This window comes from Clostridium sp. UBA2485 (genome assembly GCF_002341865.1).
Taxonomy (GTDB): Bacteria; Bacillota; Clostridia; order Clostridiales; family Clostridiaceae; genus Clostridium_J.
The window spans coordinates 1-56761 of the sequence record NZ_DDOV01000031.1 but is presented as its reverse complement, the minus strand read 5'-3'; the positions used below and the strand labels follow the sequence as shown (position 1 = coordinate 56761).

Sequence of the window (56761 nt, the reverse complement as noted above, 5' to 3'; positions counted from 1 at the left end):
TATCACCTTTTTATTTATATTCTTTAGCTTGTTCTTCTGCTTTTAAAACTCTTAATCCACCTTCAGCAAGTGCTAATAACTCATCTTCTCCTGGATAAATTACTACTTCAGATATAAATTCAACTCTTTCTTTAATGTAGTTTACCATTGATTTAGAATATGCAATTCCTCCTGTTAATATTATAGCATCAACTTTTCCTTTTAGAACTGCTGCACACTTACCTATTTCTTTTGCCACTTGATATCCCATTGCTTCGAATATTAATTTATATTTTTCATCTCCTGCTAAAGCTTTATCATCAACTTCTTTAGCATCGTTTGTATTTAGATATGCCACAAATCCACCTTGACCAGTAATTTTCTTTTTAATTTCTTCTTTGGTGTATTTGTCACTAAAGCACATACTTACTAAGTCTCCAACTGGTAATCCACCGCTTCTTTCTGGTGAAAATGGTCCTTCTCCATCTAATGCATTGTTAACATCAATAACTTTACCCTTTTCATGGGCTCCAACAGAAATTCCACCACCCATATGAGCTACTATTAAATTTAATTCATCATATTTAATATTTTTTTCTTTAGCATATCTCTTGGCAACAGCCTTTTGATTTAGTGCATGAAATATACTCTTTCTCTCTAATTCTGGCATACCAGAAATTCTAGCTATATCAGTCATTTCATCTACAACTACTGGATCAACTATGTAGGCTGGAATGTTTAATTCTTTAGCTATTTCATTAGCTATTATTCCACCTAAATTAGATGCATGCTGTCCTTGTATTCCTGCTCTTAAATCTTCTAACATAGCTTTATTTATGGCATATGTGCCACCTTCAATTGACTTAAGTAGTCCGCCTCTTCCAACAATTACGTCTAATGTATTAACATCAAAATTCTTTTGCTTTAATACATTTAATATAACTTCTTTTCTAAAATTGAATTGGTCATATATAGCTTGGAATCTTCCAATTTCTTCAGAGCTATGTCTTAGTGTTTCAACTAATATAGGATTTGTGTCTTCATACACACCAATCTTTGTTGAAGTTGAACCTGGATTGATAATAAGTAACTTAAATGCCATAAATTTATCCTCCTAAACTATCTACTTTCTGCAACTAGTGCAGCTAAAGCTATAGAATTCATCTTAGATTCTGGTGAATCTGCTCTAGATGTAACTATAACAGGGGCTGCTGCTCCAGCAAGTAATCCACCACTTTTAGATTCTGTTGTATATGTTAAGCATTTGTACATTGCATTACCAGCCTCTATGTTCGCCATAAGTAATATATCTGCTTTTCCAGCAACTGGACCAGATATTTTCTTATGATGAGCTGCTTCTTCTGATAATGCATTATCAAGTGCTAGTGGACCATCAATTATGCATCCTTTTATTTGACCTCTTTCATTCATTTTTGAAAGCATAGCAGCATCTAGTGTTGCTTGCATTGCTGGGTTCACAACTTCTACAGCACAAATTGGTGCTACCTTTGGAGTTTCAACTCCCACAGCTTTTGCAACCATAACAGCATTGTTAATTATATCCACTTTTTCTTTTAATTCTGGATACATATTAAAGGCTGCATCAGTTAAAAATATTAATCTATCATATCCTGGAATTTCAAATACTGCTATATGCGACATTTGCTTTCCAGTTCTCAGTCCCACTTCCTTGTTCAATACTGCTCTTAGAAATGTAGCCGTATCTATTAATCCCTTCATCATCATGTCAGCTTTACCACTTGATACTAATTTAACTGCTGTTAATGCAGCAGCATTTACATTTTTTTCGTCAATAATCTGAAAGTCATCCATGTTCATTTCTATTTTTTTACCAATAGCAATTATCTCTTCTTTGTCACCAACTAATATAGCATTTGCAATGCCATTTTTTTTAGCATCTCTTATAGCTTCTAACACTGGTTCATCTTGAGCCACTGCAACTGCAACAGTCTTTATAGCTTGAGATTTAACTTTACCAATAATTTCATCAAATGACTTTATCATTTTTTATCCTCCCTATGCATTAGTTATAGCCTTTTAAGCTAATGATAATCTATAAGACATCTGAAAGAAAATAATAGAGTAAAGATGTTAGTTTATTTTATATCAGACAAGACCTTAGGTTCCATTCATAGTAATCAATAGATTGGTTCCAACAACACAGTATGATGCAAAATAGGCTAACATACTGACTTATTATTTTTACAAGATGCCTAATTCAAAATGAAGAATTAAAGATTTACTTCTTGCTCATAAATTTTTGCAATTTCCTCTCTTTTGAGTACTCTTAAAGCACCTTGAGCTAAAGCTAACATTTCATCTTCACCAGGAACCAATTCTATTGGTGCAATAAAACCTACATATTCAGAAATCCAGTTCATTAGCCTCTTATTATGAGCTAACCCCCCTGTTATTATTATCGCATCCATTTTACCTTTTAGTGCTATTGACATAGCTCCAATTTCTTTTGCAATTTGATAAGCCATAGCCTTAAAAATAAGCTCTGCTTTTTTGTCTCCATCGTCAATAAGCTTGTCTATAACTCTTCCATCATTAGTTCCAAGATAAGCTATTAACCCACCTTGTCCCATTACTTTTTTACTTAGCTCTTTTTCTGTATATTTTCCACTAAAAGCAAGTTCAACTAAATCACCTACTGGAAGTGTTCCTGTTCTATCTGGAGAAAATGGTCCTTCATGACTTGCATTATTGCAATCAATTAACTTTCCATCTTTAAATGGTGATATAGATATTCCTCCGCCAAGATGTGCTACTACAAAAGAGCTATTAAAAAAATCTAATTTCTTATCCTTACAAACTTTTCTAACTACTGCCTTCATATTTAGTGCATGAAGTAGAGACCTCCTTGGCAATTCAGGCATTCCTGATATTCTTGCTACATCTTCAATCTCATCCACTGCAACTGGATCAACAATATAGGAAGGTATACCTACTTTTTTAGCTATTTCATAGGCAATAATCCCACCTAAATTTGCAGCATGTTGTCCTTGTATTCCTATTTTTAAATCTTCAAGCATTCTTTCTGTGACTTCATAAGTTCCACCTGGCATGGATCTTAAAAGCCCACCTCTTCCTACTACAAGAGCTAATTCATTTAATTCTATGCCTTTTTCTTTAAGCCATTCTAGAATCATTTTAACTCTCATATCTTTTTGTTCATATATAGTATCAAATTTTTTAATTTCTTCTATATCATGAGTTAAATTTGTTGATACTATAGAATTTTCATCATTAAAAATTGCTAACTTTGTAGATGTAGATCCTGGATTAATTACTAACATATAACTTTTCCTTGCCATAATATCCCCCTCTATATCGAAATCTCGACATACTTTTACAATTTTTATAAATCCCCACTTATATTTTATCAAATTTATAATGTAAATATCAACTTAAAATGACTAACAATTCGGCACATTGTATTTTTTCATTATTGTTTCTGCAATTTTCAGTCCATCTACAGCAGCAGATATAATTCCTCCGGCATATCCTGCACCTTCACCAGCAGGGTATAATCCTTCTGTTGAGATACTTGTATTGCTTTCATTTCTATTTATTCTAACTGGCGCAGATGTTCTAGTTTCAATACCTGTAAGTACTGCATCGCCACTACCAAATCCTGCTATTCTCTTGTCAAATGCTGGCAGTGCTTCTTTTAAAGCCTTTATGACATAATTAGGTAAGCAATCCTTCATTTCACTAAATTCAAAACCTGGTGTATAGCTTGGTTTAACCTTACCTAATTTTGTTGATTTTCTATCCTGTAAGAAGTCTTCTACTAATTGCAGTGGCGCATTATAACTTGCTCCTGCTACCTTGTAAGCTAAAGCTTCATAATGCCTTTGGAATTCTATACCTACTATTGGAGAGGTATTTCCAAAGTCCTCTGGGTTAACGGACACTACTATAGCAGAATTAGCATTATCACTATCTCTTTTATAATTGCTCATTCCATTAACCACTACTGTATTCTCCTCCGAAGCAGCAGCAACTACTTGACCACCAGGACACATACAAAAACTATAGACAGATCGATTTAAATTTTTGCTACTATAAGTCAACTTATATTCTGCAGCTTTTAACCTAGGATGGTCTTTATACTTTCCATATTGATTTTCATTTATTAAACTTTGAAGATGTTCTATTCTAGCTCCTATAGCAAAAGGTTTTGGTGTCATAAATACCCCTCTTTTAAAAAGCATTTCATAGGTATCTCTTGCACTATGGCCTATAGCTAATATTAATGCTTCACAAGGTATTTTTTGTCCATTTACAATTACCTCTTCTACCTTATTATTCTTTATGATTAAATCTTCCAGTTTAGAATTAAATAATACATCTCCACCTAATTTAATAATAGTTTCTCTTATATTCTTAACCACTGACTTTAATATATCTGTTCCTATATGCGGTTTTGCCATATATAGTATTTCTTCTGGTGCTCCTGCCTTAACTAATTCTTCTAAAACATAATCACATCTATCATCTTTAATCCTTGTTGTTAATTTTCCATCGGAAAAAGTACCTGCTCCACCTTCTCCAAATTGGACATTGGACTCTGTATTTAATTTTCCTTTAATCCAAAAATTATTCACAGACTCACTTCTGCTATCTACATCTTGCCCCCGTTCAACTATTATAGGTTTATATCCCTTTTGAGCCATAAGAAGACCAGCAAAAAGTCCTGCTGGTCCCATACCTACTATAATTGGCCTACTATGCAATTTTTCATTTCCAAATTCAATTTCTGCATTATATTTTTTCTTTTCTATTTTAACATCGCTACTATTAGCCTTTAATACAATTTTCTCCATATTGTCACAGGTGATTTCAACGCAGTAATTAAATTTGATAGAATTCTTCTTACGTGCATCTATAGATTCTTTAGAAATTCTAAAATCTTTTATTTGATTTTCTTTTATTCTTAATTTTTTAGCTGCTTTTGTTTTTAATAGATTAATATCCTCTTCTATATCTAGGATTAGGTTATTCACTCGAATCCACATTATCGTTACTTACCTCCGTAGTTTTCTTAATGTTCACTTTTACAGTTTGTATATTTTGTGATACTTTTGTTAAGTTCTCTGGAATACCAGAGATAACTATTGGAACATCATGATCTCCTTCATTTAAATTTTTTAAATCTAAAGTTGCAATAATAGCTTCTGGAGTCACCTTATTTAAGTCTTCCTCATAACCAGATAACACTAATTCTAAAGTATCTTTATCTAGAGTTACCGTTGATTTTTCTGGAACATTAAGCTGTTTTATGCCTATATTAAAGCTTTTCTCTGATTTTTTCTTCAAATTTAAAGTGAACTTAACTTTTACCGTAATATTTGATATTTTAACACCCTCAGGTACTTCCAGATTTACATCTAGAGTGGTATCAGCATTTATAGTGCTTAAATCTATAGGCTCTGTTGATAAACTGGCTATATTATTTACCGCGTCGCTAACACCTGTTATCTCAACATTTTTTGGATTGACATCCATAGTTTCAATTGTTACTCCATTTGGTGCTTCCCCAGTAGTGTTAATTCGTATTGGCACAGATTTACCTTTTTTTATTGATATTCTTATTGTTGCAGTAGAAGCTGATAATGTAACATTATTTACTGCTTTTCCTTCGCCATCAATTGGTATTAATTCAACAACTTTTTCTATATCTCTATCCATATTAGTAACATCTACTTTTCCTAATACGCCTTGTACCATATCTACATACTTAGATGGTCCATTTACTTTTACAACTGATGGAGAAATAACTGGTTCCTCTCTATATGCTCCTGGAGTTAAATCTCCTTGTATATCAGGTATAACTGCTACCTCTTTTTCCTTTAAAGTATCAATTTGTACATCTATCCATAAATTTTCACTCACTATGCTTACAGTACTCGGACTTTCATTTATCTCTATAGGTATAGTATTTTTTCCTGCTTTTAGAGCATATTTACTTAAATCTACTACAATTTTAAAATCTTTATTTTTATCTATATGGTAAACAGCTGATGCTGGTCCTTTTACATTTAAATTAACTTTAAAACTTTGGTCAGGTAGCAACACTAAATTATTTTGAGCTAAAGCTTCTGTATTTAAAACTTGTACTGGTATATTTTTTATTGAATGACTTGTAATAGGATTTTCTGTACCTCTTATATAAAACCATAATGCAAATGAGGCTATGATACAACAAATTTTAATTAAGATATCTTGTCTTTTCTCTTTATCCATACTCTAACCCTCTCTTTAAATGTTACTTCCGTTTTATGTCTACTCTTCATTATCTTAACAAGAATACTCTTTAACTTATCTTTATCATAGTGTCTTAGCAATCGTCCGTTTACAGCTAAAGATACAACACCTGTTTCTTCAGAAACTATAATTGTAAGTGCATCTGTTATCTCAGTAACACCTATAGCTGCTCTATGCCTTGTACCTAACTGCTTATTCAATTTGTCATTATTAGTAAGTGGAAGGAAACATCCTGCTGATACAATTCTATCATTTCTAATGATTGTAGCTCCATCATGTAGAGGAGTATTTACAACAAATATATTTTGAAGTAGTGCAGAAGAAACCACTGCATCTATTTGAGTACCAGTATTTATAATATCTCCAAGTCCTGTCTTTTGTTCAATTACAATTAGTGCCCCTGTTTTTTCTTTAGCCAACTCTTCTACAGCATCAACAATTTCGTTAACAACATTATTCATAATTTCTTCATCTTCATAAATTATCTTATCCATAAAAGAAGTTCTTCCTATGTGCTCTAATGCTTTTCTCACTTCAGGTTGAAAAATAATAACAACGGAAATTAATCCAATTGTGATTGTATTGCTTAAAATATAATTAAGCATTGTTAAATTGAAAAACTCGCTTATAGGGATTAATAAAAATATAAGTAATACACCTTTTAAGAGTTGTACAGCTCTTGTTTCTTTTATAAGTGTGTATCCTTTATAAAATATTACAGAAACTGCCAAAATATCTATAAGTGAAAATATATCAAATCCTTTTAAGCTATTTATTATAAAATTTAAACCCTCCATTGCTGCCTCACCTCTTACTATAATTCCTAATTATAATTATACACTAATAATTTTATTTATAATACATTGTAAGTTTATTTTTATTTAGTAAAATAATGAATTTATAATTTATGAATATTTTCCCTCACTCCTTAATATAACAATATAAAAAAGTAATAGCTCTATTCTCAAGTGATTATAGTTATAGTAAATAAAAAAAAGTATTTTTTACTCTTAGAATAATGACCTATGTTGTAAGTATAAGCATATTTAAAAATAATAATTCTAATGTTTACAAACTATGTACTCTATAACTTTGTAATCTAATTTTTTATGCAATATAAAATATCGTAAAAATTTTTAACTAATTATTTTCAGATGTCTAAATTCAAAACATACTTTTAGAAATTAATAAACTTTTAAAATTAGGAGGATGATTTCATGAATATAGAAATCAAGGATAAAAAGCAAGTATTTTTAAACTATTTGATGATTGTTGTTGCAGCCATATCATTATTCTGCTTTAGCTATAATTTTTTTAAAGGAAGAATTATAGATTCACAAGTAAATTATATTGATAGTACTTTAAAAGAAATCAATACGATAAATAATAGATGTAATGATTTTATAGTAAAGGATAGTATCAATGTAAATAAATCTTTAAAAATAATTCCTGAAATGATTAATGAATTAAATAAAATAAAGGATGATATCAATATTCAGGAATATGATCCTGAAAAATTAGATAGCTTAAGAAATGGAGTGGAAAATAATATACTTATGTATATACAAATGGAGGCTATGTTAAAAAATCCAGCGGGAAATGATATAGAGAAAGCAGCTAAAAATTTAAAAACTTATTATACTATTTCTTCAAATTATTATTCTATCTTTAGTGAAAATGCTATATCTATATTAAAGTCAAGTTTTTTTGCCATTGATAATATTACTAATTATTGCTTATCAGCTTTTAATTCCACTAGAGAAAAAGAAGTTAACGATGATCAAAATACACTATTTATAAACGCTATGGATAACATTAGTAGTTATTATGATAATTTAAAAGTAGATTTTTCGCCTCTATCCTTAAAGGCTAGAAATAATATTGTAACTTATGAATTAGCTATTTCTGATATTGATAATCAAATTACTTCTCTAAAAACTTTAAAAGACAGCTTAAAAGATATTTCAGTACCTAATAATGGATTAAAATCTTATGAAGAATTAGATGCCTCTATGGAGGAATATTATAATTATCTTCAAAATTTTAAGTACTCATTATCTATGGAAAAAGTCCATGCTAAAAATGAAAAAACTGATAGCGATTTTTACGAATCTCTATATATAACACCAAAAAAACATCTAAGTAGTGCAGAAACTCACTATAGCAAATTTAAAAGCTTTTATAAAAAACTTAAAAGTGTACCTACTTTAATCTAAATATAGAGTTTTACAATCAAAATTTAATTCATACATGATTTTAATTTCCATAACCAAAATTCTTATTTATGAATGCAAATTAAGGATGAAAGATGAAAAATTATGGTTAAAACTCCTGAGGTAAAGCCTTTGGAGTTTTTTAGAATAAATTTTATTTTAAGAAATTCACTTAAGGTGAATTTCTTCCTCAATTCTTCATTCTTAACTATTAATTCTTAATTTTAAAGGCATTAAGCTATTTTTTTTAAAAATTTATCACCGAAATTATCTCTTAAATTTTCCTATGAACTATATATACTTTCACTTTTTTTATAAAATCTATGCATGATTTTTAACATTAAGGTAAAAATACCATATAAAGAGGTGATGAGTTTAATGAAAAATAATTTAGTAATTGGATTGGTTTTACTAACATTAATTATATTGCCTTCAAAAAATGTAAGCTCATTAGAACAAGATACTATGATAAAATTTGATGTTAAATCTATAGAAGTGTTTAAAAGTACAACAAATTCTTTGTATGAACTCTAGCTTAAAAAGGTAGTAATATTATCTACCTTTATTTTCTTATATATTTTTACAAATTCTGAATTCTATTTTACAATTGACGTCTAAAAAGAATTTTATTTACGTATAAAATAAGCGTGACCCTAAGTCACGCTCTTTTTATACATGTTTTTCAACTATAGCTCTTAATTCCTCTTTTTGTTTAAATCCAACTGATGTTTCCACAACAGCACCATTTTTAAATATTTTAATTGTTGGTATACTCATTACTCTATGCTCTCTAGCTAATGCAGAATTATCTTCAACATTAACTTTAGCAAATATTGCTTCTGGCATTTCTTGAGATAGTTCTTCAATAACAGGTCTTAACATTTCACATGGTCCACACCAAGAAGCCCAAAAATCAACAACAACTGGTTTATCTGCATTAGCTAATTCTAATTTAAAATTATCTTCTCTTAATTCTAACATTAAAATACTCCTCCAATTCAAATTAATATTTTATATTAATAACTATGTTATTATTATCTTCTAATTATAAACTATAAATTCTTTTATTTTAGGTATCTGAAAGAAAATAATAAACTAAAGATGTTAGTATATTTTATATCAGACAAGGCGTCAGGTTCCGCTCATAGTGGCGCTATGGAAGGGTTCTGACAACGCAGTATGATGGAAAATAGGCTAACATACTGGTCTATTATTTTTTTGAAGATGCCTTAATGATTTTTAGAATTTATATTAAGTTTAAATTACTATAAATTTTAATACAAATTTATATATTTATCAATAGTAATTTGCAATTAATAATAATTATTATTGATAATCCTATAAAATTTTATAAAATTATCAATTAATTATTTTATATGCCTGAATCTATTTTAAAATGTTTTCTATTTTAGAATTATTAAATTGAGAATAAGGGAATTTATTTATTATTTCATTGGCATACTTTTTAGATTGTTCAATATTGGTATGTTCGTTTAAAACTGCTAAATTATAAACTACATTTTCTATATAATCTCCATCTTTAAATTTATTAGCATAAATTTCATAATACTTTATAGAAGTAGTTATATTACTTTCTTTTTCATAACTTAATGCTAACATATATATTATATGCTCATATAAATAATTTCCTTCGCTAAATTCATATATTTTTTCTAATTCTCTTATAGAATTTTTATAATCACCCTTATTTCTAAATTCTTCTGCTTTATCATAATAAACTTTTATAGCTTCTTTATTTATGAAGTTAGAAGCTTTTATATACATTTGTTTTTCATTATTATTAAGCACACTATTTTTATAATCTTTTAGAATTTTTATTATATCATCATATTTACTATTGTCTATATGTACTTTTAGTTCTTCAAAAGGAAATTTATTCTCCTCTTTTTTATTTTCTTCTACTTTATTTTTTTCTTCCTCTTTTTCTTCTTTTACATTTAATTCTTGTTTCTGCTCATTATTTTGCTTATTATTATCTTCTACTATTAAGTTATTTTTATTATAGCTTACTTTAATAAAAGTATATATAGATAAAGAAATTAATAAAATTAAAGCAATAGATGATCCTACTAAAATTTTATTAGAATATTTTTTCTTATATTTAATTACACCTAAATCATTCATTAATTTCATAGTTTCTGTTGCTATTTTATTATTTTTATCTGTTTTTAATACTTCATTAATATGTTTCTCCGCATTATTATATTGACCCAATTTTATATAACATTGAGCTAAATAATTATTTAAATTTATAAAATTAAAATGAGATTTTTCACAGTTCTTAAAAAGTTCTAGTGATTCTTTTATTTTCAACTGTGTAAAGGCAGCTTTTCCTTCATTAAATAGTTTAAGATTTTCTTTATCTCTATTGCTATCCTCTAAATACTTTCTAGCTACATCATCATTATTTAATCTATAATTAATTTTCCATTGATTCCTTGCCTCTTCTAAATCACCTTTTAAATAGTGCAAAAGTCCTTTTAAATTTAATGCTGCTGAATTTCCCCTTCCTAACTCTAAACTTTTTTCACAATAAATTAATGCTTTTTCAAAATTCCCTTCATAGTAATAGTTCATTGCTTTCATATAATTTTTCTTAGATTTTTCCATGATTTCACCGCACTTCTTACCTAGTTATAAGTCAATTATACCATAATTTTACTAACTACATTTAATTTTAAAATTACCCTGTATAAGTAAAATAATTATTGTAAATTAAAATTTAATAAAACATATCTTTTTTGTATAATTAATCTTTATAACTATATCATCGTGATAAAAAATAAAGAGTTAAGATACTTTATAATGAATGAAAATGAAAAATTATATTTAAAACTCCACTATCAATAGCTTTAGGGCTTTTAGAATAAATTTCACCTTTGATTTCTATAGGTAAACTATTCTAAAAATTAATATATAGCTAAACTTTAATTAATTGAGAATGGACAATTTACAATTTAAGAATAAAATAATAAAAAAAGGAAGCTAAAATATTAACTTCCATAAATTATTTATTCTATTGTTATTAAATCTCCTGGAGTATACTTCTCTATTATTTTCTCTTTATCTTCATATTTATTTAATGTGTCATCAATATAATGTATTGACTTTATTTTTAAATTATTTCCTTCAGAGCTGATTGATATTAATCTTTCTCTAGGATTTTGAGCTTCATACATTGAAATATAGCTGTTATTTTTTACATTTAATAAAATAGCTTTATCTCCTGTTTCTAATCTCCCGTATCCTAAACCAGTAATAACAATTAAATTTTCATTATCATACCATTGTATATATAACGGACTTTGCTGTGCAGTTTCATTAGCTAATTTAAATTCATACATCTTACTATTAACTAGATCTTTTACAAATATAGTTCCTACGCCTTCTTCTTTACCATATGTGCCTCTTCCTTCAATAGCTGCTTCAAATTTACCATCAACTGTTGTTTTCCATGGTGTAGAAAATTCTAACTTTTTATTTAAATCTACTTCGTTCATATTAAATAAAGATATATTTTCTAATACTTTAAAAGACTTATCCTTTGATTCCTTATTCCCTATATTAGAATCTTCTGTTATAGAATTATCTTGAAAAGAAGAATATTCTTCCGCAGCACTCTTAGTCATAATCTCTGGCTTTTTAGAGTTTCCTTTGAAAACCATAGGTATCATAAAAATTCCTATTAGTAATACTGCTGCAGCACCTATATATTTTTTGCTGTGTTTTTTAAAACTATAATGAAGTTTATTATTTATAGTATTCTTATATTTATTTTTATCTATAGAATTCATAATTGTTTCTTTTGAGCTTTTAAACTCAATTCCATCAATACTGAAAACATCTGTAAAAGCGTCTTCTAAGGCTAGTTCTTCTTCGTATAAACTTCTACAGCTTTCGCAGTTTGAAATGTGATCTTCCATTTCTCTATCATCATCTTCTGATAAAGTACCATGAATATACTCTAATATTTTGTTTTTAAATAAATCACAATTCATCATTTATACTTCACCTCTTTTTCACTAACATAAGTTTTGTAGTTTTCTCTTATTCTATAGTACCTCCGCTTTACTGTTGACTCTGTCATTTTTAGTAGTTCTGATATATCACTAAAAGTGAGTTTTTCAGAATATCTTAAAATTAGTATTTGTTTATCATCTTCATTTAAGCTATCAATATATTCTTTTATATCTTCTTTTGTTTCTTTATATTCTGCTATTTGTTCTGGTGACATCTCTTTTGATGATAAATCATAAGCTTCATCTATATTAGTTTCATAAGTTTTATTATATTTTCTTATATAATCTATAGTTTTATTTCTTGCAATTTGAAGTATCCAATTTGAGAATTTAAACTTTTTATCATACATGTAAAGTTTGTTATATATAGTAATAAAGACTTCTTGGGTTATATCCTCTGATGCTTCCTTTTGTTTTAACATATTATAAACAAATTTTAGCACCATAAGTTCATACTTACTAACAATTGTATTGAAGCTATCCACATCCCCCTTCAACACATTGTTGACTAAGTTAATATCTTCAAAGGCATCAACTCTTGCCATCATTTTACCTCGCTTTATATAATTAATACGAACTTACTTCTATTAAAGTTAGGCATCTGAAAGAAAATAATAGATCAAAGATGTTAATATATTTTAGGCATATGAAATAAAATAGCTAGTTAAAGATGCGAAATATATTTTGCATCAGACAAGGAGACAGATTTTCATGATAGTGTAGCTATCATGAAGTTCTGACGACGCAGTATGATACAAAATAGATGAGCATACTGACTAGTTATTTTTTTGAATATGCCTCATATCAGACAAGGCGTCAGGTTCTGCTCATGGTGTGCTATGGGTAGGTTCTGACAACGTAGTATGATGGAAAATAGGATAACATACTGGTCTATTATTTTTTTGAAGATGCCTCACCGTTTTTTTAAAACTTCTTTTAAAGTACAATTGCCTATTGTCACTCTTCAATACTCAATTCTTTAAAATATTCTTCTGTTAAATAAAAAAACACTGTGATTGCTAGTAGATCAGCACATCCCCCTGGACTTATTCTAAGACTTATAAATTCTTTTTCCATAGATAAAATTCTTTCTCTTCCCTTTAGTGTTCTCATACCACCTAGTTCTATTATTTCTTTAGCTTGTCTATTTACATTCTTTAGCATTTCTAAAGAATGTCTATGAAGTATATTAGAATCATCTACTCTTCCCATTAAAGCTATTAATGTATGAATTAGCCTATCATTAAAACTTAATTCATAGGTTTCCTTGAATATTTTTAATCCATAATCAAAAACCAAAGGCAATCCCTTTTCAACTTGTCCTCTTATTCCTTCAATCCCATACTCAATATAAAGTTTTTCTCCATAGGTTAGCTTTTTGCTTTTATCTATATTTTTTAATTCCTTTTCAACTATTCCGCCAGTCATTTCCTTTATTATATTTCTTATGTCATTAAAAGTTTTCTTATCATGTATTGCTTTTGTAGTAGCAGCAACAGCTATTCCTAAAAGAAAAATCATTCCTTTATGAGTATTAATTCCTTTAGTTTTTTCAAACATTGAGTTTTCAGCTTTTATTCCGACTTCTCTTATGCTTTGAAAAATTTCTTTAGCTGTATTTTTCGAGTATCCTTTTTCTGCAAATAAAATCATATACTTTATAAGTTCAGAGGTACTTTGTATAAAAGTATAATAATCCATATCATTGTGAGCTCCACTAGATATAGGTGATACAAGTCCTGGAGAAGGAAAGCAGCTTATTTCGTAAAGCATAGACTCTACTGCAAAACTGCTTATTTTAAAAGATATATTATTTATACTATAAGTTTTACACATCATTGTTCTCCATATAATCTCTAACACTTATTCTTATGTGATCTTTTATTTCTTCTATATGGTGATTCTTATTTCTAACGCATACATGTGCATCTTCATCACATATGAAACATTTTCTTCTATAATAACCTAAGTGTTCTCTACTTAAACTATTCTTTTCTTCATCATAAACATCAATATCTAAAAATCTACCTAGTGAATGAGAATGCTCTATTTCTACAGTAGTTTTTTTAATTTCTATCGCATCCCCTTCCACTACCAAAATGATTACATATCCTTCAGCAGTGGTCATTTTAGTTTTAAACATTGTTTTATCCTCTAGCTTTTCTATAAGTACTTTATCCGCTATTTCCATAAGGCTTTCTGTAATTTCATTAACTTTATTAAGTCCTGGATAGTTACTTCTAGCACAAACTACAGGAGCGTTATATTCATTTATAAGTTTTTCAATAAATGAAACTCTTTCCTCTCTTGCTTCTAATAATTCTTCTACTTTTAACATTTCTTCTTTATTCATAATTTAATGAGGAGAATTAGACAATTTAATTTTCTCCCTTATTTCAACTCCTTCTTTCGCATTTAAAAAATCGTAGGTTACCTTTGGAACAATTTCTTTAATTTTATCCATATTTTCTTCCTTAATTAATTCTCTAACTGCTGAGGCACTTATAGAGATGTCTTCATAGTCTTTACGTGGAATTTCTATAACTTCTACATTAAATTGTGGCAGTATTTCTTTTAAGCTTTTATTATATTGATTTGTAACTTCACAATAAGGTTCTTCACCTAAAAATCTTTTATTTATGTTAAATTTATTACAAAAGTATTTTCCAAAAATTTTTCCATCTAGTGATGTATAAGCACTCAGTATATCATCTTTTTTCCTTAAAAAATAAGACGGAAAAGTGGCAGAAGATATAATATATTCTCCCCCAGGTAAAACTTTAACATTCTTTAAATGTTCAGTTCCACTCTTTACTAAGTTATATCTTACCTCAAAAGGAAATAATGACTTATTCTCCTCTACTATAAATACTAAAACTTCTTCACTAACTTTAGATGCCTCTTCAATTAAATACAAATGACCTAAAGTAAAAGGATTACAATTCATAACTAATGAACTTCTTTCTTTTTTCTCCTCTAAATTATACTTCTTAGATATTTTATGTAAATAAGACTCTATATTATATATTCCATTTTCAAGTAGTGCTACTTTTTCTACTCTTTCTATAAGTTTATATCCTAATCCTAAAAAAATTTCTATATTCTCTGGTTTGGTAAATATAAAACTATGATACATGTTTTCGTCAAACAATTTATCATTAAGTGTATTTAAAAGGATAGCAGAAACACCTTCTCCTCTTAATTCCTCTGATACTGCAAAACACTTAAAAACACTTTTTGCTTTAGAACAAGTAGCTTTAATTTCACCATTTTGTCTAATAACTACAGTATAATCTACATCTTTATCTAAATCTAAATTAAACTCTTTTAAAAAATTTTTAACTTCCAAAACATCTCTATCTTTATTTAAATTTATTTTTTCTAAGTCTAAGTTATACATAATCTACCTCACTTTGTTAGTTTTTAGACATTTAATTTTAAAATATTATTTATTTTACAAAGATAGCTAAAAGCTATTTTTGTAAATATCCTTTTAAAAAACTATAATTTATTATACCTTATTTAATGAAAATATTGTAATTTTCATAAATTGTTGATGCATAAAAATTTATTTTGCAATATAAGAAAATAGGACTTTAGAGGATTACAATTATAATCTCTAAAGCCATATTATAGCATCTATATACATATATATATGTACCACTTTTAAACTTAATCTATCGCTGAGAAATCTAAAATTGATACTGTAGTAGCGAACAGTGTTCGCCATAATCACTAGCAATTTTATATTGCTAGTCAAAAATATGTTTAAAGAAATTATTTTGTCTAAAAATAATTTCATCCTTAATTGTGCATTGTGAACTGTGAATTGTGCATTGATTTAGGTAGTATCTTATTTTATTTCAGGCACCTTATAAAATTTACAATTTTCTCTTAAACATTCACTATTTATTTTACTGTAATTACAGTATGTATTTTTATTTTTTTCTAATTCTATATTTAAATTTTCTTTAATAAAATCAATAGATGTTTCAATAGCTAAAAATGAGTCCCTTTTACAGCATCTTGGGCCACCAAAGGAACTTATAGCCTCTAAGCTTTTTGATGTCATAAGATTACATAGTCCCCATTTTTCCTTTGATAAAGGTGTTGCTCCTAAAATTAAACTCATAAAAATACCAGTTCCTACAGCTGCACCACAACATCCATAAAATCCGCAAAATCCACCTAAAACATTTTTAGATCTTTTTTCACACTCTTGAAGTAATTTTGACAGTTTTTCTCTTTCAGAAGTTTTATTTAAATAAGCTGTTAGTAATACTGATGGAACTAAGAAATGATGCTCTGGGCCATGCATTTTTACAGATGGATGTTTCATTAAATCCATTGCAATTTCTACAGGATTAACACTTGTGCTTGATATACAATAATTCTTAATTACTTCAAAGGCATCTAAACTATGACAGTCATCGCAAACATAATGCCCATGTTTACAACTAGCATTAGAGTGAATCTTTTTCTTACAATAATAGCATTCCATTTCCTTACTTTCATTTAAATATGTCAATTCTTCTCCACAAATCATACAATTAAATTTTTTACCCATAACACTTACCCCCTTACTAATTATTTTATCATAGTTAAGGGACGGTTCATTATTTTTATTAATATTTAAGATACTTATTCAAAGGATTCCTTTAATTATGCAAATTATAATGAACCGTCCCCTTTTTCCTTTAGTGGTATAAATATAAATTTTCATATATAATACTTGTATAGAAAAATAGACAAAACATATGATAATAAGATACACAAAGGAGGCATTGTATGAAAAAAATTAAAGTACTCCTATATTTTTTATTAGGACTAAGTCTTTCGCTATTCATACTAACTACTTCTATTCATATAAAAAGCTTTGATATGAATTACTATATGAATTCTTTTAAAGAAAATAATATTGAGGCTGTTACAAATATGGATGAAGAAAATCTTCGTCATGTAGCTAAAGATTTAATTAAATATTTAAAAGATGATAGAGCAAAATTGGATACTACAGCAGTAATAAAAGGTGAACTAAGGCCGGTTTATGGAGAACGTGAAATTTTACATATGATAGATGTAAAAGCCCTTTTTAAACTTAGTCAATGGATAAAAATGGTATCTGCCATTGTAGCAATTGTAACTTTATTAATTTTATTTAGAATGAAAGCTTTAAATCCATTTTATCTTGGTAAAACACTGATGATTACTGTGGGTATAAATTTATCTTTACTATTAATTTTGGTAATTTTAATACAAAGTGATTTTACCCAGTACTTTACTTATTTCCATGAAATATTTTTTACCAATGATTTATGGCTATTGGATCCAGAAACAGAGGTTTTAATTCAAATGCTACCAGAAATTTTCTTCATTAAAGCTGCCATTGGTATTGGAGTATACTATGGTACAGCACTATTGTTAATGATGGTAATAGGTTTTCTTTTATATAAAAGAAAAAGAGGAAGATATAGCATATAATTGACATTAAATAAGACTAATCAGTAGTTGATTAGGCTTATTTAATTATAAAAATTAATTTTTATAATTAATTTTTATAAAATTCAGAGTAAAAAGGATATTACAAGAGAAGATATTTTAAATATTATAAATTGTCGTGGTGAAGAGGAAGATGAATTAGTTTTTGCTAAAAATAGTGGAATATTAGCTCATGCTGTCATTTAAGCCTATACTAAAAACATAAGTCAGATTGGCGGGGTATTTACTCTTCCAGAAGTTAGAGGCAATGGGTATGCTAAAGCTATGGTTTCTAAAATTTGTGACAACATAATAGCTAGAGAAAAGATTCCTACTTTAATGGTTAGCAATGCTAATGTACCAGCAGTAAAGGCTTATAAATCTCTTGGATTTGATTTTTATGATGATTATTTAATGGTTGAATTTTAGAGCTAAAAATATCAGTACAAATAAAAGTCCTAAAGAATCTTAATTCTCTAGGATTTTTATTATTTAATCACTATCATTCAAAAGTTTTTATAAGTTTAAATTTATCCTTATTACATAAGTACAATTTTTCCATATCATCAGTAAAAATATTTTCTACATTATTTTCATACGAAAAGCTAACTCCAATTCCACAATTTGAACTCAATTGTCTAGGTACAGGTAATGTTTCATTTGATATATTATTTTTTAATAGAAATCTATTAAATTTTATAGCTCCTGAATGAGTGTAAAACGTAGCTATATAATCCATATTATTTTTTAGCAGTTAGTAAGAAATCTTCTCCTACATTTTCAATTGAAACATTATAACCTGCATTCTTCATAAATCTCTCTACATTTCCACAAGCTGTATTGTTATCTACCAATACACTAGCTCCATTTTTATTTTCTTCTAGTGCCTTTTTAGTCATTAACACTGGCTCAGGGCATGACATTCCTCTAGCATCAATTTTGACCAACACTTACATCTCCTTTCTTCTTTAAGTTAAAGCTTTTATCTATACTCAAATAAGAAATAGCTAATAAAACTATCATAAATAGTATAGTTGCTATTTGACCATTTACAGTAGCTCCTTTAGCACTTGAAGCAAGTTTAAAATTGTGACTAAAAGCTGCTCCAACAAGCATACCTAATATTGTTATAACTGAATCAATATTTCCTTCTCCTGCTAATATGAGCTGTCTCATAGGACATCCCCCTAGAAGTACTGATCCCCATCCAGCTACTACCATGCCCATAAAGTTCCATAATCCATCAGTATGTGCTATTGGTTGATCTACAAAACCAAGATTAAAATTTCCTAGCATTATATTTCCTATTAGCGCTGCAACAAATATAGCTATAAAACCCCATATTAGATAAGAATCTTTAAATAAAACTAAATCTCTTATTCCTCCAACCATACATATTCTTGTTCTCTGACATATTACACCTACTATTAAACCTATAACTAGTGCTAATAATATTGGAGTATGCATAGAGCCAGGACCTTCTTTTGAAAATATTAAAAGTCCTGAATAAGTTGCAACTAAAGCAAATAATCCAATATTAATTATTGGGAATACAAATCCCTCTATTTTAGTTTGTTTGTAGTTCCTCTTTAAGCTAAATCCTCTATTTAAGAAGAATATTCCTATTAATATCCCTACAGTAAATCCTGCTATTCCGAAAATAGCATTTAAATCTCCACCTGCTAATCTTAAAACCATTCTAGTAGGACAACCTAAAAATACTAATGCTCCTACCATCACCATAAATCCTAAGATAAACCTTATAAATGGTGAAGAGCCTCCTCTAGAACTAAATTCTTTAGTAAAAAAGGAAATTAAAAACGCCCCTAATATCATGCCCATTATTTCAGGTCTTGCATACTGTACAATACCAGTGTTATGTAATCCAAGTGCTCCAGCAGTATCCCTTATAAAGCAAGCAATACAAATTCCCATATTCTTTGGATTACCAAAGTAAACTGATATAACTGCTAGTAAACCAATGATAGCTCCTCCAAGGATTATACCTTTTTTTCCTTTCATAATTTACTCCTCCCCCTAATTTTGTTATTATTAATTATGACGATTCCTTAAGTAAATTTTAACAAATAAGTATAACCCAGTAAAATTATATTATTATATAGACATTCATGTATCTATTTCTAATACTAATAATTGTTAAGGAGGATTATATGAAAACATTTTATATGGACAATGCAGCTACTTCCTTTCCTAAAGCTCCAGGAGTGGCTGAAAGCATGAGCAACTATATTTTAAATATAGGTTGTAACATAAATAGAGGAGTTTATTCTAAATCATTAGAGGCGGAAAACATAGCTTTTGAAACTAGAGAACTCCTATGTTCATTGTTTAATTTTGATAAGCCAGAAAATGTTATATTTACTTCTAACATTACCACTAGTTTGAACATGCTTTTAAAAGGATTGTTAAAAAATGGAGATCATGTTATAGTTTCATCATTGGAGCACAATGCTGTTATGAGGCCACTTTCTTCTTTAGTTAATATTGGAGTAGAATTTTCTAAATGTCCTTGTGATAGTGATGGTAATCTTTACTTAGATAAATTAAGTTCTCTTATAAAAACAAATACTAAAGCTATAATTATGACTCATGCTTCTAATGTATGTGGAACAATTTTGCCATTAAAAAGTATAGGTGAAATTTGTAAGAAACATAACTTATTTTTTATAATTGATGGAGCTCAATCTGCTGGATTCTTAGATATAGATTTTTATGAGCTAAATGCCAGTGCAATAGCCTTTACTGGTCATAAAGGATTACTAGGTCCTCAAGGAATTGGAGGTTTTTTGATAAGTTCTGAGCTGGCTCATAATGCTTCTCCTATAATTGAAGGTGGTACAGGTAGTCTTTCAGAACTAGAAACTCAACCTGAATATATGCCAGATAAATTTGAATCTGGAACACCAAATATTCCTGGAATATATGGCTTAAATACTTCTTTAAAGTACATATTAAAAGAGGGTATATCTTCAATAAGAGAAAAGGAACTACAAATTACTAGTAAATTTTTAAAAGAGATACATAATCTAAGTGAAATAAAAATTATAGGTATAAAAGATAATAAAAATAGAACTGCAGTGGTATCTTTAGATTTTTTAAATAGAGATAATGGTATAGTTTCTCATTATTTAAACAAAAATTATGGAATTTCTACTAGAAGTGGATTACACTGTGCTCCTTCTGCCCATAAAACATTAGGAACTTTCCCTAATGGAACTGTAAGATTTAGCTTTTCTCACTTCACCACCATAGAGGATATAAGTTACTCTATTAATGCAATAAATAAGACTATTAAAATCATTGATAAATACTAATTTTAAAGAGTTTTTTAAATTTAACTTTTAAAGAATGCTATATTTTTTTAGTTTTATATAACTCATATCTTCATATAATAAAAAAGACATAGAATAATATTGATTATTCTATGCCTTCTATTTAAATATTTTGTTTAAAATGAGTTATAGTGGTTTTTTTACTACATCTATAACTGAACCATCTCTATATTCTACTACTGCAACTACTTTATCAGATAACTCTATTGATTTAGGTGTTCCAGTCATTTTTTCTGCTATAGCCTTTAATTCTTCTATTGTCATAACAGGAAGATTAGTACTTTTTAATTTTTCAATTAAGTCTGTTCTTCTTGGATTAACAGCTATTCCTCTTTCTGTTACTATAACATCTATACTTTCCCCAGGAGTTGTTACTGTTGTAACACTATCTTTTATAATTGGAAGTCTAGCTTTTGTAAGCTTAGTAACTATTATAGTTAATTTTGCTCCTGCAGCTGTATCACTATGTCCACCTGAACCTCCCATGATAATTCCATCAGAAGCTGTTGTTACGTTTGTATTAAAGTTTGTATCTATCTCTGTTGCACCTAAGATAACTATATCTAAGTTATTTACAACAGCACCTTTGTTATCTGGATTTCCATACATAGATGCTGACATTCTCATATGCTCATGAGTTGAGGAATAAGATTCAACAGCTTTTAAGTCAAAGCATTGAACATCAAATAGATTTTTAAATAATCCTTCTCTATACATGTCTACTATATATCCAGTTATACCACCAGATGCAAAGCTTCCTTTTATATCTTCTTTTTTCATAAATTCTCTAAGTTCTGCTGCAACAGCTAAAGATATTCCACCAGCTCCAGTTTGGAAGCTCATTCCGTCTTTAACAAGACCTGATGCTATCATTGTATCTAGTGCCATTTTAGCTATTTTAAGTCCAACCGGATCTTTAGTTATTTGAGTTGTACCTGAAACTATTCCTGCTGGATCTCCTATAGACTCTACTTTCACTACATAGTCAACATAAATCTGACTTATTTCTATTGGACAGTTTGGATATGGCACTAAGTTATCTGTAATTGCTACAACTTTATCGGCACCTTCTGCATCTGCTACTGCATATCCAAGTGCTCCACAAGCTGACTTTCCATATAATCCATTAATATTTCCATAGCTATCACAAGCGGGTGCAGCTACAAAAGCAACATCTATATGCAAATCTCCACTTTCAATCGCTCTTGCTCTTCCGCCATGACTATGCATTACTGCTGGATACTTTAATTTTCCTTCTGATATAGCTTTTGCTACTGGACCTGATATATAGTTTGCAGCAATTCTTGTAACTACTCCACTTTCCATATATTTTACAAGTGGCGCATGTATTGGGAATATTGAACTTGCTGCTATCCCTAAATCCTTAATTCCTCTTTTAGCAATAGCTTCTACTACTGTATTTAAAACATAATCACCATTTCTTAAATGATGGTGAAAAGATATTGTCATTCCATCTTTTATATTAATTTTATCTAAAACTTCTTCTATACTATCTACAAGCTTTTCATCCATTGGAGTTACAGATTTTATATTTACTGTAGCCTTTTTCTTTTCTCCAGCTTTTTTAAAGGCACCTTCAAAAGGTATAACCTCACCATATCCTTCTATAAAGCTTGGAAGTTCACGTCCTAATACGTTCTTCATTTTATCACCTCAATATTTAACCTTTATTAAATAAGTCCTAAAACTTTTGCTAATTCTACTGTAGTCTTAGCTCTATTGATGATTGGAGCATCTACCATTTTTCCATCTAATGAGAATACTCCCTTACCTTCTTTTTCTGCTTCTTCCATAGCCTCTAAAACTCTTTCTGCATGTCTTATTTCTGCTGCAGTAGGTGCAAATACTGAATGAATTCCATCTATTTGTCTTGGATTTATAGATGCTTTACCTGTCATTCCAAGAGATTTAGCCTTGGTTGTGTCTGCTAGTAATCCTTCACTATCATTAGTATCTGTAAATGGAGTATCTATAGAGTCCACTCTCATTGCCCTGCAAGCTATAGCAACTCTATTTCTTGCGTAGAAGATCTCTTCTCCAACTTTAGTTCTCTTAATACCCATATCTGAAGTATAATCTTCTCCTCCAAGTAAAACTCCTACAACTCTATCTGAAGCCTTTATTATAGTATAAACATTTTCTACACCATAAGCTGATTCTACTATTGGTAATAATTTTATAGATTTAGCTTCAAAACCTTCTTCATTTTCTATTTTAGTAAGTCTTCTATCTATTTCTTCAAGTTCCTCTTCTGTAGCTTTAGGCACCATCAATGCGTCTGGTTTAACTCTTGCAATTACATCTATATCTTCATTAGCATATTCTGTTGAAAGAGGGTTAATCCTTACCACAACTTCAACATTGCTATAATCTACATTTTTTATAGCTTCTCTAACAAGTATTCTTGCACTATCCTTTTCTGTAAGGCTAACAGCATCTTCTAAATCTAATATAATAGAATCAGCTCCAAGAATCCCTGCATTTTGAAGCATTCCTGGATTATTACCAGGCATAAAAAGCATAGTTCTTCTTAATTTTTTCATAGTATTCACCTCTATTACTGTGCTCTTTTAACAGCAGTTTCTACTCTAGCTTTTATAGTATAATCTAATGCTCCTTTATCTTGAGCCTTAACTATAGCTTTTTCTACACCTAAATCATTTAGTGTATCTAGTATAGCTTTTCTTATTTCATCACCAAATTGTTTTATAACTATACTTTCAAGGTCTAATTCTATCCCACCTTCATCATTTGGCATAACCATTATATAAATGTCATTAGATTCTAGTGTTCCTGCTTTTGCAATTTTCTTGATTTCCATACTATCACCTCAAACTATTTAAATATGCCTCTTTACCTATTTCGTAAAGGTTATTTCCTTCGCTATCAATAACAACTACTAACGGTAGGTCCTCTACTTCAAGTTTTCTTATAGCTTCTGCACCTAAATCTTCATAAGTAATAATTTCTGCAGATTTTACACATTTAGCTATAAGTGCTGCTGCACCACCAATAGCAGCAAAGTAAACAGCACCATTTTTAATCATTGAATCTATAACTTCTTGAGAACGTAAGCCTTTCCCTACCATTCCTCTTAAGCCCTTTTCTAAAAGCTGTGGAGTATATGCATCCATTCTATAGCTTGTAGTAGGACCTGCTGAACCTATTGCCATCCCTGGTTTCGCTGGTGTTGGTCCAACATAATATATGACACTATCCTTAACATCTATAGGTAGTTCTTCACCTTTATCTATTAAATCAACTAATCTTTTATGTGCAGCATCTCTTGCTGTATATATTGTTCCAGAAAGTAAAACGCTATCACCTGCTTTTAAGTCTTTAACTTTTTCTTCAGTTAATGGCATGGTAACTCTTTTTTCCATTATAAATCCCCCCTTAAATTAAAGCTCTACTTCAGCATGTCTTGTAGCATGACAATTTATATTAACTGCTACAGGAAGCCCTGCAATATGTGTTGGGTAACTTTCTATATTTACCGCAAGTGCAGTACTTCTTCCTCCAAAGCCTTGTGGTCCTATTCCTAAATTATTAATTAGCTCCAATAATTCTTTTTCGAGCTCTTCATAGAAAGGATTTGAATTTCTTATTTCTACTGGTCTTATTAATGCTTTCTTAGCTAGGTTTGCTGCTTTATCAAAAGTTCCTCCAACTCCTACTCCAACAATTATTGGTGGGCATGGATTTGGACCTGCTTCTTTAACAACTTTTAATACAAAATCTTTAACACCTTGTAATCCATCAGATGGTTTTAACATCTTTAATTGACTCATATTTTCTGAACCAAAACCTTTTGGTGCTACAGTTATTTTTAATTTATCACCAGTCACAACATTATAATATATTACTCCCGGAGTATTATCTTTTGTGTTAACTCTATCTAATGGATCTTTAACTACTGATTTTCTTAAGAATCCATCGCCATAACCACGTCTTATACCTTCATTTATAGCTTCTTCTAAGTTTCCGCCTACTATATGAACATCTTGACCTAACTCTACAAATACACAAGCCATTCCTGTGTCTTGACACATTGGCATATCTTCATTTTCAGCAATTTTAGCATTAGCTATTATTTTATCTAATATCCCCTGAGCTATAGCCCAATCCTCTTTATCTCTAGCATTAATTAAAGCATTTTTAACGTCATCACCTAAGTAGTAGTTAGCATCTATGCACAGCTTTCTAACTGCTTTAATTATCTCTGAAACATTTATTTCTTTCATAAAAATTCCTCCATGCCTAATATTTTTTCACTTATATATTCAATTATAGTGTAAAAGGCAGTTTGTATAAACCGCCTTTCACTTGTTACATATATTATTTGTTTCTTCTATTAATTAATGCAATTACTCTGTTCATTTCATTGTTTACTATCATGTAACCTTCGTCAACACCCATACCTGGTTTTGCTAAACATTGGTCTGCTCCACAAGCTATAGCAATATTAGTACAGATTTCCGCTGATCTATTTGTTTCGTTACATGTTCCACCACAATAAGCTCCTACACCTTTTTCTTTACAGTATAGTATAGCTTCAATAATATTATTTACTCCACCAAGGTCTGGAGTTTTTATTTGAAGCATATGTCCTGATTTATTATCAGCGAAGAACTTAACATCATGAAAAGTATTGCACCATTCATCAGCAACAAGTTCAACATTTATTCCTCTGTTATCAAGCTCAGTTGTTAAATCTCTTAAAGCTTCCATTTGTCTTTCTCTGTGCTCAACATCCATAGGTCCTTCTATTCTTAATTTGAATGGTTTAGCAGCTTCTTCTAATGTAGCTAAATAATCAGCCATAGCTTTTATATCATAATCAAAGGCTACTCCAATTGTTCCATAAACGTCAATGTGGAATATTGGACTATAGTCTTCGTTTGTTCTTAATTTTAATACTCTTTCGCTTAACCATTTAACATATGCATGTAATTTCTCACCTTTAGTTCCTAGCTTGTCCTCTACATGGTTAATTAATGCGTGAGGCATTACATCTGCACCTTTTATTATCATTTTGTCAGCATTTGAGTATCTGTCATCTCCTGATTGAGTGAATATTGGAATTCTCTTTATATCTACTCCTGTGTTGTATTCTTCTTTTACAACTTCAGCCATAGTTACCTTTTTAGCTTTAGCAACTCCATCAAGTATTGCTTGAGTTACACCATATCTTATAGCAGTATGCAATCTCTTTCCATCAACTGTCATATGATCAAACTCTTCTGCTAATGCTTTAAAACTTTCAAGCTCTCTTCCAATTAGCTTTGGTGCTATTTCTTTTTCTATAACAGGTATAAAATCCTTAGCTAAAAATAGCGGATCTCTTCCACCAGCTCCGGAATATTGTACTGCAGCACAATCTCCAGTGGCTACTTGACCATCTTCAAGGATTAACATTACAGATATAGATTCACCTGCTTGTCTTACTGATGTAAATCCATCTGTTACAGGCTCTCCAACATATGTGAATCCATCATGTCCCGCTCCTTTTTTTATTGCTCTTTGGTCGTCAAAATAGAATCCTGTTCTTCCTGCTGAACATACTACGTCAACAATTTTCATTTTAAAACACCTTGCCTTCTTAAATTTTGTTATTAGCTTTTTAAATTGTTTTTATAATTATTCAGGTCTTCCTACTAGTCTTCCTTTTCCAACTGCAAATATATCATCAACTGTCATTTGGAATCCAACTTCTCTACCTTCGAACTTTCCTCTTTCTTCTAACTTCTTCATGTTATAAGCTTTTAGTTCTTCAGTAAATGGAACGTTACCAAATTTCAAGTATCTTACTGCTCCATTGTTGTCTCTTGCAGGCATCATCTTACCAGCATTATACTTACTTGGTGCAAATGGAATATCAATTACTCCCATTTCAATTCCTTTAACAGCTCCTATTGCTAAGTCACCATTTCCAACTTCATATAATTTATCTATCATACATTTAGTTTCTGCTTTTATAATTTCTATTTCAGTTCTTAACTCTTCACACATCGGTAATCTTTGACCTCTTAATAAGTTAAGAGTCATTTTAGTAGCTTTTATACCTTGAGCATTTGCTTCTTTTGTTGGTATACCTATAGCTTCATGAGTTGTTTTAACTATAACTTTTGTAGCTCCTGATAATGCTGCTGCTGCTGCACCAGTAGAAATAACTCCATAAGCTTTAGCCTCATCAGCTGGGAATCCACCCATCCATTGATGGAATACTGTAGTTAAATATACATCATTGTATCCATTAGCTTTTAAGTATTCATTACATTGCTCTTCTAATGCTCTTATAGCAGCAACATCTTGTACTAAATTTCCGCATTGTCCATATCCAACTGTTATATTCTTAACACCTTGCTCTGCTGCAAGTAATGCTTCTACTATAGCTACTGCATTTGAAGTACTTGGTGGAACTAATGTACCAGTTAATGGTCCATATGGTTCTCTGTTTATAGATACTCCATGCTCTTCATAATATCCAACTAATCTATCGCAATACTGCCAATCTAATATTGTTTTTTCTAATGTAACATTTTTAGCATATGGTATGTTATAAGAAATACCACCGCCCTCATTTGAAGTCCATCCTGATGCATGTGTAATTTCAGCAAGTAATCTTCCATCTGGAGTACCGTGCCTTGATTCTAATGGTAAGTTAACAGCCTCGAAAACTTCTCTACAACCTTTAAGTCCATGGTTAACTCCTGGGAAACCATTTAATAAAGATCTGCCTTCTTTTATACTTTCTTTAATACCAATTTCGCATTCTTCATATCTATTTTGTCTTGTATAGCTATCTATTGTAGAAGGTAAAAGGTCTGCTCCACCTTCATTTTGAAGAAAGTTTAATAACTCTATATGCTTATCTATTAATGCAACCCCTGCTCTAGGTTGTGCTAATGTTATACCTTCCTCTTTTGCTTTTATAAGCTTTTTAGCAAAGTTTTTATGGTCTGGAATTCTTTTATTATATTCGATTGCTTCTTGTAAATCTATTTCCTTACCTGTTGGCCATTGAGCTAAGACTTCTTCTCTTACCTTAAAAAACTCTTCTTCAGTCCATTTTTTATTTTTTAATTCCACTTTAAATTACCTCCTGATAATTACACTCTGACTAAATATTTTTTCATGATTCTAACAGCTTTATCCGGATAATCTTGAGCTAACAATCCCATAGCTGATAATATATATGTTTTATCTAATAAATATTTTGCATCTTGCGGTCTTAGTGAAATTGGATTTTCACTACTAAAAGTGCCTGCACTTAAAATTTCTCCTGGATTTCTACTATGAACTAATACTCCTCCAGTTCCTATCATATACTTAACTTCCATTAAATCTTTTCCTGTTTGGTTATAAACTACACCCATAGGAGTGTATACATTTTCTATCACTCCTGAATGTCTTTCCATTGATAGTTCTGTAGCAATTTTTGCCATAGCTTCATCAAATTTTATCTCATCCTCATTTTCAGGAACCATCTTTATATTCTTATTTCTGTATGTACAGCACTCCTCTATATTAATTTCTCTTTTATCATCTTTTAAATATTTCCTAAGTTTTCTACTCCCTGCTGCTTCCCATAGAGAAATTGCAGAATATCTCATTCCAAGATCACCCTCTACTGTTCTTTTAGCAAAAGGTTCCTCAAGTCCTCTCATATTTACTCCTGCTTTTGTAGGTTCGCCATCTGCAATAGAATGTATATCTGTAGTGGCACCACCAATATCAACAATTACTAAATCACCAATACCTTCTTCTTCATCGCTACCTTCACTTAAAACTCTTGCTGCTTTAAGTACAGCTGCTGGCGTTGGCATCAATATGCCATTTACAAAATTCTCAGCATTGGAAAGTCCTTTTGCATCTGTTATTTTCTCCATGAAAACTTTTCTTATTTCTTCACGAGCTGGCTCAACATTTAATGAATTTAGTTGTGGCATAACATTTTCTGTTATACTAAAATATAAATTGGCTTTTGTAAACATTCTCTTTATTTCATCATTAGCACTTTTGTTACCAGCTACTACTATAGGAACATTTAGTTTAGAATTAACGATCATTTCTGCATTATGCAAAATACACTGTTTATTTCCACCATTTGTTCCTCCAGCAAGTAATATTATATCTACATCAGAATTTTCAATTTCATTAATTTCATCTTCTGTTAATTCATAACTATAAACTTTCAGTACTCTTGCTCCTGCGCCTAATGCAGCTCTTTTAGCTGCTTCTGCTGTAAGTTCAGGTACAAGTCCAATAGCAACCATCTTTAATCCACCAGCTGCTGATGAACAAGCTAATTTTTTTACAAAGTTCACATCTTTTCCTTCTAATAGCTTTTGAATCTTTTTATAAGACTTATTAAATCCTACCATTATATCATCTTCTATTGTCGTAATATCTTTTGCTGTAGCTATTATTTCTTCAGTTTCTATATCTACAGCTGTCAACTTCGTATAGGTGCTTCCAAAGTCTAAAAGTAAATATGCATCCACCTAAATCACTCCACCTTTATTATAGTAAACCTAAGTCTTCTTTTAAATCATGAATTGTTGTTTCAAGAGTAGTTCCTGGTGGGTAAACTCTATCGAATCCCATTGATTTAAACCTAACTTGTACCTCTTCCCAGTTCTGCTTTCCTACAACTATATTTCCACCTACATAAAGTAATATTTCTTTAAGTCCTGCTTCATCACATTTTTCTCTTAAGCCTCTACAGTCGATTTCACCATGTCCATATAATGAAGATACTATTATTGCATCAGCATTTGTTTCTACTGCCGCATTTATAAAATCCTCTTGTGGTGATAAAACTCCTATGTTTTCTACATTAAATCCTGCTTCTGTTAAAGCATAGTCTAATATTTTATTACCAACTGCATGACAATCTGCTCCTATAACTCCAAGAACCAAAGTCTTCTTTTCCATTTTTAAAAGCCTCCTAAAAATTAATTGTGATTTTGCTTATATTTTATTTCTATAATTTTAGATTTAAGCGCTTTTACAGAGCCATTATCTAAACTATAGGAAAACTCAATTATTTCTTTATTCTGTAAATTCAGCCTAGAAACATCCTTATATCTACCAGGTGTAACTATAAGCACATCAAACTCTTCAATTATTTGCTTTACCTTTTCTTCATCTAGATCATTGAAATAATCTACTTTCAAATCTCCTAGTCCTGCACCTTCCAGTGCGGATTTTATTTTAAATATAAATTCCTCAGATAAGCATATAAAACCAAACTTACTATCTGCTGGGTGCCTAGCTATTTTAACAATAGATTCCAGATTTGGATTAATGGCAACCCCTAGTACTTCCTTGTCCATATGTTTAATGGAATTCTTAACTTCATTAACATGATTGAAGGTTGCTATTATTACTTGACATTGTTCAATAATATTAGCTGTTTCTTCTGTCATTTTATCTAAATCTCCAACTGTTAATGGCACCACATTCATATTGCTATTTTTTGTAAGCTGTCTGCTAAACATTCTAGCTTGTTCAATATTACATTCTACAAAGACTGCAGTTATTCTTTCCATTAATTCTTTTTTCTCTTTTACTCTTTGGACTACTATCTCTAAAAAGTCTTCTGCTTCCACACCAATTTCTAAGGCCTCTTCAAGTGCCAAGTCTACAAATTTGACAATCTTATTTTTTACCTCTTGGTCTTTCCAAGATATAGCCTCTTCAGCAACAAAAGTGCCTTTTCCTTGAATGGATCTTAATACTCCACTGCTTTCAAGTTGATTGTAAGCTGTACTTATTGTATTTCTGCTTACATTTAGCTCTTGAGAAAGCTCTCTTTCTGTTGGCATTTTACTTCCAACCTTGAGAGTACCTTCTTTAATCAAGTCCATAATTTGCTTTTTAACTTGAATATACAGCGGTATCCCACATTTTTTATCTACCACAATATTCATAAAATACCTCCCAAAGTTGTTAATGGATTAATGGACTAATCCATTCCCACCGTTATAATATCATATGGACCTATTTAATTCAACGCCAATTTTATAAAAATTAAGAAAAAAGTCAACCTTCAAATTGAAGATAGACTTTTTTCTTGCTTTTTTCTGACTATTCACTTTAGTATGATATAAGTGTGCTATATTAAACTGCAGCTCTATTAAATTTTATAACATAAATTAATAATTTTTTTCGTTTTTTGTTATTCCAATTAAATTTTTCATTAACAAATGGACTTTTTTTAGCTTTTCTTTAGTCCAATTGGACTCAATTGGACTTTTCAAAATATTCTCTTATTGATTTATAAAGTGACTCTGCAACTTTTTTTTGATAACTTTCATCCTTTAAAAGTTCTAAATCTTGCTTATTAGATAAAAAACCACATTCAACTATAACACCTGGCATGGTATCATTGCATCTTAATACCTTATACATATCCTTAGCTGGCTTTGCTAATCTAGTATTATTCTCATCTAAATCCATCCTTAAATTGTTTTGCATTATTTTAGCAACAACCTCACTTTCAGGATTATTAGAATACCATACTTGTGCCCCCTTACAACTAGGTTGTTTAAACTTATTTAAATGTATACTCACAAACATGTTACAATCTGTTTCTTTTTTAAGATCACATCTTTTGTTTAAATCTTGTCTTTTTTTCTCTTTAACAGTACCACTATCTGTATATAATCCTATATCCTCATCTCTGGTCAATATAGCTTTATATCCTGATTCCATAAGTAATTTTTGTAAATGCAATGATATGTTTAAATTGATATGCTTTTCTACTGTACCATCGCTAGCACTAGCCCCTCCATCCATTCCTCCATGACCAGGGTCTATTAATATAACTTTAGTCCCCATCATTTTATCCACTTCCATACTTGTTGTAGTCTTAGCTGATTTTATATTTATAGCTAATATTCCTACTAATGAAATTGATATAACTAATAATGATACAATTAAATTCTTATTTTTATATCTCATAAAACCACCTTTAATATATTACTCTGTAACTATATTTATTCAGCTAGTCCATAGTTTATTATTACATTCTTATAATATAGGAATAAGTTTTTATGGATGACTAGAATTTCAAATCTTAGTTGAACTAGTACTAAAAGTTAACAATGAAAAAATATTAACTCCCTTAAAATTGATTTCTTATTCAATTCTTTATTTTAACTTCTTCTTCCTCTTCAATTAGAATTTATCTATGACTATTCCTATTGATGAAGCTTTTATATGTGGGTTTCCTATGAGCTTTTTAAGCTCTTCTTTAGTTCCAATTATAGTAGTACCTAACATATAAGTATTTTCTAATTGTAATTTGTTCTTTTCCTTCAATTCCTCATAAATTTTTCTATGTTCATAATATTTACTATTCTGTAGATTTTCTAAAAACTTATTATAGCTATCATCTAATGTTACATCTCCAGTATCACTCCATACAGATATGCCAACAGCATTTTCCTCATTAATATAACAAGCTTTGAAATCATAATTATCTACTTCATCTTTAAATTTTTCAATATCCTCATCTAAAAAAGTATCTATCCAATACCAAGTTTTATTAATTTCAGCCTTATCCAATTATATCTATCTATAATTGGATAAGGCTTATCAAAGGAAATCCCAATTTCTATCAACTTGTCATCAGGAATTTTATCTAGTTCTGCTAAATCATTTTTATATTCCTTATAATCTACATTAGTGTGAAAAAACATCATCTTTCTATAACCATTTTCTCAATACCTACTTGGTCATTGTCCTGAAGTATGACTGCTACCTCTTCCTCCTCGCTATTTGAGCTGGAATCAATCCAAAAGCCATTCTGTTTGCTTCTAATATGACTGACTTATTTCGTAAATTTTTACTAATCTATAATCTCCAATTCCACTCAAAATGCTAAAATCATATTTAGCTTTACTTATATATCCATTTGAAGCCATAAGCCTACATATGCCTCTTCTCTTTTTGCAGCTTCAATACAAATTCTAGATGTTAAAAATAAATTTCCTATATAATTAACTATTAAAATTATTAATACTATCAAAGTAATCTTTATTATTGTTTCCTTTTCCCTTTTAAACAGCTCTATTTAACTTCTCGTCATCATATATGTCCTCTAACTTATTTTCTATTCATTATAATCCCCCAAAGTCTTTTAAATTGATTTCTAGCCCTATATAGATAGGTTCTGACAGTATTTTCATTCATATTTAAAAGCTTTCCTATTTCTAAATAGCTAAGCCCATTTCATACTTTAATATTAGTAAACCCTTATATCCATCTTTCATTTTATTTAGTGTATTTCTTACTTTCTTATTATTCTCTTTGAAAATGAGTTTATCTGTAAAATCTTCATCTAAAACAAATTTATTATAAAACTCTTCTTCATCTATACTAATTTATTTTCTTGACTTTTTCCTTCTAACTAATAGTATTTCTACAATTATTAAGTCCAACTTTAAAAATCCATGATGATAATTTACTAATGTCTACCCCATCCATATGCCCAATAGCTTTAATAAAACTATCCTTAATTATATCTTCTGCCTCTCACTGCTACAGCCATTACTCAAAAGGTATCCATATATAATTCTTACTTGAGTTTTATAAAGTCTTAATAATATATCCTTATCCATTTAATCCTCTCTTGCTTTCCCTTTAAACATCTGAATGAAAATAATAAACCAAAGATGTTAGTATATTTTATATCTGACAACATAGTCTGATGGAAAATAGGCTGACATAGTGGTCTATTATTTTTTTGAAGACACCTTATACTAATTAGACACATTAAACTCTAAAAAGTATACAATATTTCAGTTTAAGAAATTAATTCATTAAGAATTAATTCCAACTATAATTCTTAATCTTTCATTCTTAATTTTTCATTCATAACATTATATTACTGATATATTAACTTACATTTGAATATCTCTTCACTCTCCTGCTTTTTTATGAACTACCTTCAAAATCTTTTATTAGTTTCTTATTTTATATAACTAATAAAATCCCTTGTAATTTTATTACAAGGAATTTTAAAATGTACAATTATAATATATATTCAAAAAAATAACTAGTCAGTATACTTATTTGTTTTTTCGCATACTTACTAGTTTATTTTATATATTTTAATTTAATTTATATGGTGTTTCTGAAACTATTTCAGCTACATTTACAGCATGGTCACCTATTCTCTCAAAATTACTTATAACATCTAAGAATATAGCACCTACTGTAGCATTACATATTCCTGTATTAAGTCTTCTAATATGTGATGCTCTTAACTCTTTTTCTAAGCTATCTATTCTATCTTCTACTCCTCTTACTGTGCGAGCTTTTTCTTTATTATAATGTTTAAAGCAATCTATACTCATTTCCAATGCACTTACTGTGTAATTGAACATTGATAAAAGTTCTTTACTTGCCTCTTCTGAAAATACTATATGTTTTGCCATTTTTTCACTAGCTAAATCTGCAATATTTTCAGCGTGATCTCCTATACGCTCAATATCATTTACCACATGAAACATTGCTGCCACAATATTTTTTTGCTCTTCACCAATTTCTGTATTTGAAAGTTTAACTAAAAATCTAGTTATATCATCCTCTAAAATATTTATCAATTTTTCATTCCCATAAACTTTATTAAGAGATTCTTCATTATTATTGTTAAAGGCATCCATAGCTAATTCTAAATTGTCTTTTGCCTTGTTTGCCATTCTTACTAATTCATTTGTAGTTTGTCCTAAGGCAATAACCGGAGTTTCTAGTAATCTTTCATCTATGTATTGTACTCCCATTGCTTCTTTTTCATCTTCTCCTGGGATTATTCTGTTTACTATATATACTAATAATTTAATACATGGCATTAATATTAAAGTATTAATTATATTAAATATACTATGTGCGTTTGCTATTTGTCTTTTAACAGCTTCTGCTCCCATACCTGGTGTTATACCTTGAACTATGCCGGTTAACTGACCAATTAATGGTATGAATATTAATGTTCCTATAACGTTAAATAATAAGTGAATTAGTGCTGCTTTCTTAGCTGTTTTAGACGTTCCTATACTTGAAATCAGTGCTGTAACACAAGTTCCTATATTATTACCAAATAGTATAGGTACTGCAACATTAAGTGGCAATGCACCAGTTGACGCTAATGCAACTAATATTCCTGTTGATGCAGAAGAGCTCTGTATTACTGCTGTCATTACTACTCCTAATAAAACTCCTAATATTGTCTTACCTTGAAGTTTTATTATTAGCTCAGAAAAAAATGGTGAGTCTGCTAATGGAGACATTGAATTCTTCATCAATTCTAATCCTAAAAATAATATACCAAATCCTAATATAATATTACCAATTTGTTTAGTATTTTTTCTTTTAGTAAATAATACTATCATTGCACCTATGGCTAAAAATATTGGTGCAAGTGCATCAAATTGAAAACTTATAAGTTGTGCAGTAATTGTTGTACCTATATTGGCACCCATTATAACTGCAGTTGCTTGATATAAGTTCATAAGTCCTGCATTAACAAATCCTACAATCATAACTGTAGTAGCACTACTACTTTGTATAATTGCTGTAACTATTGCTCCTGTTAATACTCCTTTTACTGGGTTTGATGTTATCCTATCAAATATTCCTTTTAGTTTATCTCCGGCAGCATTTTCAAGCCCATCACCCATCATTTTCATTCCGTAGAGAAATAAACCAAGTCCTCCAAATAAATTAATCACTGTAATAAATACTTCCATACATTACCTCCAAAAAAATTTGCTCAGTAAAATTCCATTTAAATGATACAATATATCTTCGGTACTGTTAATACGTAATTTGCAAATTTAACATAAACATAACATAATCTTTAGCTTTCGTGAAATTTTAAAATATAATTAAATATGGGGATAATCTATTATATTAATAATAAGCTTCATTAATTATATAATTTATTCTATCCACTACTAGAAAATTTACACAAAAAAATGCATATACTCTACTGAGTATATGCATCTCACATATGTATTCCAAAGATTAACACTTGAATAACCTTGGTATAAATACGTAAATAAATCCGAAATACTATCTTTTTGAGAACTGAGAAGCTCTTCTTGCTTTTTTAAGACCGTATTTCTTTCTTTCTTTCATTCTTGGATCTCTTGTTAAGAAACCAGCTTTCTTTAATTCTGGTCTTAAATTTTCATCAGCTTTTAATAGTGCTCTTGATACTCCGTGTCTTATAGCACCAGCTTGACCTGTATATCCACCACCGTGTACGTTAACTAAAACGTCGAATTTTTCTTTTGTTCCAGTTAATGCTAATGGTTGATTAACTATAAATCTTAATGTTTCTAATCCAAAATAATTTTCTATATCTCTTTTATTTATGATAACTTTACCTTCTCCTGGTACAAGTCTAACTCTAGCAACTGATTTCTTTCTTCTTCCTGTTCCAAAATATTGAACTTTTGCCATTTTTCTTCCTCCCTCCAACTACTAGCTTATTTGTATCTTAACTCTAATACTTCTGGGTTTTGAGCATGATTCTTATGCTCTGGTCCTCTGTATACAGTTAATTTTTTAAGCATTTTTCTTCCTAATACTCCATTTGGAAGCATTCTTCTTACAGCTTCTTCAAATACAAACTCTGGCTTTTTAGCTAAAGCTTCTCTGTATGGAGTTTCTTTTAGTCCACCTGGATATAATGAGTGGTGTCTTAACATTTTTTGATCTAATTTTTTTCCAGTTAAAACGATTTTATCCGCATTTACAACTATTACATAGTCTCCAGTATCAACATGTGGTGTAAATTGTGGTTTATTTTTTCCTCTTAATATAGAAGCTATTTGGCTAGCAGCTCTTCCTAATGGCATTCCTGCAACATCAACTACATACCATTTTTTTTGAACTTCATTTGGTTTTGCTAAGTATGATTTCATTTCTTTTCCCTCCCTGAATTTTTAACAGTCCGAATTCTATGCTAAAGATCCGGGGCTAGTGGATCTTATACACAATTTTACTATACAAACATAGATATTATAATACAATTTGCCACGCGTGTCAATTATTTAAAATATTATTACATAATAAAAACATATATTTTTTATGTTAAAATATAACTAATTAATAATAGACTTCTTCTAGGCATAAACCTTGTGGTGGTGCAGTTTTTCCTGCTTCTGACCTGTCTTTAGAATTTATAATATCTATAATAGTTTCTGGCTTTATTTTATTAGTACCTACATCAACTAATGTACCTACTATTATTCTTACCATATTATATAAAAATCCATCTGCTGAAGCATATATTTTTATATAATTTCCTAGTTTTTCTACTTTAAGCTCTGTTATATTTCTAGTAGATGTTTTCACAGAACTTCCATTATTCCTAAAAGCTGAAAAATCATGAGTACCTATAAAATGTTTAGTAGCTTCCTGCATTTTTGCTACATCTAGATCATATTTACATTGATATGTAAAATTTCTATCAATAGTTGCTTTAACAGATCTTTCAAGTATAGTATAGCTATACTTTTTCCCTATACAGTCATATCTTGCATGAAAGTTTAGTGGTACTTCTGAAGATTCTAATATGGCTATATCACAAGGAAGCTTTATGTTTAAAGCCTCTCTAAACTTATGGCTTGGTATAGTACTATTAGTGTGAAAATTACATACATATTTTCTTGAATGAACCTTACTGTCTGTCCTGCTACAACCTATAATTTCAATTTTCTCCTTAGTTAATTCACTAAGGATTTCTTCTAAAGTACCTTGTACCGTAATATTATTATTTTGTTTTTGCCATCCAGAATAATTGGTACCATCATACTCTACTATCAATTTTATATTTTTCATAGTCTAACACCTTTATAAATAAATTCTAAGTAATAAAATTAATGATGTATATACACCAAAGCCTATAAATGCTACAGTATCCTTATTTGTTAGCTTTAATACCTTCATTCTAGTTCTTCCTTCGCCACCTCTATAACATCTTGCCTCCATTGCCATAGCTAATTCTTCTGCCCTTCTAAAAGAGCTTATAAACAGTGGAACTAGCAACGGGATTAGATTCTTTGCTCGGCTTAATAGATTACCACTTTCAAAATCTGCACCTCTAGCCATTTGTGCTTTCATAATTTTATCTGTCTCATCCATAAGCGTAGGTATAAATCTAAGTGCTATTGTCATCATCATAGCTAATTCGTGGGCTGGAACCCCTATTTTTCTAAAAGGATTAAGTAACTTTTCTATACCATCAGTAAGTTCTATTGGTGAAGTAGTTAAAGTTAATAAAGATGTACCTGCAATCAAGAAAGTTAATCTTAATATCATAAATATGGCTAATATAATACCTTCCTTATATATCTTTATAAAACCCCACTCCCATAACGGAACTTCTCCTCTAGTAAAGAATAAATTGAATACTGCTGTAATTAACATCAATATAAATATTGGCTTTAACCCTTTATAAATATATCTAAAAGGAACTTTAGATATAAAAATAATTAATATTAGAAATAGAAATACCACTAAATACCCTATAAAGCTATTAACTAAAAATAAATCTATTATAAAGAATAGTGATATTAATATTTTAACTCTAGGATCAAGCTTATGTATAAAAGAGTCACCAGGAACATACTGTCCTATTGTAATATCTTTAATCATATTAACTCCTCCAATGGGTAAAAGAAAATTACACTTTTACACAATATATTATGAACTCTTTAGAACTCTTAGTATTTCAGTAGTAGCTTGTTTTAAGGTAAATATGTCTTCTGATATATCAAAGCCTTTTTTCCTAAGTTCTCTGATTAAATAAGTAACTTGTGGTACTGCAAGGCCAACTCTCTCTAAAGTTTCTACTTCTCTAAATATTAAATCTGGAGGACCGTCTAAAATACATTTTCCATCTTCCATAACTAATATTCTATTTGCTACTTTTGCTACATCTTCCATACTATGAGAAACTAAAATTATAGTCATATTATATTCTCTATGTAATAATTCTATCTTACCAAGTATCTCATCTCTTCCCTTCGGATCTAACCCAGCGGTAGGCTCATCTAATATAAGAACCTTAGGTTCCATAGCTACAACTCCTGCTATAGCTACTCTCCTTTTTTGACCTCCACTTAACTCAAAAGGTGATTTATCTTTATAAGTTTCATAGTCTAATCCAACTATATTCATTGCTCTCTTTACTCTAGAAGTAATTTCCTCTTCATTTAATCCTAAGTTACGAGGTCCAAAAGCAATATCCTTTTCTATAGTTTCTTCAAATAATTGATACTCAGCATATTGAAACACTAACCCTACTCTTTTTCTTATATCACTAAGCTTTACTCCATGAGCAGTAATATCTATATCATCTACTATTATCTTTCCTGAAGAAGGCTTTAATAATCCATTAATATGTTGAATCAAAGTCGATTTTCCTGAACCTGTATGACCTATTAGAGCCACAAACTCACCATCTTTTATCTCGACAGACACATTGTCTAGCGCTGTTTTTTCAAAAGGTGACTTCGGCATATATATATGAGTTAAATTTTCTATTTTAATTGACATAATGCATTCACCATCTCATCTATAGTTAATATATCTTCACTTATATCAACACCATTTTTCTTAAGCTCATAAGCAAGTTCTGTCATTTGAGGTACATCTAAACCAAGTTTTTTCATTGTTTCTACTTCTTTAAATACCTCTCTAGGAGTTCCTTCAATAACAATTTTTCCAGAATCCATAACATATATTTTGTCTGCTTCTACTGCTTCTTCCATATAGTGTGTTATAAGTACTATAGTTATCCCATATTCTTTATTTAAATCTCTAACGGTCTTTATAACTTCTTTTCTACCAGAAGGATCTAACATTGCTGTAGGTTCATCAAGAACTATACATTCTGGCATCATTGCCAAAATACCCGCTATAGCCACTCTTTGTTTTTGTCCACCAGATAGTAGATGTGGTCCATGTTTTTTATACTCATACATATTAACTCTTTTTAAAGAATCATCAACTCTTCTTCTTATTTCTTCAGGTTCAACTCCTAAATTCTCTGGTCCAAAAGCTACATCTTCTTCCACTATAGTTGCAACTATTTGATTATCTGGATTTTGGAATACCATACCTGCTTTATTTCTTATATTCCATACATTTTCCTCTACTGTCGTATCCAATCCACCTACATATAACTTACCTTCTGTAGGTATAAGTAATGCATTTATATGCTTAGCAAAAGTAGATTTTCCTGAACCATTATGACCTAAAATAACAACAAAATCTCCTTTGTTGATGTCAATATTAACAGAATCAATAGCTACTTTTACGTCATTACTTCCATTATTATCATATTTAAAAACTAAATTTTCACTGTGTATTTCGATTTTTTTATCATCAATTTTATCTAAAGCTTGAGGGTTCTCTGCCACGAAATTTTTATTTTTTTCCATTTCTCATCCCTCCATGTAATATCAAAAATACTCAATATCTATAATAAAATGGGGACTAAGCTAGGCATACTTAATCCCCTGGAATATATTATACTAATTCTAATATAACAACTTCTGCTCCGTCGCCTCTTCTTGGACCTACTTTCATTATTCTAGTATATCCACCATTTCTTTCAGCATACTTTGGAGCTACATTATCAAATAAATTTTTAACAACTTCTTCTTCAGTCACAAATGCAAGAACTTGTCTTCTAGCATGTAAGTCTCCTCTTTTAGCAAGAGTGATCATTTTTTCAGCTAGTCTCTTAGTTTCTTTAGCTCTAGTTTCAGTAGTTTCAATCTTTCCGTACTTTAAGAAACTAGTCACAAGATTTCTAAGCATTGCCATTCTTTGATCAGTTGGACGTCCTAACTTACGTTGTTGTGCCATGTCTATACCTCCTTACTCTTCGCTTGGTTTAAATGATAAATCCAAGGCTTCAAGTTTTTGTTCAACCTCTTCGAGAGATTTCTTTCCTAAGTTTCTAACTTTCATCATGTCATCCATAGATCTCTCTGTTAATTCTTGAACAGTATTTATACCTGCTCTTTTTAAGCAGTTGAAGCTTCTAACAGATAAATCAAGCTCTTCTATTGTCATTTCTAATACTTTTTCTTTTTTATCTTCTTCTTTTTCAACCATTATTTCAACATTATCCGCATGATCCGTTAATGTCATAAATAGCTTAAAGTGCTCGATAAGAATTTTAGCTGATAATCCTATTGCTTCATCAGGTCTAATTGTTCCATTAGTCCAAATTTCAATAGTCAACTTATCATAATCAGTAATTTGGCCTACTCTTGTGTTTTCAACTGTATAGTTAACTCTCTTAACAGGAGTATATATTGAGTCTACAGGTATAGTAGCTATAGGTTTATCTTCAGTTTTGTTTTTATTTTGAGAAACATAACCTCTTCCCTTGCTAACATTGATTTCCATAAATAACTTAGCATTTTCATCTAAAGTAGCAATATGAATATCCTTGTTAATAACTTCTACATCTCCATCAGTTCTAATATCAGCGCCTGTTACCTCACCTGGTCCTTCAGCGTCAATGTATACTGTTCTAGAACCTTCCCCTGTCATTTTTAAAGCTAATCCTTTTATGTTTAGAATTAACTCTGACACATCTTCTTTTACTCCATTTATTGTTGAAAATTCATGAAGTACACCTTCTATTTTAATTGAATTTGCAGCAACTCCAGGTAATGAAGAAAGAAGAATTCTTCTTAAAGCATTACCTAAAGTTATTCCATAACCTCTTTCTAATGGTTCAATGACAAACTTTCCATATGTACCATTTTCAGCGGTTTCTACACATTCTATTTTTGGCTTTTCTATTTCTAACATATATATAACCCTCCTTCTTTATTAAATGGGTGTTCTATTTTGAGGGCAACTGATTTAAATTATTGACTATTTGCTGTATAACTCGACGATTAATGTTTCGTTAACAGGAACATCTATATCTTCTCTAGCTGGTAAAGATAGAACCTTTCCTTCGAAAGCAGCTTGGTTAGCCTCTAACCAGTTAGGTAAAGTTTTTGGATTCTCATTGAACACTTTGAATTTCTCAGTAGCTCTGCTCTTTTCAGATACTGATATTACATCGTTTAATGAAACACTGTATGATGCGATGTCAACTTTTTTTCCATTCACTAAAAAGTGTCCATGATTAACTAATTGTCTCGCTTCAGCTCTTGAATTTCCGTATCCTAATCTATATACTACATTATCAAGTCTTAACTCAAGGTATCTTAATAGATTTTCACCTGTTATACCTCTTTGTTTTTCAGCTTTATCATAATATAGTCTAAATTGTTTTTCAAGAACTCCATATAATCTTTTCGCTTTTTGCTTTTCTCTTAATTGTAATCCGTAGTTTGATATTTTTTTTCTGCTTTGTCCGTGTTGTCCTGGTGCATAGCTTCTTCTAGCGAAAGCACATTTCTCTGTGAAGCATCTGTCACCTTTAAGGTTAAGTTTTAAACCTTCTCTTCTGCACAGTTTGCAAGTAGCTCCAGTATATCTTGCCATTAATTACACCTCCTGTTTACTAAACTCTTCTTCTTTTTGGTGGTCTACATCCGTTATGTGGAATTGGAGTTACGTCTTTTATTAAAGTAACCTCTAATCCAGCAGCTTGTAAAGATCTTATAGCCGCTTCTCTTCCTGCTCCTGGTCCTTTAACGTAAACTTCAACACTTTTTAATCCATGTTCCATTGCTGCTTTAGCTGCAGTTTCAGCTGCCATTTGAGCTGCGAATGGTGTGCTCTTTCTTGATCCTCTAAATCCTAATCCACCTGCACTAGCCCATGACAATGCGTTTCCAGCTGCATCAGTAAGCGTAACGATGGAATTGTTGAAAGTAGATTTAATATGTGCTGCACCATGCTCAACATTTTTTCTTTCTTTTCTTCTTCTACTTCTTTTAACTTTTTGAGCCATTATATTCCCTCCTTACTATTTCTTTTTGCCCGCTATTGTCTTTTTAGGACCTTTTCTTGTTCTAGCGTTTGTTTTTGTCTTTTGTCCTCTTACTGGAAGTCCTCTTCTATGTCTTATTCCTCTGTAAGATCCGATTTCCATTAATCTTTTTATATCAAGAGCAACTCTTCTTCTTAAGTCACCTTCAACTAATATATTCTTGTTTATATACTCTCTTAAAGCATTAACTTCTTCCTCAGTTAAATCTTTAACTCTTGTGTCTGGATTAACTGACGTAGCTTCAAGTATTTCGTGTGATTTTGGTAATCCTATACCAAATATATAAGTTAGACCTATCTCAACTCTTTTTTCTCTTGGTAGGTCAACACCTGCTATTCTTGCCATCTACAACTTGCACCTCCTAAGTACATTAAATACTCTAACTAGCTATTTACTAGCCTTGTTTTTGTTTATGTTTAGGATTTTCACAGATAACCATTACTCTTCCTTTTCTTTTTATAACTTTACATTTTTCACATATAGGTTTAACTGATGGTCTTACTTTCATAGCTAACCCTCCTTATTACTTATCTCTCCAAGTTATTCTCCCACGTGTCNNAAAGCTCTATTGTAACCTTATCGCCTGGTAATATCCTAATAAAGTTCATTCTTAACTTTCCTGATATATGTGCTAATATTTTATGCCCACTCTCAAGTTCAACTTGAAACATTGCATTGGGTAGTGCTTCTAAAACTACACCTTGCATTTCAATTATATCATCTTTTGACATAAGGTAATCAAACCTCCTCAACCTGCAAAAACTTTCTTATCTTAGAATTACTAATCTTCTTACCTTGTAAGATTAGTTCACTGATCTCATCTGCTGTTATATCTGTGAAAATTAAATGTTTAATTTTCTTTTTCTTAGGTTTCTCAATCTTTCTTAAGTCTCCATCTGAAATATAGACATAATCAGCATTTAGTATACCTACTATTATAAAGTATCTATTACGATCTCTTCCTGATTTAGAATGTACCACCTTACCTAAAAGGTTATTATCATCCAATCCATTCACCTCATTAGCTTAAAGTTAATATTTCAGGACCACTGTTTAATATAGCCACAGTGTTTTCGTAGTGTGCGGATAAGCTTCCGTCACTTGTAACAACCGTCCATCCATTAGGTTTTACCTTAACATTAAACTTACCAATGTTTATCATAGGTTCAATTGCAAGAACCATTCCATGAGATAGCTTTGGCCCTCTACCAGCAGTGCCGTAATTAGGAACCTGAGGATCTTCATGCATGGACTTACCAATACCGTGTCCTACAAAATCCCTAACCACAGAATACCCAAAGCTTTCAGCATAAATTTGAATTGCTGCTGATATATCTGTAAGCCTATTATTCACCTTTGCCTTTTCAACACCCTTGAAAAAACATTCTTTAGTAACTCTAATAAGCTCCTCAGCTTCTTTAGATATTTTACCTACTGGAAAAGTTCTAGCTGCATCACCATGAAACCCATTTAGAACTGCTCCACAATCTACACTTATGATATCTCCTTCTTGTAAAACCCTGTTATCAGGGATTCCATGAATAACTTCATCATTCACTGATGCACATATGGAAGCCGGAAATCCACCGTATCCTTTAAAAGATGGTTTTGCACCCTGTTCTAATATGAACTCTTCCGCTAATTTATTGATTTCTGCAGTTGTTATTCCAGGCTTTATTACCGCCTCTATGGTTGCAAGTGTATCAGCAACTACTTTACCTGCATTTCTCATATATTCAATTTCCATATCACTTTTAATTATTATCACTATTTATCGCTCCTAAGATACCACAAATATTCTTAAAAACATCATTAATAGCTTGGGTTCCATCAACTTCGGATAGAAGGTCTTGCTCCTTATAGTAATCTATAAGTGGTTGTGTTTGAGCATCATATATTTCAAGACGTTCATTTACTGTTTCTTCACAGTCATCATCTCTTTGTATTACAACGCTACCACAAATGTCACATTTGCCTTCTACTTTAGTAGGATTAAACTTAACATGATAGCTTGCTCCACAGCTTAAACAAACTCTTCTGCCCGTCATTCTATCAATTATATACTCTTTTGGAACCTTTATTAATAGAGCTGTATCAAGTTTCTTTCCTTTTTCCTGTAAAAAGTTTTTTAGGGCTTCTGCTTGATTTACAGTTCTTGGATAGCCATCAAGTAAAAAACCACTTTTACAGTCTTCTTGCTCTAATCTATCCTGTACGATATCTATGGTTAGTTTGTCAGGCACTAAATGGCCTTTATCTATATAACTCTTAGCTTCGATTCCTAGAGGAGTTTTTTCAGAAATGTTTTTTCTAAAAATGTCTCCTGTTGATATATGCGGTATGGAGTATTTATTACTAATCGATTTAGCTTGTGTTCCTTTTCCGGCTCCCGGAGGACCTAATAAAATGATTTTCACTAGCATCAACTCCAAAATATTTATTTAAGGAAACCTTGGTAATGTCTCATTACTAATTGTGATTCAAGCTGCTTCATTGTTTCAAGAGCAACTCCAACAATAATTAATATGCTAGTTCCTCCAAAGGCTATCCCTTTAAATTTAGTATAAGATTCCATTATAATTGGGAATACAGCTATTATTCCTGCAAAAGTTCCTCCTATTATGGATACTTTAGTTAAAACTTTTTCTAAGAAAATTGCTGTTTTCTCTCCTGGTCTTATACCTGGTATAAACCCTGATGATTTATGCATATTTTCAGCCATCTCATCCGGTTTTAATGTAACTATGGTATAGAACCATGAGAAAAATAATATTAATACGAAATACACTACTACATATTTTAAAGACCCTCTTTGGAATATACTCCAAGGACTTTCCAATACAAACGTTGCAAAAGAAGATTTTGGCCAAATTCTAGCTATTGTTTCAGGTAATTGCATCACTGACATAGAAAAAATTATCGCCATAACTCCAGATGAATTTAAGCTAAAAGGAATGTGCGTTGATTGTCCTTTGAACACCTTATTTCCTACTGCTTTTCCTGCATATTGTACAGGCACTCTTCTTTCTGCTAAATTTACTACAATAACTGATAATAATAAAGCCAAAGCTACTAGTATAAATATTATAACCTCTACTATGCTTACTGAACCGGCCTTTTGAAGTCCGCCAATTTGGTAAGCCATGGTTGGAATGGTAGAAATAATATTTACGAAAATTATTACTGAAACTCCATTTCCAATTCCATATACTTGTATCTGTTCGCCTAACCATACTAATAATGTCGAACCAGCAGTGGTTGTAAGAATTACTAAAAACAACCCAAATTTTCCATCCATTTGAAGTGCTCCAGCACTATTTATCATAGCATATACAGCAATACCTTGAACTACTGAAAAAACTATTGCTGCAATTCTTGTGTAGTTTTGAATTTTTTGTCTTCCGTCTTGGCCTTCTTTAGAAAGTTGCTCTAAATATGGAACTGCTATTGTTAATAGTTGCAATACGATTGATGCATTTATGTATGGTCCTACACCCATGGCAAATATACTAAACTTGCTTAGAGCACCACCGGAAAGCATATCATAGAAGGTGAACAATGTTCCTGAGCTTGTTAAGTTAGCTAGCTTACTAGCATCTACCCCAGGAACAGGAATAAATATCCCTAGTCTAAATATCACCACTATAAATAACGTAAATAGCATCCTTTTTCTAAGCTCTGGAACTTTCCAAGCATTTCGTAGGGTTGATAACATCTATATCACCTCAACTTTGCCTCCAGCGGCTTCGATCTTTTCAGCAGCAGCTTTAGAGATTTTGTTAACTTTAACAGTTAAATTTCTCTCTAAGTTACCATTTCCTAATATTTTAACACCATCATAAACTTTTTTAATTACTCCTCTTTCGATTAGTAATTCTGGTGTTACTTCTGTACCATTTTCAAATATATTTAATCTATCAACATTTATGCAAGCATATTCTTTAGCGAATATGTTAGTGAATCCTCTTTTAGGTAATCTTCTGTATAAAGGCATTTGACCTCCCTCAAATCCAGGTCTTACACCACCGCCTGATCTTGAGTTCTGTCCATTTTGGCCTCTTCCTGCAGTTTTACCCCAGCCTGAACCAGTACCTCTACCAACTCTTTTAGCGGCTCTTTTTGATCCTTCTGCAGGTCTTAACTCATGAAGTTTCATAGTCTACACCTCCTTGTATTATGCTTCTTCTACTTTCAGTAGGTAATTAACTTTGTTTACCATACCTCTGATTTGAGGAGTTTCCTCGTGCTCTACAGTCTTACCTATTTTCTTTAATCCTAATGCATTAACTGTAGCTATATGGTCTTTTTTTCTACCGATTAAGCTTTTTGTTAATGTTATTTTAAGTTTAGCCAAGGTCATTCCCCTCCTATCCTAAAATTTCTTCAACAGTTTTGCCTCTTAATTTAGCAACTTGTTCTGCTGTTCTTAAGTTTGCTAATCCATTGATTGTAGCATTTACCATGTTTCTTGGATTGTTAGAACCTAAAGATTTAGCTCTAACGTCTTTTAATCCTGCAAGCTCAAGCACCGCTCTTGCTGGACCTCCAGCGATAACTCCTGTACCTTCTGCTGCTGGCATTATATGCACTCTTCCAGTACCAAATTTTCCATCTATAGTATGAGGAACTGTAGTTCCATCTAATTCAACTTTTACAAGGTTCTTCTTAGCATCTTCAATACCTTTTCTTATAGCTTCAGGTATTTCAATAGATTTACCCATTCCAACGCCAACGTGTCCGTTTTCATCTCCAACAACTACTAGTGCGCTGAATCTGAAGTTTCTTCCACCTTTAACAACCTTAGCAACTCTATTAATAAAAACAACTTTTTCTTTAAGATCTAGTGTGCTAGGATCTATTTTCATGAATTTCCCTCCTTTTTTTAGAATTGAAGTCCTGCTTCTCTTGCGCCTTCTGCAAGCATTTGTACTCTTCCGTGGTAAACGTATCCGCCTCTGTCAAATACCACTTCTTTTATTCCGTTTTCTAACGCTTTTTTAGCTATTAACTCTCCAACAGCTTTAGCAGCTTCTTTGTTGCTTCCAGCCTTTAATTCAAGGTTTTTATCTAAACTTGAAGCAGCAACTAAAGTTCTTCCAGCTACGTCATCTATAATTTGAGCATATATGTTCTTTTCACTTCTATAAACAGCTAATCTTGGTCTATCAGCTGTTCCAGATATCTTTTTACGTACTCTTAAGTGACGAGTTTCTCTTGATAGTTTTCTATCAGCCTTTTTGAACATTACCTTCACTCCTTCCCACTATTTATTATTTACCTGTTTTACCTTCTTTACGTCTTATAACTTCATCAGAATATTTAATTCCTTTTCCTTTATAAGGCTCAGGTTTTCTCCACGCTCTAATATCGGCAGCAATATCTCCAACTAGTTCTTTATCTATGCCTTTAACGTGTATTGTATTAGCATCAGGAGTTTCAAATGTGATTCCTGGAACTGCTTCTACTTCAACTGGATGTGAGAATCCAAGGTTTAATGTTAATTTATTTCCTTTTAGTGTTGCTCTGTATCCAACACCAACTAATTGAAGTATTTTAGTATAACCGTTAGTTACTCCGATTACCATGTTATTTATTAATGCTCTTGTTAATCCATGAAGAGCTCTATGTTCTTTTGCATCGCTTGGTCTTGTAACAACCACTGAATTATCTTCTATAGCTATATTTATAACCTTTGCCATTGCTTTAGTTAATTCACCTTTAGGTCCTTTAACTGTAACAACGTTCTCTGGTGATACTGTAACTGTTACACCGCTTGGTATAGCTATTGGAAGTCTTCCTACTCTTGACATAATTGCACCTCCTGTTCATCAAACTACCAGATATAGCAGATTACTTCTCCACCTAATCCTAATTTTCTAGCTTCTCTATCAGTTACGATTCCTTTTGAAGTAGATATTACTGCTACTCCTAAGCCATTTAATACTTTTGGAACATCCTCATTCTTTGTGTATACTCTTAAGCCTGGTTTAGATATTCTCTTAAGTCCTGTTATTACTCTCTCTTTGTTTTGACCATACTTCATAGTAAGTCTTAACATTGCTACAGAACCATCTTGATATTCTTCTATATTTTTAAGGTATCCTTCTTGAAGCATTATGTTTGCGATTGCCTTCTTTATGTTTGAAGAAGGAACTTCTAATATTTCGTGTCTAACAACATTTGCATTTCTTATACGAGTTAGCAAATCTGCGATAGGGTCAGTCATAACCATTTATTGTGCCTCCTTTCATATAATGAATTTATTACCAACTTGCCTTCTTACATCCAGGAATTTGTCCTTTATAAGCAAGTTCTCTGAAACAAATACGGCAAATACCAAATTTCTTTAATACAGAATGTGGTCTTCCACATAGTCTGCATCTTGTATAAGCTCTAGTTGAATATTTAGGCTCTTTTTTCCATTTTTCTATTAAAGCTTTACGTGCCACGTTATTCCCTCCTTATTATTGAGCAAATGGCATTCCAAGGAATCTTAATAGTTCTCTTGCTTCCTCGTCTGTCTTTGCAGTAGTAACGAATATTACATCCATACCTCTTACTTTGTCAATCTTATCATATTCTACTTCAGGGAATATTAATTGCTCTTTTATTCCTAATGCGTAGTTACCTCTTCCATCAAAGGATTTTGAAGGAACTCCTCTGAAGTCTCTAATTCTAGGTATAGCAATGTTGATTAGCTTATCTGCAAATTCAAACATTTTTTGCTTTCTTAATGTAACTTTACATCCTATTGGCATGTTATCTCTTATTTTAAAGTTTGCTACAGAGTTCTTAGCTCTTGTTAAGATTGCCTTTTGTCCTGTTATTAGTTGCATGTCAGCAACAGCAGCCTCAAGAACCTTAGAATTATCTTTAGCTTCTCCAACTCCCATATTTACTACTATTTTTTCAAGCTTAGGTACTTCCATTATGTTTTTATATCCGAACTTCTCCATCATAGCTTGAACTACTTCATTATTGTATTTTTCTTGTAGTCTTGCAACCATTGGTTAAACCTCCTTTCGCGAATTAAAATGTTTCTCCGCACTTCTTGCACACTCTTACTTTAGTGCCATCATCTAATATTTTATTACTTATTCTAGTAACAGATTTACACTTATTGCAGTATAACATAACTTTTGAACTGTTTATAGCTCCTTCAAAGTGTACTATTCCACCTTGCATGTTTTGCTTATTAGGTTTTTGGTGTTTAGTAACAACACTAACGTCCTTAACTACAACTTTTCCTTTTTTAGGATAAACAGCTAGAACTTCACCAATTTTTCCTTTATCTTTACCAGAAATAACCATTACTGTGTCTTTCTTTCTAACATGAACTTTCATTATAGCTACCTCCTATCTTATAGAACTTCAGGTGCTAATGATAATATCTTATTAAATTCTTTATCTCTTAGCTCCCTAGCAACAGGTCCGAAGATACGAGTTCCTCTTGGATTTTTATCTTCTTTTATTACAACAGCTGCATTTTCATCAAATTTAATGTATGAACCATCTGCTCTTCTTAAACCTTTTACTGATCTAACAATAACTGCTTTTATAACGTCACCTTTTTTAACAACTCCACCTGGTGTTGCACTTTTAACGCTAGCAACGATTATATCTCCGATGTTTCCCCATTTTCTTTTGGAACCACCTAGTACTCTAATACACATTATTTCCTTAGCACCAGAGTTATCTGCTACCTTTAATAATGTTTGTTGTTGTATCATGTAAAATACCCTCCTTTCAGTTAACTATTTAGCTTTCTCAGTGATTTCAACAAGTCTCCATCTTTTATCTTTTGATAATGGTCTTGTCTCCATAATTAATACTCTATCATTAATTCTAGCTTCATTATTTTCATCATGAGCTTTGAATTTTGTAGTTCTGTTAACTGTTTTTCCGTACAGTGGATGTCTAACCTTTGTTTCAACTGCAACAACGATTGTTTTATCCATCTTATCAGAAACAACTCTTCCTATTCTTGTCTTTCTATTTCCTCTTTCCACAAGACGAACCTCCTTTCAGTATTACTGCTCAAAAGCCCTTAATTCTTCTTCTCTAAGGATGGTTTTAATTTGGGCTATAGATTTTTTAACTTGTTTAATTCTCATTGGGTTTTCTAACTGTCCTGTAGCTAACTGAAATCTAAGGTTAAATAATTCTGATTTTAAATCAGTTAATTTTACTTGTAAATCTTGAGGAGTACTTTGTCTCAACTCTTTTAATTCATTAGCCTTCATTGATTTCACCACCCATTTCCTCAAAATCTTTTCTTGTCACAAACTTAGTTTTAATTGGTAGTTTGTGAGATGCTAGTCTCATAGCTTCTCTAGCAGCTTCTTCTGAAACTCCAGAGATTTCAAATAACACTCTGCCTGGTTTAACTACTGCTACCCAGTACTCTGGTGAACCTTTACCAGATCCCATACGTGTTTCAGCTGGCTTCTCAGTAACTGGCTTATCAGGGAAGATTTTTATCCAAACCTTTCCTCCTCTTCTTACGTATCTATTTATAGCTATTCTGGCAGACTCAATTTGGTTGCTTGTTATCCAACCACATTCAGTTGCTTGTAAAGCGTAATCTCCGTAAGCGATGAAGTTACCTCTAGTAGCTTTACCTTTCATTCTTCCACGATGAACCTTACGATGTTTAACTCTTTTAGGCATTAACATGTCATATTCCTCCTTCCTTACACGTTATTAAGCGTTAGCTTCTTCCTTTTCAACTTTCTTTGTTGGAAGAACTTCGCCTCTATATACCCAAACTTTAACTCCAATTTTTCCATAAATTGTATTCGCTTCTGCAAATCCATAATCTATGTCAGCTCTTAAAGTTTGTAGCGGAATTGTTCCTTCATGGTAAAATTCTGCTCTAGCAATCTCTGCTCCGCCTAGTCTTCCTGAACAAGCTGTTTTAACTCCTTTAACACCTGTTCTCATAGCTCTTTGAATTGTTTGTTTCATAGCTCTTCTAAAAGATATTCTCTTTTCTAATTGAGCTGCTATGCTTTCAGCCATTAATTGAGCGTTGTTTTCTGGGTTTCTAACTTCTACGATATTAATAAGAACATTACTAGCTTTAACAATGTTCTTTAATCCTTTTTTAAGTTCTTCTATACCTTGACCGCCTTTTCCTATAACCATTCCTGGTTTAGCAGTATGTATATTAAGTTTCATTCTTTTTGCTGCTCTTTCAATTTCTATTCTAGAAATTCCTGCAACGTATAACTTCTTTTTAAGGTATTCTCTTACATGATTGTCTTCAACTAAATTGTCTGCAAAATTAGTTCCTTCTGCGTACCATTTAGCATCCCAATCTTTGATTACACCAACTCTTAAGCCGTGTGGATGTACTTTTTGTCCCACTATATATCCCTCCTTCTTATGCTCTTTCTTTAATTACTAAAGTTATATGGCTAGTTTTCTTTCTTATTCTGAAAGCTCTTCCTTGCGCATGTGGTCTAAATCTTTTTAATGTTGGACCTTGACCAGTATGTGCACTTGCAACATATAATCTATTTTTATCTAAACTTAAATTATTTTCTGCATTTGCAACTGCTGACTTTAGTACTTTGTTTACAACTTCAGCTGCATCTTTTGGAGTATATTGTAATATAGCAAAAGCTTCATTTACATCTTTACCTCTTATTAAATCAAGAACGATACCAACTTTCATTGGAGACATTCTTACATATCTTGCTATAGCTTTAGCTTCCATCGTGTATTTCCTCCTTCCCGGACTATCTTACTTTGCTTGATTTTGACTTATCGATGTGACCTTTGAAAGTTCTAGTTAATGCGAATTCACCTAACTTATGTCCTACCATATCTTCTTGGATATATACAGGAACGTGTTTTCTTCCGTCATGAACTGCGATAGTATGACCTATCATTTGTGGGAAAATAGTAGAACTTCTTGACCAAGTTTTTACAACTTTCTTCTCACCATTTTTGTTCATCTCATTGATTTTATTTAAAAGCGACTCTTTAACAAAAGGTCCTTTTTTTATAGATCTACCCATGTGTTAGCGGCCTCCCTTCATACAATGTATGCGTAGTTCAGAAGAGAATAAAATATTCCCTTCTTATTATTTCTTATTTCTTCTCTTAACAATAAATTTATCAGAGTATTTTTTAGTTTTTCTAGTTTTGTATCCAAGAGCTGGTTTACCCCATGGAGTAAGTGGACTTGCGTGTCCGATAGGAGATTTTCCCTCTCCACCTCCGTGTGGATGGTCATTAGGGTTCATAACAGAACCTCTTACTGTAGGTCTGAAACCCAAATGCCTTTTTCTTCCTGCTTTACCTATTTTAACAATTTCATGAGTTAAGTTAGAAACTGTTCCTATAGTAGCTCTACAGTTAATTCTTACATATCTTACTTCTCCACTTGGAAGTCTTACTTGAGCATATTCTCCTTCTTTAGCCATAAGTTGAGCTGAAGAACCTGCTGATCTAACAAGTTGAGCACCTTTTCCAACTTGTAACTCTATGTTATGAATTACACTACCAACTGGTATGTTAGCTATTGGAAGAGTGTTTCCTACTTTTATATCTGCATCTGGACCAGATACTATTACATCTCCAACTTTTAATCCTACTGGAGCTATTATGTATCTCTTTTCACCATCTGCGTATACAACTAGAGCAATGTATGCTGATCTATTTGGATCATACTCAATAGTTGCAACCTTTGCTGGAATACCATCTTTTCTTCTCTTAAAGTCAATTATTCTATATTTTTGTTTCGCTCCACCACCGCGGTGACGAACAGTAATTTTACCATGGGCATTTCTACCACCTGATTTTGTCTTACTTACAAGAAGTGACTTTTCTGGTACATCAGTAGTTATTTCTTCAAATGTAGCCATTGTCATATTTCTTCTTGAAGGTGTGGTAGGTCTAAACTTCTTAACTGCCATTAGGTTTCCCTCCTTCTTTTCGCTTATCTGGTTCTAAACCAATAAATGCTTATTCGCTAACTACATTCCTTCAAAGAACTCTATAGTTTTACTATCTGCAGTTAATGTAACTATTGCTTTTTTGAAGTTTGCTCTTTTACCAACATGAACTCCAACTCTCTTAGTTTTTCCTAAGCTTCTAATTGTAGCTACATTTTCTACTTCTACTCCAAAAACTTCTTCTACTGCTTTCTTTATTTGGAATTTATTAGCGTGTATGTCAACTATGAAAGTGTATTTTTTATCAGCCATTGCTGCCATACTTTTTTCAGTTATAACAGGTTTTCTTATTATATCATGGCTTGTCATTTTCATTATGCATACACCTCCTCAATTTTAGATACAGCTTCTTTAGTTACCACAAACTTCTCGTATTTTAATATGTCATATACGTTTAAGTTGTTTACTGGTAACACAGCTACTCCTGGTATATTTCTAGCTGATTTATAAACATTCTCGTTTGACTCAGCTACTACTATTAAAGTTTTCTTAGCTTCAAAAGCACTTAAAACTTTTATCATTTCTTTAGTCTTAGGAGCTTCAAAATTTAAACTTTCTAATACTATCATTTCATTGTCAACAACTTTTGAAGTTAAAGCTGACTTCATAGCTGTTCTTCTCATGCTTTTTGGAATTGAAACTCTATAGTCTCTTGGCTTTGGTGCAAATACGATACCACCATGAATCCATTGTGGTGCTCTTATTGAACCTTGTCTTGCTCTACCAGTTCCTTTTTGTCTCCATGGTTTTATACCACCGCCGCGAACTTCAGCTCTAGTTTTAGCGCTTTGAGTTCCTTGTCTTTTATTAGCTAATTGAGCTAATACTACTTGATGCATAGCATCTCTGCTTACTTCAACATCAAATATATTTTCATTTAATTGGATATCTCCAACTTCTTTTCCTTCTTTATTAAACACTTTTAATGTAGGCATTCTGTATCCTCCTTTCCCTAAGCTTTAACAGCGTCTCTAATTACTACAAGACCTTTATTTGGTCCTGGTATTCCACCTTTTATAAGGATTATGTTTTTCTCAGGTATTACTCTTACGATTTCTAAACTTAATACTGTTGTATTAACATTTCCCATATGTCCAGGCATTCTCTTGTTTTTGAAAGTTCTAGCAGCATCTGTAGCTCCCATAGAACCTACTGCTCTGTGGAACTTAGATCCGTGAGTCATCGGTCCTCTGTGGAAGTTCCATCTTTTAATTACGCCTTGGAATCCCTTACCTTTAGATACTCCAGAAACGTCTACTTTATCTCCTGCTGCAAATACTTCAGCTTTTATTTCTGAACCAACTTCTAAGCCGCTCATGTCCTCTAATTTAAACTCTTTTATATGTCTCTTAACACCAACTCCAGCCTTTTCGAATTGACCTTTCATTGGCTTATTAACTAATTTTTCTCTTATATCTCCGAAAGCAACCTTAACTGATTCATATCCGTCAGTTTCAACAGTTTTCTTTTGGATAACTACGCATGGACCAGCTTCTACAACTGTTACTGGAACTACTTTTCTATTTTCATCAAATATTTGAGTCATTCCTAGTTTTTTACCCATTATAGCTTTTTTCATTCAAATACACCTCCTACTTATTAGCGGACCACCTCAGTGGTCATAATAGTTAGTAATAGTTATCTATTACTCGTACTCTTATGTACGTCTATAGTTTTATTTCTATATCTACGCCTGCTGGCAAGTCTAATCTCATTAACGCATCAACAGTTTTTGGTGATGGGCTTAATATATCGATTAGTCTCTTGTGAGTTCTTATTTCGAACTGCTCTCTTGAATCTTTGTATTTATGTGGAGCTCTTAAAACTGTTACTACATCTTTTTCAGTAGGTAGTGGTACTGGACCTGCTACTTTAGCTCCTGTAGATTTAGCTGTTTCTACAATTCTTTCAGCTGATTGATCTAATATATTGTGATCAAAAGCTTTTAATCTGATTCTGATTTTTTGTTTTGACATTGTATTCCCTCCTTTTCATCGCACGCTATACTTCTTACGTGCAACAGCGGATGTTCTGTAAACTGTTCCGGGTGTTGCATTAAATTAACGCAACACAGAGCAAACACAGACCCCGTCGCCCAATTCAAGATTAGGACATGCTCGGTGAAGAATTCCCCGGAAGTCCGGCAACCTCTTACCTCATCGCTGTTACCACTTTACAACTTCTATATTATACCGTACTCTATATACTTTGACAAGTATTTTTTAATTAATTTATACATTAATTTATAAATTAATTAATACGTTATAGTATTGGTAAATTTGTACTTTTTATGCAATATTATTAATTAAGGAGAAGGGCGTCCCCTTCTCCTTAAAGCCTAGGCATATTCTCATGTATACACTAAATTATCTAAATTACTAAGTTAAATAATTATATTACTTAATTATAGAAGTAACAACTC

Annotated in this window: 75 protein-coding genes and 1 pseudogene; 5 read left to right on the top strand and 71 right to left on the bottom strand. The window is 31.0% G+C overall.

The window, feature by feature from the left end; translation table 11 throughout:
- Positions 1 to 10 precede the first annotated feature (10 nt).
- From buk (B3603_RS04275) to cdaA, 6 genes are all read right to left on the bottom strand, one after another.
- A complete protein-coding gene (gene buk, locus B3603_RS04275; protein WP_291561129.1) occupies positions 11 to 1081 on the bottom strand; it encodes a butyrate kinase in 1071 nt (356 codons plus the stop codon).
- A gap of 17 nt (positions 1082 to 1098) precedes the next feature.
- Positions 1099 to 2004: a phosphate butyryltransferase gene (ptb, locus tag B3603_RS04270; protein WP_291561127.1), complete on the bottom strand. Its 906-nt coding sequence runs from the start codon at positions 2002 to 2004 to the stop codon at positions 1099 to 1101.
- 227 nt (positions 2005 to 2231) lie between these two features.
- Positions 2232 to 3320, bottom strand: coding sequence for a butyrate kinase (gene buk, locus B3603_RS04265; protein ID WP_291561124.1), 1089 nt, complete (start codon positions 3318 to 3320; stop codon positions 2232 to 2234).
- A gap of 102 nt (positions 3321 to 3422) precedes the next feature.
- Positions 3423 to 5027 carry an NAD(P)/FAD-dependent oxidoreductase gene (locus B3603_RS04260; protein ID WP_291561122.1) on the bottom strand — a complete coding sequence of 535 codons (1605 nt, stop codon included), beginning with the start codon at positions 5025 to 5027 and terminating at the stop codon, positions 3423 to 3425.
- Positions 5008 to 6255: a CdaR family protein gene (locus B3603_RS04255; protein ID WP_291561119.1), complete on the bottom strand. Its 1248-nt coding sequence runs from the start codon at positions 6253 to 6255 to the stop codon at positions 5008 to 5010. The genes B3603_RS04260 and B3603_RS04255 overlap by 20 nt, the downstream gene beginning before the upstream one ends.
- Positions 6225 to 7073 carry a diadenylate cyclase CdaA gene (gene cdaA, locus B3603_RS04250; protein ID WP_039635963.1) on the bottom strand — a complete coding sequence of 283 codons (849 nt, stop codon included), beginning with the start codon at positions 7071 to 7073 and terminating at the stop codon, positions 6225 to 6227. The genes B3603_RS04255 and cdaA overlap by 31 nt, the downstream gene beginning before the upstream one ends.
- 420 nt (positions 7074 to 7493) lie before the next feature.
- Between cdaA and B3603_RS04245 the strand changes: the two genes are divergently transcribed.
- On the top strand, positions 7494 to 8492 hold the full coding sequence (locus tag B3603_RS04245; RefSeq protein WP_291561115.1) for a hypothetical protein: 999 nt from the start codon (positions 7494 to 7496) through the stop codon (positions 8490 to 8492).
- A gap of 375 nt (positions 8493 to 8867) precedes the next feature.
- Entirely contained in the window at positions 8868 to 9023 is a 156-nt protein-coding gene (locus tag B3603_RS04240; RefSeq protein WP_291561112.1) for a hypothetical protein, read from the top strand.
- Between the two features lie 135 nt (positions 9024 to 9158).
- Here the strand turns inward: B3603_RS04240 and trxA are convergent, their stop codons facing one another.
- From trxA to B3603_RS04200, 8 genes are all read right to left on the bottom strand, one after another.
- Positions 9159 to 9470 carry a thioredoxin gene (trxA, locus tag B3603_RS04235; protein ID WP_291561110.1) on the bottom strand — a complete coding sequence of 104 codons (312 nt, stop codon included), beginning with the start codon at positions 9468 to 9470 and terminating at the stop codon, positions 9159 to 9161.
- Positions 9471 to 9875: 405 nt separating this feature from the next.
- On the bottom strand, positions 9876 to 11120 hold the full coding sequence (locus B3603_RS04230) for a tetratricopeptide repeat protein (RefSeq protein ID WP_291561107.1): 1245 nt from the start codon (positions 11118 to 11120) through the stop codon (positions 9876 to 9878).
- Between the two features lie 401 nt (positions 11121 to 11521).
- On the bottom strand, positions 11522 to 12511 hold the full coding sequence (locus tag B3603_RS04225) for a DUF4652 domain-containing protein (RefSeq protein WP_291561105.1): 990 nt from the start codon (positions 12509 to 12511) through the stop codon (positions 11522 to 11524).
- Positions 12508 to 13074, bottom strand: coding sequence for an RNA polymerase sigma factor (locus B3603_RS04220; RefSeq protein ID WP_291561104.1), 567 nt, complete (start codon positions 13072 to 13074; stop codon positions 12508 to 12510). Before B3603_RS04220 ends, B3603_RS04225 begins: the two co-directional genes overlap by 4 nt.
- A 412-nt stretch (positions 13075 to 13486) precedes the next feature.
- Positions 13487 to 14365 carry a triphosphoribosyl-dephospho-CoA synthase CitG gene (gene citG, locus B3603_RS04215; RefSeq protein ID WP_291561101.1) on the bottom strand — a complete coding sequence of 293 codons (879 nt, stop codon included), beginning with the start codon at positions 14363 to 14365 and terminating at the stop codon, positions 13487 to 13489.
- Positions 14358 to 14882, bottom strand: coding sequence for a citrate lyase holo-[acyl-carrier protein] synthase (gene citX, locus B3603_RS04210; protein WP_291561099.1), 525 nt, complete (start codon positions 14880 to 14882; stop codon positions 14358 to 14360). The genes citG and citX overlap by 8 nt, the downstream gene beginning before the upstream one ends.
- 3 nt (positions 14883 to 14885) lie before the next feature.
- Positions 14886 to 15929 (bottom strand): [citrate (pro-3S)-lyase] ligase, encoded by a 1044-nt coding sequence (gene citC / locus B3603_RS04205; RefSeq protein ID WP_291561097.1) that lies wholly within the window; start codon positions 15927 to 15929, stop codon positions 14886 to 14888.
- Positions 15930 to 16382: 453 nt separating this feature from the next.
- Complete coding sequence (locus B3603_RS04200; protein ID WP_291561095.1) at positions 16383 to 17096, bottom strand: DUF5714 domain-containing protein; 714 nt, start codon at positions 17094 to 17096, stop codon at positions 16383 to 16385.
- 221 nt (positions 17097 to 17317) lie between these two features.
- Between B3603_RS04200 and B3603_RS04195 the strand changes: the two genes are divergently transcribed.
- Together B3603_RS04195 and B3603_RS04190 are read left to right on the top strand one after the other, a co-directional pair.
- Positions 17318 to 18010 carry a TIGR01906 family membrane protein gene (locus B3603_RS04195; protein WP_291561093.1) on the top strand — a complete coding sequence of 231 codons (693 nt, stop codon included), beginning with the start codon at positions 17318 to 17320 and terminating at the stop codon, positions 18008 to 18010.
- A gap of 219 nt (positions 18011 to 18229) precedes the next feature.
- A complete protein-coding gene (locus tag B3603_RS04190; RefSeq protein ID WP_291561459.1) occupies positions 18230 to 18436 on the top strand; it encodes a GNAT family N-acetyltransferase in 207 nt (68 codons plus the stop codon).
- A gap of 73 nt (positions 18437 to 18509) precedes the next feature.
- Here the strand turns inward: B3603_RS04190 and B3603_RS04185 are convergent, their stop codons facing one another.
- The 3 genes from B3603_RS04185 to yedE are packed head-to-tail and all read right to left on the bottom strand — an operon-like array spanning position 18510 to position 20029.
- Complete coding sequence (locus B3603_RS04185) at positions 18510 to 18746, bottom strand: DUF3343 domain-containing protein (protein WP_291561091.1); 237 nt, start codon at positions 18744 to 18746, stop codon at positions 18510 to 18512.
- A gap of 1 nt (position 18747) precedes the next feature.
- A complete protein-coding gene (locus tag B3603_RS04180; RefSeq protein ID WP_349676783.1) occupies positions 18748 to 18957 on the bottom strand; it encodes a sulfurtransferase TusA family protein in 210 nt (69 codons plus the stop codon).
- Positions 18941 to 20029 (bottom strand): YedE family putative selenium transporter, encoded by a 1089-nt coding sequence (gene yedE, locus B3603_RS04175; protein ID WP_291561085.1) that lies wholly within the window; start codon positions 20027 to 20029, stop codon positions 18941 to 18943. The genes B3603_RS04180 and yedE overlap by 17 nt, the downstream gene beginning before the upstream one ends.
- 149 nt (positions 20030 to 20178) lie before the next feature.
- Between yedE and B3603_RS04170 the strand changes: the two genes are divergently transcribed.
- Complete coding sequence (locus B3603_RS04170; protein ID WP_291561083.1) at positions 20179 to 21342, top strand: aminotransferase class V-fold PLP-dependent enzyme; 1164 nt, start codon at positions 20179 to 20181, stop codon at positions 21340 to 21342.
- Between the two features lie 144 nt (positions 21343 to 21486).
- Here the strand turns inward: B3603_RS04170 and citF are convergent, their stop codons facing one another.
- The 54 genes and pseudogenes from citF to rpsJ form a co-directional block, all read right to left on the bottom strand.
- Positions 21487 to 23025, bottom strand: coding sequence for a citrate lyase subunit alpha (citF, locus tag B3603_RS04165; protein WP_291561081.1), 1539 nt, complete (start codon positions 23023 to 23025; stop codon positions 21487 to 21489).
- A 26-nt stretch (positions 23026 to 23051) separates the two neighbouring features.
- Complete coding sequence (locus tag B3603_RS04160) at positions 23052 to 23924, bottom strand: HpcH/HpaI aldolase/citrate lyase family protein (RefSeq protein WP_291561079.1); 873 nt, start codon at positions 23922 to 23924, stop codon at positions 23052 to 23054.
- Positions 23925 to 23938: 14 nt separating this feature from the next.
- Positions 23939 to 24202 (bottom strand): citrate lyase acyl carrier protein, encoded by a 264-nt coding sequence (citD, locus tag B3603_RS04155; protein ID WP_291561077.1) that lies wholly within the window; start codon positions 24200 to 24202, stop codon positions 23939 to 23941.
- A gap of 4 nt (positions 24203 to 24206) precedes the next feature.
- Positions 24207 to 24764: a Fe-S-containing hydro-lyase gene (locus B3603_RS04150; RefSeq protein ID WP_291561074.1), complete on the bottom strand. Its 558-nt coding sequence runs from the start codon at positions 24762 to 24764 to the stop codon at positions 24207 to 24209.
- A gap of 18 nt (positions 24765 to 24782) precedes the next feature.
- Entirely contained in the window at positions 24783 to 25625 is an 843-nt protein-coding gene (locus B3603_RS04145; protein ID WP_291561071.1) for a fumarate hydratase, read from the bottom strand.
- A 94-nt stretch (positions 25626 to 25719) separates the two neighbouring features.
- Entirely contained in the window at positions 25720 to 26964 is a 1245-nt protein-coding gene (locus B3603_RS04140; RefSeq protein ID WP_291561069.1) for a methylaspartate ammonia-lyase, read from the bottom strand.
- Between the two features lie 57 nt (positions 26965 to 27021).
- Positions 27022 to 28473, bottom strand: coding sequence for a methylaspartate mutase subunit E (locus B3603_RS04135; RefSeq protein WP_291561067.1), 1452 nt, complete (start codon positions 28471 to 28473; stop codon positions 27022 to 27024).
- Between the two features lie 20 nt (positions 28474 to 28493).
- The gene (gene glmL, locus B3603_RS04130) at positions 28494 to 29888 is read right to left on the bottom strand and encodes a methylaspartate mutase accessory protein GlmL (RefSeq protein ID WP_291561063.1); all 1395 of its coding nucleotides are present in this window, start codon (positions 29886 to 29888) and stop codon (positions 28494 to 28496) included.
- 19 nt (positions 29889 to 29907) lie between these two features.
- Positions 29908 to 30321, bottom strand: a complete 414-nt coding sequence (glmS, locus tag B3603_RS04125) for a methylaspartate mutase subunit S (protein WP_291561060.1) — start codon at positions 30319 to 30321, stop codon at positions 29908 to 29910.
- Between the two features lie 20 nt (positions 30322 to 30341).
- The gene (locus B3603_RS04120) at positions 30342 to 31319 is read right to left on the bottom strand and encodes a GntR family transcriptional regulator (protein WP_291561058.1); all 978 of its coding nucleotides are present in this window, start codon (positions 31317 to 31319) and stop codon (positions 30342 to 30344) included.
- Positions 31320 to 31632: 313 nt separating this feature from the next.
- A complete protein-coding gene (gene cwlD / locus B3603_RS04115) occupies positions 31633 to 32352 on the bottom strand; it encodes an N-acetylmuramoyl-L-alanine amidase CwlD (RefSeq protein WP_291561055.1) in 720 nt (239 codons plus the stop codon).
- 216 nt (positions 32353 to 32568) lie between these two features.
- Entirely contained in the window at positions 32569 to 32958 is a 390-nt protein-coding gene (locus B3603_RS04110; RefSeq protein ID WP_291561053.1) for an anti sigma factor C-terminal domain-containing protein, read from the bottom strand.
- Entirely contained in the window at positions 32919 to 33095 is a 177-nt protein-coding gene (locus tag B3603_RS04105) for a hypothetical protein (protein WP_291561051.1), read from the bottom strand. Before B3603_RS04105 ends, B3603_RS04110 begins: the two co-directional genes overlap by 40 nt.
- A 200-nt stretch (positions 33096 to 33295) precedes the next feature.
- Positions 33296 to 33421 (bottom strand): hypothetical protein, encoded by a 126-nt coding sequence (locus B3603_RS04100; protein WP_291561049.1) that lies wholly within the window; start codon positions 33419 to 33421, stop codon positions 33296 to 33298.
- Between the two features lie 77 nt (positions 33422 to 33498).
- Positions 33499 to 33585 carry a hypothetical protein gene (locus B3603_RS23190; protein WP_396151840.1) on the bottom strand — a complete coding sequence of 29 codons (87 nt, stop codon included), beginning with the start codon at positions 33583 to 33585 and terminating at the stop codon, positions 33499 to 33501.
- Between the two features lie 920 nt (positions 33586 to 34505).
- Positions 34506 to 36140: a Na/Pi cotransporter family protein gene (locus B3603_RS04095; protein ID WP_291561047.1), complete on the bottom strand. Its 1635-nt coding sequence runs from the start codon at positions 36138 to 36140 to the stop codon at positions 34506 to 34508.
- Between the two features lie 325 nt (positions 36141 to 36465).
- Entirely contained in the window at positions 36466 to 36858 is a 393-nt protein-coding gene (rpsI, locus tag B3603_RS04090; RefSeq protein ID WP_291561045.1) for a 30S ribosomal protein S9, read from the bottom strand.
- A gap of 26 nt (positions 36859 to 36884) precedes the next feature.
- Entirely contained in the window at positions 36885 to 37322 is a 438-nt protein-coding gene (rplM, locus tag B3603_RS04085) for a 50S ribosomal protein L13 (RefSeq protein ID WP_291561043.1), read from the bottom strand.
- A gap of 184 nt (positions 37323 to 37506) precedes the next feature.
- Positions 37507 to 38241 (bottom strand): tRNA pseudouridine(38-40) synthase TruA, encoded by a 735-nt coding sequence (gene truA, locus B3603_RS04080; protein WP_291561041.1) that lies wholly within the window; start codon positions 38239 to 38241, stop codon positions 37507 to 37509.
- A 12-nt stretch (positions 38242 to 38253) separates the two neighbouring features.
- A complete protein-coding gene (locus B3603_RS04075) occupies positions 38254 to 39057 on the bottom strand; it encodes an energy-coupling factor transporter transmembrane component T family protein (RefSeq protein WP_291561038.1) in 804 nt (267 codons plus the stop codon).
- Positions 39058 to 39105: 48 nt separating this feature from the next.
- Positions 39106 to 39960, bottom strand: a complete 855-nt coding sequence (locus tag B3603_RS04070) for an energy-coupling factor transporter ATPase (protein ID WP_291561036.1) — start codon at positions 39958 to 39960, stop codon at positions 39106 to 39108.
- Entirely contained in the window at positions 39945 to 40847 is a 903-nt protein-coding gene (locus B3603_RS04065) for an energy-coupling factor transporter ATPase (RefSeq protein ID WP_396151747.1), read from the bottom strand. The genes B3603_RS04070 and B3603_RS04065 overlap by 16 nt, the downstream gene beginning before the upstream one ends.
- Before the next feature lie 88 nt (positions 40848 to 40935).
- Entirely contained in the window at positions 40936 to 41277 is a 342-nt protein-coding gene (rplQ, locus tag B3603_RS04060) for a 50S ribosomal protein L17 (RefSeq protein WP_039630707.1), read from the bottom strand.
- A gap of 12 nt (positions 41278 to 41289) precedes the next feature.
- The gene (locus B3603_RS04055; protein ID WP_291561034.1) at positions 41290 to 42237 is read right to left on the bottom strand and encodes a DNA-directed RNA polymerase subunit alpha; all 948 of its coding nucleotides are present in this window, start codon (positions 42235 to 42237) and stop codon (positions 41290 to 41292) included.
- Between the two features lie 66 nt (positions 42238 to 42303).
- Positions 42304 to 42924: a 30S ribosomal protein S4 gene (gene rpsD / locus B3603_RS04050; protein WP_291561032.1), complete on the bottom strand. Its 621-nt coding sequence runs from the start codon at positions 42922 to 42924 to the stop codon at positions 42304 to 42306.
- Positions 42925 to 42943: 19 nt separating this feature from the next.
- The gene (rpsK, locus tag B3603_RS04045; RefSeq protein WP_186269536.1) at positions 42944 to 43339 is read right to left on the bottom strand and encodes a 30S ribosomal protein S11; all 396 of its coding nucleotides are present in this window, start codon (positions 43337 to 43339) and stop codon (positions 42944 to 42946) included.
- Between the two features lie 12 nt (positions 43340 to 43351).
- Positions 43352 to 43720 carry a 30S ribosomal protein S13 gene (gene rpsM / locus B3603_RS04040; RefSeq protein ID WP_039630701.1) on the bottom strand — a complete coding sequence of 123 codons (369 nt, stop codon included), beginning with the start codon at positions 43718 to 43720 and terminating at the stop codon, positions 43352 to 43354.
- Between the two features lie 49 nt (positions 43721 to 43769).
- The gene (gene rpmJ / locus B3603_RS04035) at positions 43770 to 43883 is read right to left on the bottom strand and encodes a 50S ribosomal protein L36 (RefSeq protein WP_003373491.1); all 114 of its coding nucleotides are present in this window, start codon (positions 43881 to 43883) and stop codon (positions 43770 to 43772) included.
- A 15-nt stretch (positions 43884 to 43898) separates the two neighbouring features.
- Positions 43899 to 44106, bottom strand: a pseudogene (gene infA, locus B3603_RS04030) (translation initiation factor IF-1).
- Positions 44107 to 44113: 7 nt separating this feature from the next.
- Entirely contained in the window at positions 44114 to 44383 is a 270-nt protein-coding gene (locus B3603_RS04025; RefSeq protein WP_039630695.1) for a KOW domain-containing RNA-binding protein, read from the bottom strand.
- A 13-nt stretch (positions 44384 to 44396) separates the two neighbouring features.
- Entirely contained in the window at positions 44397 to 45143 is a 747-nt protein-coding gene (gene map / locus B3603_RS04020; protein WP_291561029.1) for a type I methionyl aminopeptidase, read from the bottom strand.
- The gene (locus B3603_RS04015; RefSeq protein ID WP_291561025.1) at positions 45130 to 45792 is read right to left on the bottom strand and encodes an adenylate kinase; all 663 of its coding nucleotides are present in this window, start codon (positions 45790 to 45792) and stop codon (positions 45130 to 45132) included. Before B3603_RS04015 ends, map begins: the two co-directional genes overlap by 14 nt.
- A gap of 20 nt (positions 45793 to 45812) precedes the next feature.
- Positions 45813 to 47090: a preprotein translocase subunit SecY gene (secY, locus tag B3603_RS04010; protein ID WP_291561022.1), complete on the bottom strand. Its 1278-nt coding sequence runs from the start codon at positions 47088 to 47090 to the stop codon at positions 45813 to 45815.
- Entirely contained in the window at positions 47091 to 47531 is a 441-nt protein-coding gene (gene rplO, locus B3603_RS04005) for a 50S ribosomal protein L15 (protein ID WP_291561019.1), read from the bottom strand.
- An 18-nt stretch (positions 47532 to 47549) separates the two neighbouring features.
- Positions 47550 to 47729, bottom strand: coding sequence for a 50S ribosomal protein L30 (rpmD, locus tag B3603_RS04000; protein WP_039630685.1), 180 nt, complete (start codon positions 47727 to 47729; stop codon positions 47550 to 47552).
- A 13-nt stretch (positions 47730 to 47742) separates the two neighbouring features.
- Positions 47743 to 48240 (bottom strand): 30S ribosomal protein S5, encoded by a 498-nt coding sequence (rpsE, locus tag B3603_RS03995; RefSeq protein ID WP_291561016.1) that lies wholly within the window; start codon positions 48238 to 48240, stop codon positions 47743 to 47745.
- Between the two features lie 17 nt (positions 48241 to 48257).
- Complete coding sequence (gene rplR, locus B3603_RS03990) at positions 48258 to 48620, bottom strand: 50S ribosomal protein L18 (protein WP_039630681.1); 363 nt, start codon at positions 48618 to 48620, stop codon at positions 48258 to 48260.
- A gap of 25 nt (positions 48621 to 48645) precedes the next feature.
- Positions 48646 to 49185, bottom strand: a complete 540-nt coding sequence (gene rplF, locus B3603_RS03985; protein ID WP_291561014.1) for a 50S ribosomal protein L6 — start codon at positions 49183 to 49185, stop codon at positions 48646 to 48648.
- A gap of 23 nt (positions 49186 to 49208) precedes the next feature.
- Positions 49209 to 49607 (bottom strand): 30S ribosomal protein S8, encoded by a 399-nt coding sequence (gene rpsH / locus B3603_RS03980; RefSeq protein WP_039630678.1) that lies wholly within the window; start codon positions 49605 to 49607, stop codon positions 49209 to 49211.
- A 31-nt stretch (positions 49608 to 49638) separates the two neighbouring features.
- Positions 49639 to 49824, bottom strand: a complete 186-nt coding sequence (locus B3603_RS03975; protein WP_010295312.1) for a type Z 30S ribosomal protein S14 — start codon at positions 49822 to 49824, stop codon at positions 49639 to 49641.
- Positions 49825 to 49839: 15 nt separating this feature from the next.
- Positions 49840 to 50382 carry a 50S ribosomal protein L5 gene (gene rplE / locus B3603_RS03970; protein WP_291561007.1) on the bottom strand — a complete coding sequence of 181 codons (543 nt, stop codon included), beginning with the start codon at positions 50380 to 50382 and terminating at the stop codon, positions 49840 to 49842.
- Positions 50383 to 50404: 22 nt separating this feature from the next.
- The gene (rplX, locus tag B3603_RS03965) at positions 50405 to 50722 is read right to left on the bottom strand and encodes a 50S ribosomal protein L24 (protein WP_291561453.1); all 318 of its coding nucleotides are present in this window, start codon (positions 50720 to 50722) and stop codon (positions 50405 to 50407) included.
- 14 nt (positions 50723 to 50736) lie between these two features.
- Complete coding sequence (gene rplN, locus B3603_RS03960; protein ID WP_291561005.1) at positions 50737 to 51105, bottom strand: 50S ribosomal protein L14; 369 nt, start codon at positions 51103 to 51105, stop codon at positions 50737 to 50739.
- Positions 51106 to 51129: 24 nt separating this feature from the next.
- Positions 51130 to 51384: a 30S ribosomal protein S17 gene (rpsQ, locus tag B3603_RS03955; RefSeq protein ID WP_039630667.1), complete on the bottom strand. Its 255-nt coding sequence runs from the start codon at positions 51382 to 51384 to the stop codon at positions 51130 to 51132.
- A gap of 21 nt (positions 51385 to 51405) precedes the next feature.
- Positions 51406 to 51618, bottom strand: a complete 213-nt coding sequence (gene rpmC / locus B3603_RS03950) for a 50S ribosomal protein L29 (protein WP_039630665.1) — start codon at positions 51616 to 51618, stop codon at positions 51406 to 51408.
- Entirely contained in the window at positions 51608 to 52051 is a 444-nt protein-coding gene (gene rplP, locus B3603_RS03945) for a 50S ribosomal protein L16 (protein ID WP_291560999.1), read from the bottom strand. The genes rpmC and rplP overlap by 11 nt, the downstream gene beginning before the upstream one ends.
- Positions 52052 to 52078: 27 nt before the next feature.
- A complete protein-coding gene (gene rpsC, locus B3603_RS03940; RefSeq protein ID WP_291560997.1) occupies positions 52079 to 52744 on the bottom strand; it encodes a 30S ribosomal protein S3 in 666 nt (221 codons plus the stop codon).
- A 16-nt stretch (positions 52745 to 52760) separates the two neighbouring features.
- Positions 52761 to 53096 (bottom strand): 50S ribosomal protein L22, encoded by a 336-nt coding sequence (gene rplV / locus B3603_RS03935; RefSeq protein ID WP_291560995.1) that lies wholly within the window; start codon positions 53094 to 53096, stop codon positions 52761 to 52763.
- A gap of 22 nt (positions 53097 to 53118) precedes the next feature.
- Positions 53119 to 53400: a 30S ribosomal protein S19 gene (gene rpsS / locus B3603_RS03930; protein ID WP_039630657.1), complete on the bottom strand. Its 282-nt coding sequence runs from the start codon at positions 53398 to 53400 to the stop codon at positions 53119 to 53121.
- 66 nt (positions 53401 to 53466) lie between these two features.
- Positions 53467 to 54300 (bottom strand): 50S ribosomal protein L2, encoded by an 834-nt coding sequence (gene rplB, locus B3603_RS03925; RefSeq protein WP_291560992.1) that lies wholly within the window; start codon positions 54298 to 54300, stop codon positions 53467 to 53469.
- Between the two features lie 60 nt (positions 54301 to 54360).
- The gene (rplW, locus tag B3603_RS03920; protein ID WP_291560989.1) at positions 54361 to 54654 is read right to left on the bottom strand and encodes a 50S ribosomal protein L23; all 294 of its coding nucleotides are present in this window, start codon (positions 54652 to 54654) and stop codon (positions 54361 to 54363) included.
- On the bottom strand, positions 54654 to 55274 hold the full coding sequence (gene rplD / locus B3603_RS03915; RefSeq protein WP_291560986.1) for a 50S ribosomal protein L4: 621 nt from the start codon (positions 55272 to 55274) through the stop codon (positions 54654 to 54656). Before rplD ends, rplW begins: the two co-directional genes overlap by 1 nt.
- A gap of 17 nt (positions 55275 to 55291) precedes the next feature.
- Positions 55292 to 55918 carry a 50S ribosomal protein L3 gene (gene rplC / locus B3603_RS03910; protein ID WP_291560983.1) on the bottom strand — a complete coding sequence of 209 codons (627 nt, stop codon included), beginning with the start codon at positions 55916 to 55918 and terminating at the stop codon, positions 55292 to 55294.
- Positions 55919 to 56006: 88 nt separating this feature from the next.
- Complete coding sequence (gene rpsJ / locus B3603_RS03905) at positions 56007 to 56315, bottom strand: 30S ribosomal protein S10 (RefSeq protein ID WP_039630647.1); 309 nt, start codon at positions 56313 to 56315, stop codon at positions 56007 to 56009.
- Positions 56316 to 56761: the final 446 nt, after the last annotated feature.

Bases quoted from the DNA above. Each gene is read 5' to 3' on its own strand.
- buk (WP_291561129.1), bottom strand. From the start codon at position 1,081: ATGGCATTTAAGTTACTTATTATCAATCCAGGTTCAACTTCAACAAAG.
- ptb (WP_291561127.1), bottom strand. From the start codon at position 2,004: ATGATAAAGTCATTTGATGAAATTATTGGTAAAGTTAAATCTCAAGCT.
- buk (WP_291561124.1), bottom strand. From the start codon at position 3,320: ATGGCAAGGAAAAGTTATATGTTAGTAATTAATCCAGGATCTACATCT.
- B3603_RS04260 (WP_291561122.1), bottom strand. From the start codon at position 5,027: ATGTGGATTCGAGTGAATAACCTAATCCTAGATATAGAAGAGGATATT.
- B3603_RS04255 (WP_291561119.1), bottom strand. From the start codon at position 6,255: ATGGATAAAGAGAAAAGACAAGATATCTTAATTAAAATTTGTTGTATC.
- cdaA (WP_039635963.1), bottom strand. From the start codon at position 7,073: ATGGAGGGTTTAAATTTTATAATAAATAGCTTAAAAGGATTTGATATA.
- B3603_RS04245 (WP_291561115.1), top strand. From the start codon at position 7,494: ATGAATATAGAAATCAAGGATAAAAAGCAAGTATTTTTAAACTATTTG.
- B3603_RS04240 (WP_291561112.1), top strand. From the start codon at position 8,868: ATGAAAAATAATTTAGTAATTGGATTGGTTTTACTAACATTAATTATA.
- trxA (WP_291561110.1), bottom strand. From the start codon at position 9,470: ATGTTAGAATTAAGAGAAGATAATTTTAAATTAGAATTAGCTAATGCA.
- B3603_RS04230 (WP_291561107.1), bottom strand. From the start codon at position 11,120: ATGGAAAAATCTAAGAAAAATTATATGAAAGCAATGAACTATTACTAT.
- B3603_RS04225 (WP_291561105.1), bottom strand. From the start codon at position 12,511: ATGATGAATTGTGATTTATTTAAAAACAAAATATTAGAGTATATTCAT.
- B3603_RS04220 (WP_291561104.1), bottom strand. From the start codon at position 13,074: ATGGCAAGAGTTGATGCCTTTGAAGATATTAACTTAGTCAACAATGTG.
- citG (WP_291561101.1), bottom strand. From the start codon at position 14,365: ATGTGTAAAACTTATAGTATAAATAATATATCTTTTAAAATAAGCAGT.
- citX (WP_291561099.1), bottom strand. From the start codon at position 14,882: ATGAATAAAGAAGAAATGTTAAAAGTAGAAGAATTATTAGAAGCAAGA.
- citC (WP_291561097.1), bottom strand. From the start codon at position 15,929: ATGTATAACTTAGACTTAGAAAAAATAAATTTAAATAAAGATAGAGAT.
- B3603_RS04200 (WP_291561095.1), bottom strand. From the start codon at position 17,096: ATGGGTAAAAAATTTAATTGTATGATTTGTGGAGAAGAATTGACATAT.
- B3603_RS04195 (WP_291561093.1), top strand. From the start codon at position 17,318: ATGAAAAAAATTAAAGTACTCCTATATTTTTTATTAGGACTAAGTCTT.
- B3603_RS04185 (WP_291561091.1), bottom strand. From the start codon at position 18,746: ATGGATTATATAGCTACGTTTTACACTCATTCAGGAGCTATAAAATTT.
- yedE (WP_291561085.1), bottom strand. From the start codon at position 20,029: ATGAAAGGAAAAAAAGGTATAATCCTTGGAGGAGCTATCATTGGTTTA.
- B3603_RS04170 (WP_291561083.1), top strand. From the start codon at position 20,179: ATGAAAACATTTTATATGGACAATGCAGCTACTTCCTTTCCTAAAGCT.
- citF (WP_291561081.1), bottom strand. From the start codon at position 23,025: ATGAAGAACGTATTAGGACGTGAACTTCCAAGCTTTATAGAAGGATAT.
- B3603_RS04160 (WP_291561079.1), bottom strand. From the start codon at position 23,924: ATGAAAAAATTAAGAAGAACTATGCTTTTTATGCCTGGTAATAATCCA.
- citD (WP_291561077.1), bottom strand. From the start codon at position 24,202: ATGGAAATCAAGAAAATTGCAAAAGCAGGAACACTAGAATCTAATGAC.
- B3603_RS04150 (WP_291561074.1), bottom strand. From the start codon at position 24,764: ATGGAAAAAAGAGTTACCATGCCATTAACTGAAGAAAAAGTTAAAGAC.
- B3603_RS04145 (WP_291561071.1), bottom strand. From the start codon at position 25,625: ATGAAAGAAATAAATGTTTCAGAGATAATTAAAGCAGTTAGAAAGCTG.
- B3603_RS04140 (WP_291561069.1), bottom strand. From the start codon at position 26,964: ATGAAAATTGTTGACGTAGTATGTTCAGCAGGAAGAACAGGATTCTAT.
- glmS (WP_291561060.1), bottom strand. From the start codon at position 30,321: ATGGAAAAGAAGACTTTGGTTCTTGGAGTTATAGGAGCAGATTGTCAT.
- B3603_RS04120 (WP_291561058.1), bottom strand. From the start codon at position 31,319: ATGAATATTGTGGTAGATAAAAAATGTGGGATACCGCTGTATATTCAA.
- cwlD (WP_291561055.1), bottom strand. From the start codon at position 32,352: ATGAGATATAAAAATAAGAATTTAATTGTATCATTATTAGTTATATCA.
- B3603_RS04105 (WP_291561051.1), bottom strand. From the start codon at position 33,095: ATGATGTTTTTTCACACTAATGTAGATTATAAGGAATATAAAAATGAT.
- B3603_RS23190 (WP_396151840.1), bottom strand. From the start codon at position 33,585: ATGAATGAAAATACTGTCAGAACCTATCTATATAGGGCTAGAAATCAA.
- B3603_RS04095 (WP_291561047.1), bottom strand. From the start codon at position 36,140: ATGGAAGTATTTATTACAGTGATTAATTTATTTGGAGGACTTGGTTTA.
- rpsI (WP_291561045.1), bottom strand. From the start codon at position 36,858: ATGGCAAAAGTTCAATATTTTGGAACAGGAAGAAGAAAGAAATCAGTT.
- rplM (WP_291561043.1), bottom strand. From the start codon at position 37,322: ATGAAATCATACTTAGCAAAACCAAATGAAGTTCAAAAAAAATGGTAT.
- truA (WP_291561041.1), bottom strand. From the start codon at position 38,241: ATGAAAAATATAAAATTGATAGTAGAGTATGATGGTACCAATTATTCT.
- B3603_RS04075 (WP_291561038.1), bottom strand. From the start codon at position 39,057: ATGATTAAAGATATTACAATAGGACAGTATGTTCCTGGTGACTCTTTT.
- B3603_RS04070 (WP_291561036.1), bottom strand. From the start codon at position 39,960: ATGTCAATTAAAATAGAAAATTTAACTCATATATATATGCCGAAGTCA.
- B3603_RS04065 (WP_396151747.1), bottom strand. From the start codon at position 40,847: ATGGAAAAAAATAAAAATTTCGTGGCAGAGAACCCTCAAGCTTTAGAT.
- rplQ (WP_039630707.1), bottom strand. From the start codon at position 41,277: ATGGCACAACAACGTAAGTTAGGACGTCCAACTGATCAAAGAATGGCA.
- B3603_RS04055 (WP_291561034.1), bottom strand. From the start codon at position 42,237: ATGTTAGAAATAGAAAAGCCAAAAATAGAATGTGTAGAAACCGCTGAA.
- rpsD (WP_291561032.1), bottom strand. From the start codon at position 42,924: ATGGCAAGATATACTGGAGCTACTTGCAAACTGTGCAGAAGAGAAGGT.
- rpsM (WP_039630701.1), bottom strand. From the start codon at position 43,720: ATGGCAAGAATAGCAGGTGTTGACCTACCAAGAGAAAAAAGAGTTGAG.
- rpmJ (WP_003373491.1), bottom strand. From the start codon at position 43,883: ATGAAAGTAAGACCATCAGTTAAACCTATATGTGAAAAATGTAAAGTT.
- secY (WP_291561022.1), bottom strand. From the start codon at position 47,090: ATGTTATCAACCCTACGAAATGCTTGGAAAGTTCCAGAGCTTAGAAAA.
- rplO (WP_291561019.1), bottom strand. From the start codon at position 47,531: ATGAAACTTCATGAGTTAAGACCTGCAGAAGGATCAAAAAGAGCCGCT.
- rpsE (WP_291561016.1), bottom strand. From the start codon at position 48,240: ATGAAAATAGATCCTAGCACACTAGATCTTAAAGAAAAAGTTGTTTTT.
- rplR (WP_039630681.1), bottom strand. From the start codon at position 48,620: ATGTTCAAAAAGGCTGATAGAAAACTATCAAGAGAAACTCGTCACTTA.
- rplF (WP_291561014.1), bottom strand. From the start codon at position 49,185: ATGTCAAGAGTAGGAAGACTTCCAATAGCTATACCAAGCGGTGTAACA.
- rpsH (WP_039630678.1), bottom strand. From the start codon at position 49,607: ATGGTTATGACTGACCCTATCGCAGATTTGCTAACTCGTATAAGAAAT.
- rplE (WP_291561007.1), bottom strand. From the start codon at position 50,382: ATGGTTGCAAGACTACAAGAAAAATACAATAATGAAGTAGTTCAAGCT.
- rplN (WP_291561005.1), bottom strand. From the start codon at position 51,105: ATGATACAACAACAAACATTATTAAAGGTAGCAGATAACTCTGGTGCT.
- rpmC (WP_039630665.1), bottom strand. From the start codon at position 51,618: ATGAAGGCTAATGAATTAAAAGAGTTGAGACAAAGTACTCCTCAAGAT.
- rplP (WP_291560999.1), bottom strand. From the start codon at position 52,051: ATGTTAATGCCTAAAAGAGTTAAACATCGTAAGGTTCATCGTGGAAGA.
- rplV (WP_291560995.1), bottom strand. From the start codon at position 53,096: ATGGAAGCTAAAGCTATAGCAAGATATGTAAGAATGTCTCCAATGAAA.
- rpsS (WP_039630657.1), bottom strand. From the start codon at position 53,400: ATGGGTAGATCTATAAAAAAAGGACCTTTTGTTAAAGAGTCGCTTTTA.
- rplB (WP_291560992.1), bottom strand. From the start codon at position 54,300: ATGGCAGTTAAGAAGTTTAGACCTACCACACCTTCAAGAAGAAATATG.
- rplW (WP_291560989.1), bottom strand. From the start codon at position 54,654: ATGAAAATGACAAGCCATGATATAATAAGAAAACCTGTTATAACTGAA.
- rplD (WP_291560986.1), bottom strand. From the start codon at position 55,274: ATGCCTACATTAAAAGTGTTTAATAAAGAAGGAAAAGAAGTTGGAGAT.
- rplC (WP_291560983.1), bottom strand. From the start codon at position 55,918: ATGAAAAAAGCTATAATGGGTAAAAAACTAGGAATGACTCAAATATTT.
- rpsJ (WP_039630647.1), bottom strand. From the start codon at position 56,315: ATGTCAAAACAAAAAATCAGAATCAGATTAAAAGCTTTTGATCACAAT.